This is a genomic window from Burkholderia sp. Bp9143, assembly GCF_003853645.1.
GTDB lineage: Bacteria > Pseudomonadota > Gammaproteobacteria > Burkholderiales > Burkholderiaceae > Burkholderia.
This window is the reverse complement of the sequence record NZ_QTPO01000031.1, coordinates 57,023-105,218: the sequence shown is the minus strand read 5'-3', so window position 1 is coordinate 105,218 and position 48,196 is coordinate 57,023. Positions and strand designations below refer to the sequence as shown.

At 64.1% G+C, this 48,196-nt stretch carries 51 protein-coding genes (1 of these 51 only partly in view); 32 read left to right on the top strand and 19 right to left on the bottom strand.

The features are described from left to right. Positions 1–71 precede the first annotated feature (71 nt). A complete protein-coding gene (locus DIE23_RS23135; RefSeq protein ID WP_260436147.1) occupies positions 72–236 on the bottom strand; it encodes a hypothetical protein in 165 nt (54 codons plus the stop codon). Between the two features lie 74 nt (positions 237–310). Beyond that, the gene (locus tag DIE23_RS23130) at positions 311–556 is read right to left on the bottom strand and encodes a DUF4031 domain-containing protein (protein ID WP_233634975.1); all 246 of its coding nucleotides are present in this window, start codon (positions 554–556) and stop codon (positions 311–313) included. On the opposite strand from DIE23_RS23130, the gene DIE23_RS40340 reads away from it, so the two are divergent. Next, a complete protein-coding gene (locus tag DIE23_RS40340) occupies positions 479–922 on the top strand; it encodes a hypothetical protein (protein WP_260436148.1) in 444 nt (147 codons plus the stop codon). The genes DIE23_RS23130 and DIE23_RS40340 overlap by 78 nt on opposite strands. 107 nt (positions 923–1,029) lie before the next feature. Here DIE23_RS40340 and gyrB read toward each other — a convergent pair whose 3' ends face one another. The 3 genes from gyrB to dnaA all read right to left on the bottom strand — a co-directional run bounded on the left by gyrB (position 1,030) and on the right by dnaA (position 6,552). Then, complete coding sequence (gene gyrB, locus DIE23_RS23125; RefSeq protein WP_124614267.1) at positions 1,030–3,504, bottom strand: DNA topoisomerase (ATP-hydrolyzing) subunit B; 2,475 nt, start codon at positions 3,502–3,504, stop codon at positions 1,030–1,032. Positions 3,505–3,697: 193 nt separating this feature from the next. Next, on the bottom strand, positions 3,698–4,804 hold the full coding sequence (gene dnaN, locus DIE23_RS23120) for a DNA polymerase III subunit beta (RefSeq protein WP_059605245.1): 1,107 nt from the start codon (positions 4,802–4,804) through the stop codon (positions 3,698–3,700). 170 nt (positions 4,805–4,974) lie between these two features. Next, a complete protein-coding gene (dnaA, locus tag DIE23_RS23115) occupies positions 4,975–6,552 on the bottom strand; it encodes a chromosomal replication initiator protein DnaA (RefSeq protein ID WP_221623360.1) in 1,578 nt (525 codons plus the stop codon). Between the two features lie 421 nt (positions 6,553–6,973). Between dnaA and rpmH the strand changes: the two genes are divergently transcribed. The 4 genes from rpmH to yidC all read left to right on the top strand — a co-directional run bounded on the left by rpmH (position 6,974) and on the right by yidC (position 9,591). Continuing rightward, positions 6,974–7,108 carry a 50S ribosomal protein L34 gene (rpmH, locus tag DIE23_RS23110; RefSeq protein ID WP_004198824.1) on the top strand — a complete coding sequence of 45 codons (135 nt, stop codon included), beginning with the start codon at positions 6,974–6,976 and terminating at the stop codon, positions 7,106–7,108. Positions 7,109–7,123: 15 nt separating this feature from the next. Then, positions 7,124–7,585, top strand: a complete 462-nt coding sequence (rnpA, locus tag DIE23_RS23105) for a ribonuclease P protein component (RefSeq protein ID WP_006756936.1) — start codon at positions 7,124–7,126, stop codon at positions 7,583–7,585. 75 nt (positions 7,586–7,660) lie between these two features. Beyond that, positions 7,661–7,927 (top strand): membrane protein insertion efficiency factor YidD, encoded by a 267-nt coding sequence (gene yidD / locus DIE23_RS23100; protein ID WP_006750110.1) that lies wholly within the window; start codon positions 7,661–7,663, stop codon positions 7,925–7,927. 8 nt (positions 7,928–7,935) lie between these two features. Then, positions 7,936–9,591: a membrane protein insertase YidC gene (gene yidC, locus DIE23_RS23095; RefSeq protein ID WP_124614264.1), complete on the top strand. Its 1,656-nt coding sequence runs from the start codon at positions 7,936–7,938 to the stop codon at positions 9,589–9,591. A gap of 129 nt (positions 9,592–9,720) precedes the next feature. Here the strand turns inward: yidC and DIE23_RS23090 are convergent, their stop codons facing one another. Next, positions 9,721–10,158: a transcriptional regulator gene (locus DIE23_RS23090; RefSeq protein ID WP_124614263.1), complete on the bottom strand. Its 438-nt coding sequence runs from the start codon at positions 10,156–10,158 to the stop codon at positions 9,721–9,723. Positions 10,159–10,495: 337 nt separating this feature from the next. On the opposite strand from DIE23_RS23090, the gene mnmE reads away from it, so the two are divergent. The 15 genes from mnmE to DIE23_RS23020 all read left to right on the top strand — a co-directional run bounded on the left by mnmE (position 10,496) and on the right by DIE23_RS23020 (position 21,869). Beyond that, positions 10,496–11,890, top strand: coding sequence for a tRNA uridine-5-carboxymethylaminomethyl(34) synthesis GTPase MnmE (gene mnmE, locus DIE23_RS23085; protein WP_124614262.1), 1,395 nt, complete (start codon positions 10,496–10,498; stop codon positions 11,888–11,890). A 167-nt stretch (positions 11,891–12,057) separates the two neighbouring features. After that, a complete protein-coding gene (locus DIE23_RS23080; RefSeq protein ID WP_124614261.1) occupies positions 12,058–13,293 on the top strand; it encodes a tyrosine-type recombinase/integrase in 1,236 nt (411 codons plus the stop codon). A 185-nt stretch (positions 13,294–13,478) separates the two neighbouring features. Continuing rightward, entirely contained in the window at positions 13,479–13,619 is a 141-nt protein-coding gene (locus DIE23_RS39665; RefSeq protein WP_185646520.1) for a hypothetical protein, read from the top strand. Further along, positions 13,616–13,894 (top strand): hypothetical protein, encoded by a 279-nt coding sequence (locus DIE23_RS23075; protein WP_124614260.1) that lies wholly within the window; start codon positions 13,616–13,618, stop codon positions 13,892–13,894. The genes DIE23_RS39665 and DIE23_RS23075 overlap by 4 nt, the downstream gene beginning before the upstream one ends. 123 nt (positions 13,895–14,017) lie before the next feature. Continuing rightward, positions 14,018–14,221, top strand: coding sequence for an AlpA family transcriptional regulator (locus tag DIE23_RS23070; RefSeq protein WP_124614259.1), 204 nt, complete (start codon positions 14,018–14,020; stop codon positions 14,219–14,221). Between the two features lie 176 nt (positions 14,222–14,397). Continuing rightward, positions 14,398–14,655, top strand: coding sequence for a hypothetical protein (locus DIE23_RS39905; RefSeq protein ID WP_221623359.1), 258 nt, complete (start codon positions 14,398–14,400; stop codon positions 14,653–14,655). Further along, positions 14,648–16,225, top strand: a complete 1,578-nt coding sequence (locus tag DIE23_RS23060; protein WP_124614257.1) for a YfjI family protein — start codon at positions 14,648–14,650, stop codon at positions 16,223–16,225. Before DIE23_RS39905 ends, DIE23_RS23060 begins: the two co-directional genes overlap by 8 nt. After that, positions 16,222–16,668, top strand: coding sequence for a hypothetical protein (locus DIE23_RS23055; protein ID WP_124614256.1), 447 nt, complete (start codon positions 16,222–16,224; stop codon positions 16,666–16,668). Before DIE23_RS23060 ends, DIE23_RS23055 begins: the two co-directional genes overlap by 4 nt. Next, complete coding sequence (locus tag DIE23_RS23050; protein WP_124614255.1) at positions 16,665–16,898, top strand: hypothetical protein; 234 nt, start codon at positions 16,665–16,667, stop codon at positions 16,896–16,898. Before DIE23_RS23055 ends, DIE23_RS23050 begins: the two co-directional genes overlap by 4 nt. Then, positions 16,895–17,131: a hypothetical protein gene (locus DIE23_RS23045; protein ID WP_221623358.1), complete on the top strand. Its 237-nt coding sequence runs from the start codon at positions 16,895–16,897 to the stop codon at positions 17,129–17,131. The genes DIE23_RS23050 and DIE23_RS23045 overlap by 4 nt, the downstream gene beginning before the upstream one ends. A gap of 475 nt (positions 17,132–17,606) precedes the next feature. Next, entirely contained in the window at positions 17,607–18,182 is a 576-nt protein-coding gene (locus tag DIE23_RS23040; RefSeq protein WP_124614253.1) for a hypothetical protein, read from the top strand. Positions 18,183–18,336: 154 nt separating this feature from the next. Beyond that, on the top strand, positions 18,337–18,630 hold the full coding sequence (locus DIE23_RS23035; RefSeq protein ID WP_124614252.1) for a TM2 domain-containing protein: 294 nt from the start codon (positions 18,337–18,339) through the stop codon (positions 18,628–18,630). Between the two features lie 603 nt (positions 18,631–19,233). Then, positions 19,234–20,181: a TIGR04255 family protein gene (locus DIE23_RS23030; RefSeq protein WP_124614251.1), complete on the top strand. Its 948-nt coding sequence runs from the start codon at positions 19,234–19,236 to the stop codon at positions 20,179–20,181. Continuing rightward, positions 20,178–20,765 (top strand): hypothetical protein, encoded by a 588-nt coding sequence (locus DIE23_RS23025; protein ID WP_124614250.1) that lies wholly within the window; start codon positions 20,178–20,180, stop codon positions 20,763–20,765. Before DIE23_RS23030 ends, DIE23_RS23025 begins: the two co-directional genes overlap by 4 nt. A 699-nt stretch (positions 20,766–21,464) precedes the next feature. Next, positions 21,465–21,869 (top strand): DUF6678 family protein, encoded by a 405-nt coding sequence (locus DIE23_RS23020; RefSeq protein WP_124614249.1) that lies wholly within the window; start codon positions 21,465–21,467, stop codon positions 21,867–21,869. Positions 21,870–21,983: 114 nt separating this feature from the next. On the opposite strand, the gene DIE23_RS40335 is transcribed toward DIE23_RS23020, so the two are convergent. From DIE23_RS40335 to DIE23_RS39660, 4 genes are all read right to left on the bottom strand, one after another. Continuing rightward, positions 21,984–22,112, bottom strand: a complete 129-nt coding sequence (locus DIE23_RS40335; RefSeq protein WP_256941070.1) for a hypothetical protein — start codon at positions 22,110–22,112, stop codon at positions 21,984–21,986. A gap of 149 nt (positions 22,113–22,261) precedes the next feature. Beyond that, positions 22,262–23,620 (bottom strand): sensor domain-containing diguanylate cyclase, encoded by a 1,359-nt coding sequence (locus tag DIE23_RS23015; RefSeq protein WP_124614248.1) that lies wholly within the window; start codon positions 23,618–23,620, stop codon positions 22,262–22,264. A 110-nt stretch (positions 23,621–23,730) separates the two neighbouring features. Next, positions 23,731–23,979, bottom strand: coding sequence for a DUF2795 domain-containing protein (locus DIE23_RS23010; protein ID WP_006756942.1), 249 nt, complete (start codon positions 23,977–23,979; stop codon positions 23,731–23,733). A 116-nt stretch (positions 23,980–24,095) separates the two neighbouring features. Further along, positions 24,096–24,266, bottom strand: a complete 171-nt coding sequence (locus tag DIE23_RS39660; protein ID WP_006489933.1) for a hypothetical protein — start codon at positions 24,264–24,266, stop codon at positions 24,096–24,098. A 153-nt stretch (positions 24,267–24,419) separates the two neighbouring features. On the opposite strand from DIE23_RS39660, the gene speG reads away from it, so the two are divergent. The 3 genes from speG to DIE23_RS22995 all read left to right on the top strand — a co-directional run bounded on the left by speG (position 24,420) and on the right by DIE23_RS22995 (position 26,543). Further along, positions 24,420–24,962, top strand: a complete 543-nt coding sequence (gene speG, locus DIE23_RS23005) for a spermidine N1-acetyltransferase (protein ID WP_124614247.1) — start codon at positions 24,420–24,422, stop codon at positions 24,960–24,962. A gap of 501 nt (positions 24,963–25,463) precedes the next feature. After that, positions 25,464–25,811 (top strand): surface attachment protein Sap1, encoded by a 348-nt coding sequence (sap1, locus tag DIE23_RS23000; RefSeq protein WP_044848669.1) that lies wholly within the window; start codon positions 25,464–25,466, stop codon positions 25,809–25,811. Positions 25,812–25,988: 177 nt separating this feature from the next. After that, entirely contained in the window at positions 25,989–26,543 is a 555-nt protein-coding gene (locus DIE23_RS22995; protein ID WP_124614246.1) for a YaeQ family protein, read from the top strand. Between the two features lie 10 nt (positions 26,544–26,553). On the opposite strand, the gene DIE23_RS22990 is transcribed toward DIE23_RS22995, so the two are convergent. After that, positions 26,554–26,967 carry a VOC family protein gene (locus DIE23_RS22990; RefSeq protein WP_124614245.1) on the bottom strand — a complete coding sequence of 138 codons (414 nt, stop codon included), beginning with the start codon at positions 26,965–26,967 and terminating at the stop codon, positions 26,554–26,556. 429 nt (positions 26,968–27,396) lie between these two features. Between DIE23_RS22990 and ada the strand changes: the two genes are divergently transcribed. The 3 genes from ada (at position 27,397) to gshA (ending at position 31,546) form a co-directional block, all read left to right on the top strand. Then, complete coding sequence (gene ada / locus DIE23_RS22980) at positions 27,397–28,488, top strand: bifunctional DNA-binding transcriptional regulator/O6-methylguanine-DNA methyltransferase Ada (RefSeq protein WP_124614243.1); 1,092 nt, start codon at positions 27,397–27,399, stop codon at positions 28,486–28,488. Next, the gene (locus DIE23_RS22975) at positions 28,485–29,459 is read left to right on the top strand and encodes a DNA-3-methyladenine glycosylase (RefSeq protein ID WP_124614242.1); all 975 of its coding nucleotides are present in this window, start codon (positions 28,485–28,487) and stop codon (positions 29,457–29,459) included. Before ada ends, DIE23_RS22975 begins: the two co-directional genes overlap by 4 nt. 473 nt (positions 29,460–29,932) lie before the next feature. Continuing rightward, a complete protein-coding gene (gene gshA, locus DIE23_RS22965; protein WP_185646519.1) occupies positions 29,933–31,546 on the top strand; it encodes a glutamate--cysteine ligase in 1,614 nt (537 codons plus the stop codon). A gap of 98 nt (positions 31,547–31,644) precedes the next feature. Here the strand turns inward: gshA and DIE23_RS22960 are convergent, their stop codons facing one another. Then, positions 31,645–31,956 carry a DUF4148 domain-containing protein gene (locus DIE23_RS22960; RefSeq protein WP_124614240.1) on the bottom strand — a complete coding sequence of 104 codons (312 nt, stop codon included), beginning with the start codon at positions 31,954–31,956 and terminating at the stop codon, positions 31,645–31,647. A gap of 553 nt (positions 31,957–32,509) precedes the next feature. Between DIE23_RS22960 and DIE23_RS22955 the strand changes: the two genes are divergently transcribed. Next, positions 32,510–34,150: an L-lactate permease gene (locus DIE23_RS22955; RefSeq protein ID WP_124614239.1), complete on the top strand. Its 1,641-nt coding sequence runs from the start codon at positions 32,510–32,512 to the stop codon at positions 34,148–34,150. 104 nt (positions 34,151–34,254) lie between these two features. Here the strand turns inward: DIE23_RS22955 and DIE23_RS22950 are convergent, their stop codons facing one another. Next, positions 34,255–35,172 carry a LysR family transcriptional regulator gene (locus DIE23_RS22950; protein WP_124614238.1) on the bottom strand — a complete coding sequence of 306 codons (918 nt, stop codon included), beginning with the start codon at positions 35,170–35,172 and terminating at the stop codon, positions 34,255–34,257. A 229-nt stretch (positions 35,173–35,401) separates the two neighbouring features. Between DIE23_RS22950 and DIE23_RS22945 the strand changes: the two genes are divergently transcribed. The 3 genes from DIE23_RS22945 to DIE23_RS40330 all read left to right on the top strand — a co-directional run bounded on the left by DIE23_RS22945 (position 35,402) and on the right by DIE23_RS40330 (position 38,666). Next, positions 35,402–37,573: a phosphocholine-specific phospholipase C gene (locus DIE23_RS22945; protein WP_124614237.1), complete on the top strand. Its 2,172-nt coding sequence runs from the start codon at positions 35,402–35,404 to the stop codon at positions 37,571–37,573. Between the two features lie 195 nt (positions 37,574–37,768). Continuing rightward, positions 37,769–38,494 (top strand): phosphonate utilization associated transcriptional regulator, encoded by a 726-nt coding sequence (locus DIE23_RS22940; RefSeq protein ID WP_124614236.1) that lies wholly within the window; start codon positions 37,769–37,771, stop codon positions 38,492–38,494. A 43-nt stretch (positions 38,495–38,537) separates the two neighbouring features. After that, positions 38,538–38,666, top strand: coding sequence for a hypothetical protein (locus tag DIE23_RS40330; protein ID WP_260436146.1), 129 nt, complete (start codon positions 38,538–38,540; stop codon positions 38,664–38,666). 273 nt (positions 38,667–38,939) lie between these two features. Here the strand turns inward: DIE23_RS40330 and DIE23_RS22935 are convergent, their stop codons facing one another. The 6 genes from DIE23_RS22935 to DIE23_RS22910 all read right to left on the bottom strand — a co-directional run bounded on the left by DIE23_RS22935 (position 38,940) and on the right by DIE23_RS22910 (position 46,408). Then, entirely contained in the window at positions 38,940–39,245 is a 306-nt protein-coding gene (locus DIE23_RS22935) for a DUF4105 domain-containing protein (protein ID WP_185646518.1), read from the bottom strand. Between the two features lie 482 nt (positions 39,246–39,727). Next, positions 39,728–41,116 carry an FAD-dependent oxidoreductase gene (locus DIE23_RS22930; RefSeq protein ID WP_124614234.1) on the bottom strand — a complete coding sequence of 463 codons (1,389 nt, stop codon included), beginning with the start codon at positions 41,114–41,116 and terminating at the stop codon, positions 39,728–39,730. A 131-nt stretch (positions 41,117–41,247) separates the two neighbouring features. Next, positions 41,248–42,378, bottom strand: coding sequence for a 2-aminoethylphosphonate--pyruvate transaminase (locus tag DIE23_RS22925; protein WP_124614233.1), 1,131 nt, complete (start codon positions 42,376–42,378; stop codon positions 41,248–41,250). 47 nt (positions 42,379–42,425) lie between these two features. After that, positions 42,426–44,153, bottom strand: a complete 1,728-nt coding sequence (locus DIE23_RS22920) for a putative 2-aminoethylphosphonate ABC transporter permease subunit (protein ID WP_124614232.1) — start codon at positions 44,151–44,153, stop codon at positions 42,426–42,428. Next, complete coding sequence (locus DIE23_RS22915; protein ID WP_124614231.1) at positions 44,150–45,241, bottom strand: putative 2-aminoethylphosphonate ABC transporter ATP-binding protein; 1,092 nt, start codon at positions 45,239–45,241, stop codon at positions 44,150–44,152. The genes DIE23_RS22920 and DIE23_RS22915 overlap by 4 nt, the downstream gene beginning before the upstream one ends. Positions 45,242–45,352: 111 nt before the next feature. Further along, positions 45,353–46,408 carry a putative 2-aminoethylphosphonate ABC transporter substrate-binding protein gene (locus DIE23_RS22910; protein ID WP_124614230.1) on the bottom strand — a complete coding sequence of 352 codons (1,056 nt, stop codon included), beginning with the start codon at positions 46,406–46,408 and terminating at the stop codon, positions 45,353–45,355. 218 nt (positions 46,409–46,626) lie between these two features. On the opposite strand from DIE23_RS22910, the gene phnA reads away from it, so the two are divergent. Both phnA and phnY read left to right on the top strand, forming a co-directional pair. Beyond that, positions 46,627–47,865 carry a phosphonoacetate hydrolase gene (phnA, locus tag DIE23_RS22905; protein ID WP_124614229.1) on the top strand — a complete coding sequence of 413 codons (1,239 nt, stop codon included), beginning with the start codon at positions 46,627–46,629 and terminating at the stop codon, positions 47,863–47,865. A 28-nt stretch (positions 47,866–47,893) separates the two neighbouring features. Then, positions 47,894–48,196, top strand: partial view of a phosphonoacetaldehyde dehydrogenase gene (gene phnY, locus DIE23_RS22900; protein WP_124614228.1) — the 5' portion only. The gene runs 1,152 nt beyond the window's last position; the window shows 303 of its 1,455 coding nt (coding positions 1–303); its start codon is at positions 47,894–47,896; the stop codon falls past the right edge of the window.

Here is a 48,196-nt window from a genome sequence, read left to right as displayed (position 1 = left end):
AATAGATGTACTACGCTGTCTCGGGGTGGGTCAGATTTAGATGAAATCGGTGGGTTAAGACTCGGTGGAAATCAACAGCTGAGCCGGGCTCGGGGGTTTTTCAGCAGGAGCAGCGCACCATTAATCTCGGTCGCCGGCCCTTTGGTCGGGTTGATTTCGCCCAAGCCGCGCTTTCGCAGCAGGCGACCGTAGACCTTCCGGAGCAGGTCGTCGATTGTTTCTGCGGTCAGGTACATAGCAAGAACGGCACGCCGAGCGTGGTCTATCGCCAGCGGAACCGCGAAAGTTGAGACGACGCGAAACCCGAAGCTCAGTCAAACAGCCGAAGCTGAGAGTCTGCTCTTGCGAGCGATTCTTGAAGTTCGAGTTTCAATTGGCGACCACGCAAAACGAGCGTGCGTCGGTCGGCCTGCATCGCGCCCCGACTCAGTGCTACGTCCCTGACTTCAACAGTGACGTCGTAATGCGGTAACGACGCTTGAGCCTGAAACCAGCCGCGCTTCAGCCCTATGGACTTCGCGAACCCGTGCAGCTCATCAAGCGAATCGGCAACCAAATGGCACCACTGGCGGCCACGCCACGCTATCCGAGCGTTGTCTACATAGACCGCCAAGGTCTCTCCCTCGCAGAAAGTCTTTTACTTTTACGCCACTACGACGAGGATGATACTCGAAATCATTGTTGCGATGACCGCGGTACATCCGCCATGCATAACTGCGACGGTGCGTTAGCACACGATGGTCATCGCTTCCAGATACCATCAACCTTGGGGTTTACGTTTTCCTTGCATCTGCTCGTTCAGATTCCTGCCAATACGCTAAATGCTATCGCACGTATCCGGATGAAACGCCAACGAGTGATGTTGCAGTGGAAAAAAACGACGGCCACCTCAATGAGGCGGCCGCAGTTATGTGCAGAGTAGCGTTAGGCTAAGCACCAGAAGTCCGAGCTATCGGGACTCAGTCAGTAATACATGTCTCAGTGGATGGTTCCCAAAATCTCACCTTATGGGTCACGCTACAGGCGCCTTCAAACGTCAATATTCCCCGCCCGCAACGCATTTGACTCAATAAACGCCCGCCGCGGCTCGACCTCGTCCCCCATGAGGGTAGTAAAGATCCCATCCGCAGCAATCGCGTCTTCGATCTGCACGCGCAGCAGTCTTCGCACCGCCGGATCCATCGTCGTTTCCCACAGCTGCCCGGGGTTCATCTCCCCCAGCCCCTTATACCGCTGCTTCGAAACGTTCCGCTCGGCATCCGCCAGCAGCCACTTCATCGCGCTCTTGAAGTCGTTCACGGCCATGCTGCGCTCGCCACGCTTGATGACCGCGCCTTCCCCGATGAGCCCCTTGAACGTATTCGCGGTGGTCACGAGCTGCTGATAATCCGCCGTGTGCTGGAATTCCTGGTCGATGACCGAAACCCGCACGTTCCCGTGATGCGTACGTTCGACATGCAGCGACCGCTGTTCGCGAACCGGATCATACGAAGGCACGACACGAACTTCGTTCTTCAAAGCCTCGTCATGCAACGCAGCGTGTAGCGCCTTTGCCGAAGCCTCGGTCGAAGCCTCATTGGAAAGATCGATCTCCACCCCATCCATGACGGCCTCGAGCGCCGCCGGGTCATACAACCGGCTCAACCGCTCGATCACGCTCTTCGACAGCAGATACGACCGCGCCAGCTCGCCAAGCGCATCACCCGAAATCGCCGCCGCATTCTCACCCGGCACCAGTTCTGACCCTTGCAGCGCCAACCGCAGCATGTGCGCGTTGAGCTCCACGTCATCCTTCAGATACCGCTCGTCCTTGCCCGCCTTGATCTTGTAAAGCGGCGGCTGCGCGATATACACATAGCCGCGCTCGATCATGTCCGGCATCTGGCGATAGAGGAACGTGAGCAGCAGCGTCCGGATGTGCGCACCGTCGACGTCCGCGTCGGTCATGATGATGATGCGGTGATAGCGCAGCTTGTCGAGGTTGTAGTCTTCCTTGCCGATCCCGCACCCAAGCGCGGTCACGAGCGTGACGATCTGTTCCGACGACAGCAGCTTGTCGTAGCGCGCCTTCTCGACGTTCAGCACCTTGCCGCGCAGCGGCAGGATCGCCTGGAACTTGCGATCACGACCTTGCTTCGCCGACCCACCTGCCGAGTCGCCCTCGACGATGTAGATTTCGCACTTCGCCGGGTCTTTCTCCTGGCAGTCCGCGAGCTTGCCCGGCAGACCGACGCCGTCGAGCACGCCCTTCCGACGCGTCATCTCACGCGCCTTCCGCGCAGCATCACGCGCACGCGCAGCTTCAACGATCTTCCCGCAGATGATCTTCGCGTCGATCGGCGTTTCCAGCAGAAATTCTTCCAGCGCCTTCGCGACGACTTCTTCAACCGGCGCGCGCACTTCCGACGAAACCAGCTTGTCCTTCGTCTGCGAGCTGAACTTCGGTTCCGGCACCTTCACGGAGAGCACGCACGACAACCCTTCGCGCATGTCGTCGCCGGTCGTCTCGACCTTCGCCTTCTTCGCGATTTCGTTATCGGTGATGTACTTGTTGATGACGCGCGTCATCGCGGCCCGCAGGCCGGTCAGGTGCGTGCCGCCGTCGCGCTGAGGAATGTTGTTCGTGAAGCACAGCACGTTCTCGTTGTAGCTGTCGTTCCACTGCATCGCGACTTCGACGCCCACGCCATCCTTCTCGCCGTTGGCGAAGAACACCGTCGGGTGCAGGTTGGTCTTCGTCTTGTTGATGTACTCGACGAAGCCCTTCACGCCGCCGGCGAACGCGAAATCGTCTTCCTTGCCCGAGCGCAGGTCCGTGAGACGAATCCGCACGCCGTTGTTCAGGAACGAAAGCTCGCGCATCCGCTTCGCGAGGATGTCGTAGTGATACTCGACGGTCCCGAAGATCGTCGGATCAGCCATGAAATGCACTTCGGTGCCGCGGTTCTCGGTATCACCGGTCACCAGCATCGGCGACACTTCCACGCCGTCCACCGTCTCGAGTACGCGATCCTGCGCAACACCGCGATGGAACTCCATGAACCGCTTCTTGCCGTCGCGGCGCACCGTGAGGCGCAGCCAGCTCGACAGCGCGTTCACGCACGACACACCCACGCCGTGCAGACCACCCGACACCTTGTAGCTGTTCTGGTCGAACTTCCCGCCCGCATGCAGTTCCGTCATCACGATTTCAGCCGCGCTACGCTTCGGCTCGTGCTTGTCGTTCATCTTCACGTCGGTCGGAATCCCGCGGCCGTTGTCGGTCACGGAAATCGAGTTGTCGGCGTGAATCGTCACGTGGATGTCGTTGCAGTACCCGGCCAGCGCTTCGTCGATCGAGTTGTCGAGCACCTCGAACACGAGGTGGTGCAGACCGGTGCCGTCCGACGTGTCGCCGATGTACATCCCGGGGCGCTTGCGCACCGCTTCCAGACCTTCAAGGATCTGGATCGACGAGGCGCCGTAGCTGCTGTTATCGGGTTGCGAATTGTGCTGTTCACTCATGGATATCTTCCGGTTCTGCGAGGCCACTCTCGTGGCGGCGCGGTGCGTTTCAGCGAGAGAAATCGCCGGGCCGCTCCAGTTTCCTGGCCCGCCCCAAGCACCGAAAAGGCACCAAAGGGACGGGTTGTCGGTTCGCCATAAAAACGCCAAAGGGGCTTGCCGCCCCCTGGTGTGTGTTGTGATGTCGAGCGCGTCAGATGCGCATCGGCATCACGACATACTTGAACTCGTCGTTCTCGGGCACGGTGATCAGCGCGCTCGAGCTGGCGTCGCCGAGGCTCACCTGCACGGTGTCGACCTTCAGGTTCGCGAGCACGTCGAGCAGATACGTGACGTTGAAGCCGATGTCGACGGTATCGCCCTGGTAAGCGATTTCCAGTTCTTCCTGCGCCTCTTCCTGATCGGCGTTGGTCGACATGATCTTCAGCTGGCCCGGCGCGATGATGCAGCGCACGCCCTTGAACTTGTCCGAGGTCAGGATCGCCGCACGTTGCAGCGAACGCTGCAGCTCTTCACGGCCGATCTCGAACGTGTTCTTGTGCGCCTTCGGGATCACGCGCTGGAAGTCGGGGAACTTGCCCTCGACCAGCTTCGACACGAGCTCGACCTGGCCGAACGTGAACTTGGCCTGGGTTTGCGCGATGTCGATGGTGACGGTGTCGTCGATGTCCTCGAGCAGGCGCTGCAGCTCGAGAATCGTCTTGCGCGGCACGATGACTTCCTGGCGGCCGAACGTGCCGCCCTCGATCTTCATCGACGAGAACGCGAGGCGGTGGCCGTCGGTGGCCACGGCCATCAGCTGGTCGCCGTCGACGACGAGCAGCATGCCGTTCAGGTAGTAGCGGATGTCCTGCTGCGCCATCGCGAAGTGCACCATGCCGAGCAGCTGGCGGAACGACTTCTGCGGGACGGTCAGGGTCGCACCGAAATCCTTCGCCTGCGCGACGGTCGGGAACTCGTCGGCCGCGAGCGTCTGCAGTGCAAAGCGGCTCTTGCCGGACTGGACGGTGAGGCGCTTGTCGGCGAGCGACAGCGTGACCTGGCCGTCAGGCATCGCGCGCAGGATGTCGAGCAGCTTGCGGGCCGCGACGGTGGTGGCCACCTGGTCGCCGCCGACGCCGAAATCGGCGCGCGTGGTGATCTGCAGCTCCAGGTCGGTCGACAGGAACGAAACGTCCGGGCCGTTCTTGGTGATCAGCAGGTTGGCGAGGATCGGCAACGTATGGCGGCGTTCGACGATGCCGCTGACCGTTTGCAGCGGCCTGAGGAGGGTGTCTCGTTCGGTCTTGACCAGTTGCATAGAGTTCCTTCGTTGAGTAACGGCCTGCAGCGCAGCAGCCTCGCAGCGCCCCGCCGGCCGGGCTCTTGGCCCGCCACCACCGGGGCGGTCAAACCAGTATTGTGCCTCAAAACCGAACCGCCCCCCTTAAATTGGGGCGGAGGCCGAATTATCAAGCGCGCCCCGCGCGCTCAGCCCTTCAGCGTCTGTTCCAGCACGTGCAGCTCGTGGTTGAGCTGCGCGTCCTTGCTGCGCTCGTCGGCGATCTTGCGCACGGCGTGCAGCACGGTGGTGTGATCGCGCCCGCCGAACAGCTCGCCAATCTCGGGCAGGCTCTTCTGCGTGAGTTCCTTCGCCAGGTACATCGCAATCTGCCGCGGCCGCGCGATGTTCGCGGGACGCTTCTTCGAATACATGTCGGCGACCTTGATGTTGTAGAAGTCGGCGACGGTCTTCTGGATGTTCTCGACCGAAATCTGCCGGTTCTGCACGGTCAGCAGGTCCTTCAGCGCTTCCTTGGTCAGCTCGATCGAGATCTCGCGGCCGTGGAACTTCGAATACGCGAGGATCTTGCGCAGCGCGCCTTCGAGTTCGCGCACGTTCGAGCGCAGGTGCTTCGCGACGAAGAACGCGACGTCTTCCGACAGGTTCACGCCTTCGGACTGCGCCTTGCGCATCAGGATCGCGACGCGCATCTCGAGCTCGGGCGGCTCGATCGCGACGGTGAGGCCGGAGTCGAAGCGCGAGATCAGGCGATCGTCGATGCCCGAGATCTCCTTCGGATACGTGTCGCTGGTGATGATCACCTGCGCCTTGTTCGCGACCAGCGCCTCGAACGCGTAGAAGAATTCCTCTTGCGTGCGCGACTTGCCGGAGAAGAACTGGATATCGTCGATCAGCAGCAGGTCGAGCGAGTGGTAGTAGCGCTTGAAGTCGTCGAACGCCTTGCGCTGGTACGCCTTCACCACGTCGGACACGTATTGTTCGGCGTGGATGTAGCGGATTCGCGCGCCGGCCTTGTCGAGCAGCAGCTGGTTGCCGATCGCGTGGATCAGGTGGGTCTTGCCGAGGCCGACGCCGCCGTACAGGAACAGCGGGTTGTACGAGATGCCGGGGTTGTCCGCGACCTGGATCGCGGCGGCGCGCGCGAGCTGGTTGGCCTTACCGGTCACGAAGTTGTCGAACGTGAGCACGGGGTTCAGCTTCGAGCGTTCGTACATCGAATCGGCTTCGCCGCCGTTCGCGGGCGCGGCACCGGGGCCCGGACGCCACGTGCGCCGGCCGGCCGCCGCTTCGTGCGCGGGCAGGCTCGGCAGGTCGATGTCGGCGTCGTCGGCGTTCAGGTGGTGCGCGGCGGCCGCCGACGGCGTCATCGGCACGTCGGCCGGTGCGCTCGGCGCGGCCGCGGCCGCGGCATGCGCGGTCAGGTTGGCGGCGATCGCGGCGACCGTCGCGGCGGGGCCGCTCGGGGCCAGCGGCGCGCGCGGGGTGGCCGGCGCGGCGGCTGCGCTGCGCATGCCGGCCTTCGGATCGAGGACGAACTGGACTTCGATCGGCGCATTCCAGAAATCTCGGGCCAGATCGGAGATGCGGCCCGAAAACTGGCTCTTGACCCAGTCCAGCTTGAAGCGGTTCGGCGCGGCGATGGACAGCGTGTTCGCCGATGCATCGAAGGCCACCGGGGCCAAGGGTTTGATCCACGTCACGTACTGCTGGGGCGTCAGCTCGCGCTCCAGCAGTGCGGAACAGTGTTGCCAGAAATCGTTCATCAAGTAACTGTCGTTTTTTGCGTGCACAGCGCGGCTCGCCGGCGCCCTTGTCGCGGTTGCGCAACAAGGCCCGAAGCGGTCGTGCGAGCGTGCCTCGGACGCCTGCGTCACAGTCTTGGAGAGGCAGGCGAGCGCCGAAGCGGCGTGCGGGATTCTTGGAGATAAGGCGAGATTCTAACGCCAAACGCGGCCACAGCGGGACTTATCCACAGGCTGTGATTGTGGGGCGCGGGGCCGGATCGGCCGGGGGCGGCACAGGCGGACGACTCGTAAAGTATTGACCGTCAAGAGAAAAACGGTTTAAATAGCGGGTTCCGCGAAAACCAATCCTGTATTCCCGGCGATTGCGTTCGCCCGAATGCCTCCGGTTAAGGGCACGCGGTCCCCTGAATTTCGACATTCTCGAACAAGTGAGAACATCATGAAACGTACTTACCAACCGTCCGTGACGCGCCGCAAGCGCACCCATGGCTTCCGTGTCCGCATGAAGACGGCAGGTGGCCGCAAGGTCATCAACGCTCGCCGCGCGAAGGGCCGCAAGCGCCTCGCCATCTAAGGCAGGTTGCGCGCTGTGTCCGCCGTCCGCAGTCCTGCGGAAGGTACCGTCGAGCCGGGTGCGAATCCGTCGCAGACGAAAGCCGCCTTCCCGAAAGCTGCGCGACTTCTGAAAACGGATGAATTTTCATCCGTTTTTCGTTTGCGCCCCTGGCGGCGCTCCGCGCACTTCGTGATCTACGGCAAGCCGACCGGCCAGCCTGCCCGTCTGGGGCTCGTCGTCGGCAAGAAGTATGCGCCGCGTGCGGTAACACGTAACCTCGTGAAGCGGCTGGCGCGCGACGCGTTTCGCTTGCGCCGGGCCGAATTCGCCGGTTACGACCTGCTGCTGCGGCAGCACACGCGCTTCGACAAGAAAGCGCTGCCGAGCGCGGCTTCCGCCCCGCTCGCGGCGATGTGCGCGGCCGAAATCCGCGAACTGCTCGACAGGGCAGTCCGGGAGATCGCCCGCCGGGCGTCGAAGCCCGCGTCCGAGTGACGCATCCGTGTCCGGTGCGGCGTTCGCGCCTGCCCGGCCGGTTTTGACGCGGCGTCGAACGGCGCCGCCCAAGGTATGGAAACGGTATTGATCGCCTTGCTGCGCTTCTACAAGGTTGCCGTGAGCCCGATGCTCGGCAACCGTTGCCGTTTTTATCCTTCCTGTTCGGATTACGCGCGCGAGGCAATCCAGTATCATGGCGCCGCGCGCGGCACGTATCTCGCCGTCAGGCGCGTGTGCCGATGCCATCCGTTTTCCGCGGGCGGCATCGACCTCGTCCCGCCGCCCAACTCCGACACTCGCGCTCGCGGCGAAGCCGACGCGCGGTCCCATCGACTCTGAGACAACGCATGGATATCAAACGCACCGTCCTATGGGTGATCTTCTTCATGTCAGCTGTCATGCTGTACGACAACTGGCAGCGGTCCCATGGACGCCCGTCGATGTTCTTTCCCAGCGCCACGCAGACGGCCCCCGCGGCTGCCGGCGGTGCATCGGGCACGGGCGCGACGACGACCGCAGGTGAAGTGCCTGCCGCCGCTGCAGGCGCCGCACCGTCGACGACGGCACCGGCCGCGCAGGCGCAGCTCGTGAAATTCTCGACCGACGTGTACGACGGCGAAATCGACACGCGCGGCGGCACGCTCGCGAAGCTGACGCTGAAGAAGCAGGGCGACGGCAAGCAGCCCGACCTGTACATCACGCTGTTCGACCACACGGCCGGCCACACGTACCTCGCGCGCTCGGGCCTGCTCGGCGGCGACTTCCCGAACCACAACGACGTCTACACGCAGCTGAACCCCGGTTCGACGTCGCTGACGGGCGACCAGAACGCGCTGAAGCTGTCGTTCGAATCGCCGGTGAAGGGCGGCGTGAAGGTCGTGAAGACCTACACGTTCACGCGCGGCAGCTACGTGATCGGCGTCGACACCAAGATCGACAACGTCGGCACGGCCCCGGTCACGCCGACGGTCTACATGGAACTGGTGCGCGACAACACGGCCGTCGAAACGCCGATGTTCTCGCATACGTTCCTCGGGCCGGCGGTCTACACGGACGCGAAGCACTTCCAGAAGATCAACTTCAGCGACCTCGACAAGAACAAGGCCGACTACGTGACTTCCGCCGACAATGGCTGGGTCGCGATGGTGCAGCACTACTTCGCGTCGGCCTGGATTCCGCAGTCGGGCGTGAAGCGCGACATCTACGCTGAAAAGATCGATCCGACGCTGTATCGCGTCGGCGTGAAGCAGCCGGTCGCCGCGATCGCGCCGGGCCAGTCGGCCGACGTGCAGGCACGCCTGTTCGCCGGTCCGGAAGAAGAGCGCATGCTCGAAGGCATCGCGCCGGGCCTGGAACTCGTGAAGGACTATGGCTGGGTGACGATCATCGCGAAGCCGCTGTTCTGGCTGCTCGAGAAGATCCACGGCTTCGTCGGTAACTGGGGCTGGGCGATCGTGCTGCTGACGGTCCTGATCAAGGCCGTGTTCTTCCCGCTGTCGGCTGCGAGCTACAAGTCGATGGCGCGTATGAAGGAAATCACGCCGCGCATGCAGGCGCTGCGCGAACGCTTCAAGAGCGATCCGCAGAAGATGAACGCCGCGCTGATGGAGCTGTACAAGACCGAGAAGGTCAATCCGTTCGGCGGCTGCCTGCCGGTCGTGATCCAGATCCCGGTGTTCATCTCGCTGTACTGGGTGCTGCTCGCATCGGTCGAAATGCGCGGCGCGCCGTGGATTCTGTGGATTCACGACCTGTCGCAGCGCGATCCGTTCTTCATCCTGCCGGTGCTGATGGCCGTCTCGATGTTCGTGCAGACGAGCCTGAACCCGACGCCGCCGGACCCGGTCCAGGCGAAGATGATGAAGTTCATGCCGATCGCGTTCTCGGTGATGTTCTTCTTCTTCCCGGCCGGTCTGGTGCTGTACTACGTCGTGAACAACGTGCTGTCGATCGCGCAGCAGTACTACATCACGCGCAAGCTCGGCGGGGGCAAGAAGGCCTGACGCCCGTGGCGCATGCGGGCGGCCAGCCGCCCGCGATGTACGTAGAAAAGCCGCATGGTGCGAACCATGCGGTTTTTTTGTTTCCGGCGGGTGGGTGCGGCGGCCCGTGTGGTGGTTGACCGCTGCCGTTCAGGCCTTCTTCGCTTCGATTTTCGCGTCGCTGCCGTAGAACTGCTCGATCAGTTCCTGAACGAGGTAACGCTGATGCGGCGGCAACGCCTCGATCTTCGACGCGAGTTCGATCGTCTCGGGCGTCGGCGGATAGCGCTCGTCGCGTGGCAGCGGTTGCGGCGTCGTATGTTCGGTCACGCTCGGCGACGGGCCGTAATGCAGCCAATGCAGTTCGACGCGCAACCAGTCGGCGAGCGTTTCGAGCTTGTCCGACGTCGGAATCGTGCGGCCCGTCAGCCATTTGTGCGCGGTTTGCGGCGAAACCGGCTGCGCACCGCGGTGACGCAGGTTGAACCGGTTCGCGAGCTCCGTCGCGCCGGTGACCTTGTCCGGGCTGCGCCGCAAGGCGAATTTCAGGCGTTCCGAGAACGCTGCTTTTTCTTCGGGTGTCGGCATGGGAGTGATTGTGCAATTCGACCGACGCGTCTCAGACAACCATGTAAGATAAACGTAGCTTATTCGGATGAATCCCAACCTGCCGTGGACCGTGCGGCGGAATTGGGGGCCCCAGTGTCGGGCCACTCCGATAGGCATACTCGTCCGAAATGGACAGTATGCGGTTGCCCGAGATTTGTACTCGACTTATCTCCATCGGGATAAATTCGGGCGAGTTCGAAGCTGATCGGGCGTCCGGTGGCGTGCGGGCCGGCACGCTACAATGCCGGCGTCCCGTGCTCGAACTGTTGCGCGGGCGCACCATTGACTCTTTGTTGACCCGATTCATCCGATTCCCATGCTCGCTACCGATTCCGATCCGATCGTCGCTATTGCCACTGCTGCCGGCCGGGGTGGCATCGGCGTCGTCCGCGTGTCGTTCGGGCGCGGCGGCGAGGCGGCCGCGCTGCCGCTGATCGATGCGTTGTGCGGGCAGCGGCTCGCGCCGCGCCACGCGAGCTACGTGCCGTTCCTGGACGAGCACGGCGCGCCGCTCGATCGCGGGATCGCGTTGTATTTCCCCGCGCCGCATTCGTACACCGGCGAGCACGTGCTGGAACTGCAGGGGCACGGCGGGCCGATCGTGATGCAGCTGTTGCTGCAGCGCTGCCTGGATGCAGGGCGTGGTTTCGGGCTGCGGCTCGCGGAGCCGGGCGAGTTCACGCGGCGCGCGTTCCTGAACGACAAGCTCGACCTCGCGCAGGCCGAGGCCGTCGCCGACCTGATCGAGGCGAGCACCGAGGCGGCGGCGCGCTCGGCCGGGCGCTCGCTCGACGGTGCGTTCTCGCGGCAGATCCACGCGCTCGTCGAAGACGTGATCACGCTGCGGATGCTGGTCGAGGCAACGCTCGATTTCCCGGAAGAGGAAATCGACTTCCTGGAAGCGGCGGATGCGCGCGGCAAGCTCGCGAAGATCCGCGAGCAACTGGCGCACGTGCTCGGCGACGCGCGGCAGGGCGCGTTGCTGCGCGAGGGGCTGTCGGTCGTGCTGGCGGGGCAGCCGAACGTCGGCAAGTCGTCGCTGCTGAATGCGCTCGCCGGCGCGGAGCTGGCGATCGTCACGCCGATCGCCGGCACGACGCGCGACAAGGTCGCGCAGACGATCCAGGTCGAAGGGATCCCGCTGCACATCATCGATACGGCTGGGCTGCGCGAGACGGAAGACGAAGTCGAGCGGATCGGGATTGCGCGCACGTGGAGCGAGATCGAGCGCGCGGACGTCGTGCTGCACCTGCTCGATTCGCGCACGGGGATGACGGCGGACGATGGGACGATCGCGGCGCGGTTCCCGGCCGGCGTGCCGGTGGTGCGCGTGCTGAACAAGACGGACCTCACCGGCGTGACGGCGTGCGTCGAGCATCCGGCGGCCGAAGGCGACCTGACCGAGGTGCATCTGTCGGCGAAGCGCGGTGACGGGATCGACATGCTGCGCGCGGAGCTGCTGCGGATCGCGGGGTGGCAGGCGGGCGCCGAAGGCGTCTATCTGGCGCGCGAGCGGCATCTGATCGCGCTGCGGGCTGCGCAGGAACACCTGGCGCAGGCGGCCGATCATGCGGAGCAGCGCGCGCAATCGCTCGATCTGTTTGCGGAGGAGCTGCGGCTCGCGCAGGAGCAGCTCAATGCGATTACCGGGGAGTTCACTTCGGATGATCTGCTGGGAGTGATTTTCAGCAGGTTTTGTATCGGAAAATAACCAGTCACCCAAGGTTGTCCAAGGTCGTCTACCGTTCCCGCTAAAACCCTTGTGGATGCTAGGCTTGATCGCCTAGCGTTGCCCAAGGTTGTTTATTGACATCCACCCTTTGATGGTACACATTTAGGTACACAAGGACGTTGTGTCCCAATCGATGTGTACCAACCATGCCGAAAACCGTCGTTCCGCTGAATGACACCCGCATCAAGGCGCTGAAGCCGAAGGCGGCGCGCTATCGTATCTCGGACGGTGGCGGCCTCGTGCTGGAAGTCATGACGTCGGGTTCGAAGGTCTGGCGCTACCGGTACACACTGCACGGCGAACGACAGCCGATGGTGACGATTGGGGACTACCCCGCGATCACTTTGCAGGATGCTCGCGAGAAGGCACGCCGATACGCCGAGGTCGTCGCCAAAGGCGTTTCCCCTATCGCTGATGCCAAGAAGGATCGGGGCGCCGTGAAGCGCTTCGATACGGTTCGGGAATTCGGCGACGATTGGTACACAACCCAGATCGCGTCGATGTCGGTCGAATACGCTCGGACGATCAAGCGCGCGCTTGAGAAGGACATCTATCCCGCGATCGGCAACAAGCCGCTGCCGGACGTGACGCCTGGCGATGTGCTGGCGATCTGCGACCGCATCAAGGCCCGCGGTGCGCCCAAGATGGCGCTCTCGACCCGAAACGTCATCAAACGACTGTTCGAGTATGCGATTGCCCGGCAGCTCGCGACCACAAACCCGGCACACGCAGTAGTCGCGCGTTTCGTCGCCACTCAGGACAGCCGCACGCGCGTCCTCTCTCCCGATGAAATTGGAACAGTCCTGCGTGCTGTTTACGCATCAGATATTCGCCGCGCGTTGCAGCTTGCGCTTCACTTGCTGATTCTCACGATGGTGCGCAAGTCTGAACTGGTTGAGGCACGGTGGTCAGAATTCGATCTCGACGCCGGCATCTGGCGCATTCCAGCCGACCGGATGAAAAAGGACAAGGAGCATTGGGTCTACCTCTCCTCGCAGGCGGTCGCGATGTTTCGCGAGTTGTACGGGCAGACCGGCAACCACGAACATGTATTTCCGTCGACGCGCGGTCGTGGTGACAAGCCGATCGCCAAGAGCACGCTCAATCAGGCGGTGCGAGCCTTGAGCCTGGACGTTCAGCACTTCGTCTTGCACGACTTTCGCCGCACTGCGTCAACGCACCTGCACGAAATGGGTATGTCGTCAGACGCGATCGAAAAGGCGTTGGCGCATTCGATCAAGGGCATCAAAGGCGTCTATAACCGCGCTGAGTACGCCGATGAGCGCCGCAAGATCCTTCAACTGTGGGCCGATTTCGTGGATACAAAGATTGAGCGCGGCCGGAGGGTTGTTGTCGGAACTTTTGGCCAGACGGCGGCATAAGTTCTCATGCGGTCTGACAGTATCTATTACGACGCGGCGGCGGTAGGTGTGGGAGCACCAACCGCCGCCTGACCAAAAAGCGACCTGCAAGGAGGCTCGCGTCATGGCTAGTTGCGATTCTAAGGACTGCACTCCGTGGGGTACAAATGTCGATGATGAGGCGCGAGCACTTGAGGCAATGAGGAATGTTCGTCAAGCAGGTGGTCAAGCGTGGAACGGCCCGCGGCCTGCCGGTGCGTGGATCGTGCGCCGCGAATACGAGGCCCGAACGCGGCACGGTCGGCCGCAATACCGTGAAAGGAAGCGTCGCGGCAGATGGTCGATGAGATCGCTTACCGAGCAATACCTGGACGATGAATTTCGGAAGTATCGCGCCGCATATCATCGGGTATTGGGGCAGGCCCGCGCATCAGCGGCCGGTGTTGCCGCGAGGCGCGCAACGGCTGCGACGCTTGAAGAGGACATCGTCGCAACGTTCGTCAGTTTGGGAGCGGGGAAGCGGCCGATGCCTGTTCGTAACCGCACGGGTGTAATTGCCCGGCGCACCGGCAAGACCAAGAAACACGTTCTCTATGTGCTGAGAACGCGTGGTCTGAGATAGCGTCGCTCAACAAAATCCACCTGACCGGAAACAGAAATTCCGCAGCGACGGCGCGCTTCATATGCTGTCCGACATGACCGCAACACGTGCGGTTAGACAACTTCAAATTTTCTTGGAGTCGCCATGTCGGACCACGTCTCGGATACCTACCTGCGTCCTGCTGCCGCCGCGAAAAAACTCGGTATCGGTGTCAGCACCCTGTGGCTTCGGATCAAGCATGATCCGACCTTCCCTCGTGCAATCAAGTTGTCTGCACGAACTACCGTGCTCAGCGAACGTGAGCTTGACGCATATGTCGAGCAGTGTGCAAACAAGCCGTGGGGCTGACCATGAGTGCACATGTTCTCTTGTCGCGCCTCGTGTCCGTGAGGTGCACCGGCCGGTGTCGCTGGCAAGCGCGCTGCCCCGCCCATAATGATCACGGTCCTTCACTCGCGGTACGAGAACTGGATGACGGTCGTCTGCTGGTGCACTGCTTCGCGGGTTGCCACATAAACGCCGTCATGGATGCGGTCGGGCTGACCGTGTCTGATCTGTTTCCCGTGCCGATCGGCGGACCAATCGGCCTGAAACCCGAACGGCATCCCTTTCCGGCGACGGACGTATTGGCATGTATCCGATTCGAGGCGCTCGTGGTGGTGACCGCCGGTGTGGCGCTGCTCGACGGTCACCCGTTCACTGTCGATGACCGCGCGAGGCTTATTCTGGCCGTGAAGCGCATCAACGCGGCGCTTGACGCAGCAGGAGTGTCCCATGAATGATGCCGCAATCGTGCGAGGGCAATCGTTCTTGGACGAACTCGCCGTGGTCAGCAAACAGTCCGCCGGTTGTGCGCCGTGGCCGGATCATCCCGAGCCCCTGCCGAATGCGTTGTTGCCGGTAGAACCGTTCGACTACGAGCTCGTGCCCGAGACGCTGCGCCCGTGGGTGTGTGATGTGGTCGAGCGCATTCAATGCCCGCCTGATTTTGTTGGCGTTACGGTTATGGCGGCGCTCGGTATTGTGATCGGGCGGCGTATCGGTGTTCGCCCGAAACGTCGTGACGACTGGACCGAATATGGTAACCAATGGGCCTGCCTGATTGGTCGACCAGGTGTCCTCAAGAGTCCCGCAATGTCGGCCGCACTTGCACCCCTACATTACTTGGAAGATATTGCTTCGCGTCGCTACGTCGCTGAGAAGGCCGATTATGATGCAGTCGCACAGATTCACGCGATGCGGCTCGACGCGCAGAAAAAGAGCATTGCAAGACGGCTTGCGGAGAATCCGACTGCAAGTATCAATTTTGAATCGATCGTGGAACCCGAAGCCCCGGGTATGCGGCGCTATCTGGTCAACGATACGACGTGTGAAGCGCTGCTCGAAATCTGTCGTGAGAATCCGAATGGCATCGGGGCCTATCGTGACGAGTTGGTGTCCCTGTTGCAATCTCTTGAACGGGACGGACAGGAAGGTTCACGCGGCTTCTATCTGACCGGGTGGAACGGCAACCAACCATATGTTGCTGACCGAATCGGCCGTGGCCGTAACCTGCGCGCGGAGGCTGTTTGCCTGTCCGTGCTCGGTTCGACGCAACCGGGGCGAATTGCGGGATATATCCGTGCTGCGACACAAGGTGGTGCCGCCGACGACGGATTGATTCAACGCTTTGGCCTGCTGGTGTATCCAGATGTCGCAGGCGAATGGCGCAACGTCGATCGAATTCCTGACAGTGACGCGCAGCGAAAAGCATTTGCGGTATTCGCAAGGCTTGATGCTGCTGATCCGCTGAGCGACTGGGGAGCGGAAACCGTCACCGGACACGACAATCAACCAAATTTCGGACAGCCGCCTTTCCTTCGACTCGACGAGGCGGCGGCCGAGCACTTTCTTGAATGGCGAATTGCTTACGAGAGCGATCTGCGCAGCGGACATCTGCACCCGGCTGTCGAATCCCATCTCGCGAAGTACCGGAAGCTTGTCCCCAGTCTGGCGCTGCTCTGTCATCTTGCGGACGACGGCAAGGGGGCAATAAGTGATTCCGCTATGCTGCGTGCGCTGGCTTGGGCACATTACCTTCGATCGCATGCCGAACGTGCTTATGCCCTGGGAACCGGTGATGACCTTGACAGTGCAAAGGCGCTGCTCAGGCGGATACGTCATGGTGAGGTGGCTGACCGGTTCACGGCACGCGACATTTATCGTCACCATTGGTCGATGTTGCAAACACCGGAAGATGTTGGCAACGCGCTTAACGTGCTCGGCGAGTATGGCTGGGTTCGCGGTGTCTCGGTAGCAACAGACGGGCGCACGAAAACGGTGTTCGAAATGCACCCGGATGCGCGAACATGAATCCGTATCTCGAACGCCTGAAATTGAAAAAGGGCGTACACGCCTCGGTGCCAGAAGTGCCAGAAGGACCTTATGGCACTTCCGGTACTTCCTTGACTGACGCTCTTTCTGATCGCGACTCCGGTGTCGGCTGGCCCCGTGACGAAGAGAGCGGAGCATCGTTTTGCCCTTGGGGGCCGTGCATCACGCTGGAGATGCTAGCGGAGTGGCGGTGCGAACTGCGCATGCTGGTCGCGGAGTTAGCTGCGATCGACAGATGGTCAGCAGAGTACCGCGCCTACATCTTCTACCTGGTTGAGCACCAGCCTTCGCTCTCGACCGTGCGCGACGATCTCACGTGGTTTCGCGACAGGCTGAACGTCGTGCGCAGCCGCGCCGCGCAGGACGTTCAGCAGCAACCACCGCCGGTAATACCACGCTCGGGTACCGGGGGGGTGCCATGACAATCAAGACTCGTATCGAGCGACTTGAGGAGGCGCTCGCTGTTCAGTCCGTCGAGACGAACGTTACCTACTGCGTGCTGATCTACGATCCTAGCAACCCGCCGGACTTCGACGTGGTTGCGCGAGAACGCGACCTGACTTACGTCGTCTGGTTGCCAGATAACGGCCGTCGCGACCGTGAAAAAAGGGAGGTGCTATGCGGCGAAAATTCACAAACGCCTACCCGGTGAGCGAGGCGACGACTGAACTCGTCGTTTTGCCTGCCCCCCGCGTCAACTTGCACAACCTCGACGCTGTGCGCCGGGAAATGGCGAAAGTCTACCGCGACATGCGGACGAACCGGATCGACAGCCAGGACGGCGCGCGCTTCGTCTTCGCGCTGTCGCAGATCGCGAAGATGTTCGAAATGTGCGATCTCGAACAGCGCATCAGTTCCTTGGAACGGCAAACCAATGTGTCGTGAATTGGTCCGCGTGGCCGCCATGTGGACCCCGTTTCAATTTTGCAACCGGAAGTGCGGTCGGGACGTCTTCGAGTGAGCCACGGTCCTACTTGATGGCGCTAGCCGTTCGACAAGTCGAATCTGGTACGAAATACGCGAACTGATGATGTCTCGCGATGAAGCGGTGGCGCGAAAGAATCTTTCTTGTGCGCATTCAGTACAAGCACGTCCTCACACAATTGAGGGTTTGCACGTGTGGTAGACACGAGGTGGGTCTTGTTTCAAAACTGAATCAACACGGTATGGGTGCCCCGCCCGACATCGTTTCCCCATTCCCCAAACCGATCCCGGCTGTGCGTCAGGGGGAGGTGGCATATCTAATGCGTGCTCGATTCACGCGCCCTTTGCGCGAGATGGAAATCGGGGAATAAACAACAAGCGCGTCGGCGGCGACCAACGGCTGATACGTGGCGCGCGATACGAATCGGGGAAGACGATGAAAACGATATGGGTAGTGACGGGGCTGTTGTCCCTGAGCGGTTGTGCCTCGATCATCGACGGCTCGGCGCAGGTGGTGTCGGTCGAGACGCGAAGCTCGACGGAGGCGGTGACCAGCGCGAGTTGCAAGCTTACGAACGACAAGGGTACGTGGTTCGTCACGACGCCTGGTTCAGTTTCTCTGCATCGATCGATGGGGGACCTGAACATCAAGTGCGACAAGGAAGGGCGCGAGTCGGGTATCTCCACCGTGGCTTCATCAGCGCGCGGCATGGTCGCCGGCAACCTTCTGTTCGGCGGCATCGTCGGCACGGCGATCGATATGGGTACGGGAGCCGCTTATGACTATCCGACGCTGATTACCGTCAGCATGGGCGCGGCGAAAATGAGCGCGGCTCCTGCGGCGGCGAGCGGCGCACCTTCAATGATCCCAACGTCTTCTCCGGCACCGTCCCCCATCGCCACTGCCGCGGCAAACCCCGTTGCCGGTCCAACCCAAGCGCGAAACTTCACCATCATGCCCTCGTGTTCGACCATCACATCCGGCCCGCGAGTCAACTGCACGGTCCCCTGACGATCGTAATGCATGTTACCCCGGGCGGCGTCTGGTGGGCTCGCAGCCGAACAAGACACGATGGTGTTGGAGTGCGGCTCAATGTTGTGCGTCGATAGTCCGTCTACTTATCGCGTGATTCATTTATTTCGTTATGGTACTTGGAGAAGATGGAATGAACGATTCTGCTCGAAACATGATGATGTACGACGCGCGGAAAAAGAGCGGCGTTGTGGCTTTTTTACTGTGGCTCTTTCTCGGCGGCGTGGGCGCACACCGGTTTTATCTGGGGCGCACTAGTTCGGGTGTCGCTCAACTTCTGCTATTTATTTTCGGCTGGTTGACGGTATCTGCATATATTGGCGTCTTCCTGCTTGTGCCGCTATACGTGTGGGTTTTGATAGACGCATTTCAGATTTCAGGAATTGTTCGTGAGCATAATTGCCAGCTTGCGAATGCTCTTTCTTGAAAATTGCCTCTGCGTGCAATGTATCGCTTTCGCTTCATAAAGTCGCTGCTGCCGCTTATTTGATTTGAATCTTAGTGGATAATTGCAACAGATTTGGGAGGTGGAATGAACAGGTGGAGCGTATTCTGGATTTCCGCCGCAATATGTTGTGGCGCGACCATTGCGGCGTATAAGGAAGCCACTACCTACGATCCGGTAGCGGCTGCGCGAGTGGCGGCGGAGCAAAACGAAGCACAAGCTCGTTACCTGGCTGCTACCGAATTTAATCGGTGTATGAACGAGCCTCATCCGTGGAACTGTCCTACCTACGGGCAGGAGCTGGCCTCGATACGTGACGCTTTTCAGAACGGAAGCATGCGTTTTGCTCGCTCTGAGCCTGATGGCGGGCCGATCGCATATATCGTAGCTGCGTTGATCTCGGGCGCGATTGCATTGGCGCAGCTGCTGCGTAGGCACCATGCGCAGTAACCAAGACGGAGGAACGGCTTGCTGCTCCCTGACGACCGCTCACGAAGTAATTGCGTGCCCCCGCCCGGCCGAGTCGGGCAGGGGCTAGAGGATTCAAATAGTCCCGATTCTTCGTCCGTTCGTCCGTGCTCGAATATGGGGCCGGATGTGGCATGGAATTCTCCTCACCGTGCGTGGATATTTGTGCTACGCTGCCCAAAACCGCCCGCATTATCACATCTACAATCTGATATCAACAAAATTGAAGCCGTGAGTCCGAGCCCAGAAGGAAGCGTGCGTGCGCCGGTAAAGTTTGTTCGGCCGCCGGTTTTTGAGGTCGCATGCGGAATCCACTTTTCGAGTGAGCGCCCCCTAGTGACTGCTCATATTGGGGCGTATTGGGAGCGCGTGAGAGATGCGTATCCAAAGGCCGAAGATGCTGCCCCTCTGCAAAGCGTTGTCGAGCAGCCAGGCCTCGGCGCCATGTCGGTATTCGAGTTCAGCAATCTTCCCCCACTTCGACGTGCCTGGCTGTTTAGTGCTGACCGACGGAATTTAATTCAACTGCAGCAAGACCGGTTTATCTTCAATTGGAAGCGCGAGTCGGCGGGAGACTCATATCCGAGCTACGCGGTAGTAATCGAGCAATTCGAGACTCAGTTGTCTGATTTCATTGTTTTTTGTAATGAAATTGGGGTGGGAGGGTTGACTATCAGGCAGTTCGAACTTGCCTATGTCAATCATATTTCTGCATCTAATGGTCTTGGCGCGGCAGCAACGGCCGACACAATCCTTGTCGATCATTTGAGATCGACAAGCGCGGAGCGTTTTTTGCCGGAACCAGAAGGCTTTAACTGGGCGACGTCTTACGCGCTGCCACGAGACTTGGGGCGCTTGCACATCACTGCACAGTCCGCGTCCCAGTTGCCAACTCAAGAGCGCTTTGTCCGACTCGATCTTACTGCGCGTGGCATTTCGACGGATTTGTCGGCTACTGGAAGACGAGAGTGGTTCGACGTCGCACATGAGTGGATCACACATGGATTTGCCGATGTTACGACGCCCGCAATACACGTGGCGGAATATTGGGGGAGAACTTCATGAGCGACTACTGGTATGCAATTGAAACGTCCCCGGATAGCATTACTGCTTTTTCCAACAATGATTTCACCCACGATCTAGGAGCGACACCAAAGAAGCGGTATATGAGCATCGTCAAAGCAAATGCGGTCCAGCGTGCTAGAGACGTTGGGGCGAGAGATGGCGTAGTGGTGGCGTCCGGATTACTGACCGACGACTCCTTGCCGGTGGGAAAAGTGACAGACGCGTCCATTGAGCGTGCCAGAGAGCGGGAGAGATTGATTTCGCTCATTGGGCAAATGAATCAGGACGGCTATTCATGCATGCGCGATCGACCGAGCAAGATTTCGGATGAGAGCGCCGCCGCTGCTCGGGCGTTGTTCGAGATGCTACTGCCCACTCACGAGGTGCCTAAAGTCGCACCAGATGGTGAAGGCGGCCTGATTGTTGTTTGGGACGATCCGGGTAGTTCCACGGTCCTCGTGATTGACAATTGGAAGCTTCATCTTGTTGTTAATGCAACGACCCCAGAAGCTCGCTATTTTGACGATGTTCCCTTTGACGGCGAGCACCTGCCGGACGTGATCGTTGAGTCGATTCCACGCTGATGGGGGGGCGTCCGTGGCGGACGAGAACAACAATGCCGCGGCGGAGTTAGAGGTCGAGCCAATTCCCGGCGCCGCAATCATTACTAGGCTGATCGATGCCCCGCGCATGTATGAACCTGTAAAGGGCTTGCTTTGGGATAGCACGTTTGAGTTTCCGGGGGGCGCCGGGGAGTCGGTGAATTGGGACAAATACGCGCCACCTCCAGACGAGGTTCATCGTCTAGGCAAGCAGCGTCAGATCGCGAAGCAAGCCGTGCGGCCTGAGTTTGTTTACGCTGGTTACATACCCACGGAAGCCGAGCGCGTACGCACGATTAGAACTGCGCGTGGACATGGTTTTGATGTCGAGCATGTTCCGTCAGAGGGCATTCACCACGCAGAAATTCGGCGGCGCGTCAGCGAGGTAAATCCTCTGAGCAAAGGCGATAAGGGCGAGTTGCGCCTTGCTCTGCAGCGAGCATTTGCCCCTTTGGTGCCATGTCCACCCGAGGCATCAGACTAGCGGTTTGTTGGTTGGGTACACACTACGGTACACAAAGGCCTCGTGAGTCAGGCGGGGCCTTGTCGCGTCTTCGTTGAAGCGAAATCGATAGGTTCTGTATCGAAGTGAGCAGATGCTCCCTCGACCGTCCGCGTGTTCCGAACTTCTCTGTTCATCCTTTGTGAGTCGGGCTTGAGTCCGCGATGAGTGCCCTACCGATGGCCGACGCCGTGCCGCGCGGTATCGACCGGGAAAAAATCGTGTCCCTCGCGCGCCAGAAATTTGCTGGAGCGTTGGCCAACGACACCAAGTGGAACGAGTTGATCACCTTCGTGCGCGGCCTGGAGGGCTGGCGGCCCTCGTATCGATCAAAGTCGGTTAACGGCCATGTGACGGGATGGGATGTCGAGTGGTTCTACCATCTGCCGCTCCCGTTCGTCGGCGTCGAATGGCTGGATATCGGGCTGCATGAGCAAGCGTCGCCCCGCCATCAGGTGATCGATTACTCGGTGCTGCTGGGCAAGCTCGCGGAAATCGGCTTCGAATTCGAGGCTAGAGGCGATGTGGTGAGAGTCTGGGGCTACGCGCCGAAGTCCTATGAAGACTTTCCGCCCGACACGTAGGTCGCGGACAATCCCATCAAATCCATGCGGTCATGCTTGCGGCGGCTTGCGGTCCGGACCGTCGATGCCGTATCGACAGATCTGCTCGTCGAGGCATCCGGTCCGCACCCGCCATCAATCCCAATCCCGATGATGATGGTGGTAATACCCGCCACCACCGTAATACCCGCCGCCATCCGGCACCACGATGCAGCCGCTCAACAGCACCGCCACACCTGCAATCAGCAAAAGGGTCTTCTTCATCGCGTTCACCTGCTCGGATTCGACATGAACCCAGCATAGCGAGCGCCGTCAACACCGGCTGTAAGCGATCGTTTCCCGGCGCCGCAATCCGTAACGGCGGATTATTCCGGTCACAATGACCGTAACAAATCCCCAATCCGCAGATGTTTTCACGCCGCGGCGACGCGGTTTCGCCCCGCATCCTTCGCGCGGTACAGCGCCGCATCGGCGGCCTCGATCAATGCATCGGGCGTCGACAGGTCGTCGGCCGACAGGGTCGCACAGCCGACGCTGACGCTCACGCGCCCCGCCGGCGACCCAGGCATCGCGAGATCAAGCCGCAGCACCGCTTCGCGCGCCTCCTCGGCAACGACCCGCGCACCGCGCGCGCCGGTGTTCGGCAGCACGATCGCAAACTCCTCGCCGCCGTAGCGCGCGACGATGTCCGCCGGCCGCCGCACCGCACCGGCCAGCGCATTCGCGACGGCGATCAAACATGCATCGCCCTTCACGTGACCGAACGCGTCGTTGTAGGCCTTGAAGTGGTCGACGTCGACCATCAGCAGCGACAACGGCTCGCTTTGCCGCCGCGCCTGCGGGAACAGCGTGTGGAAATAGTCGTTGAAGTGGCTGCGGTTGAACGCGCCGGTCAGCGCGTCGCGCGCGGACGAACGAACCAGCGTCGCGTGCGCCTCGAACAGCTGCTGATACAGCTTCGTCACTTCCCAGGCGAGCACGCACACCAGAATGCCGGGGGTGAACATGCTGAACACGCGCGCGAGATACCAGCCGACCGTGAAGCGGTTCGTGGTCAGCAGGTTCAGCGTCGTGTCGGTGAGGCAGGCGAGCACCGCGATCGCGAGCCACAGGTCGAGCGTCGTGCGCAGCCGGCCGGCGGCCACCACGGCGACGAGCGCGAGCGCATTGAGGATCCACACGACCAGCGCGATTCCGTTGACGGGCAGTGCGGCCGCATCGCCCGGCGGATGGAACGCGGGCGGCAGCGCGACGTTCAGCGCCAGCACGCACAGCAGCGCGGCCGCGACGGCCGGGCCGCCGACCAGTGCGAAGGTCCACAGGCGCGTCTGCGCCGCGCTGACCGGTGCACGCGTGAGCCGCTCGCGCGCGAGCAGCGCGAGCATCACGAACCACGGAAAGCCGGCATGCCAGAAGATCCACATCCACGCGGCGGTTTGCGGACGCGCGTCGAACAATCCATGCGGCGCAAATACACCGGGAAAGGTGAGCAGCTGCAGCGCGACGGCGAGTGCGGTGAACGCATAGGCGCCGCCAAGCGCACCGAGCACGGGCTGGCGCGTGACGGTGAACTGTGCGCCGAGGAAGAAGGCGGCGATGCTCGCGGTGGTGAACACGGTCAGCGCGCACATCGGCATGAACGGCTCGACGGCCGGCAGCGCGACGTCCGCGTGCGGCACGGCGATCCCGAGGGCGAGCACGATGACGAGTGCCGTCAACGCGCCGAACCAAAGCTGGCGACGCGTCGTATGCTGGATCAGGATGCCTTCCATGGATTCCCCCGGGCGCTCGTGCGGTCACGCCCGGTCTTGGCGCCGGGCAGCATGCATCCGGCCGCAATGCGACCGGTGCGGCCCGATCCTATCGCGTTATTCGCGCGCGCTCAAATGCCGAGGCCGGGGCCGAAGTTGCCGGCGACCCAGCGCGTGACGGCATCGACGTCCGCGTAATCCTGTTCGGGCAGGCCGTCGAGCATCGATAGCACTTCGTTGCTCGCGCCGGCGTCGCGTGCGGCGTCGACGATCGCATCCTTGTTTGCCGGGTAGCGGACGGCGGCCAGCACGTCGGCGATCTGCAGGTCGATCGCTTCGCCGGGGATATCGTGCGGAGGGAGAGCGGGTTTGTCGTTCACGTCGGCGTCTCGCTGGTTGAGCGGGAATCGGTTCGAAGCGGGTTCGTAGCAGAAGGCGGTTGCACCGTTCCGGGCGCCCCGCCAGGACGGGTGCCCGTTCGGGGATGGTGATCGACTCAGTGCCCGCGCCGCACCCGGCGCCACGGATGCTTCCAGTCGATATGCGGTGCGTTTTCGTCGCGCGGATGCTGGCGCCGATGTTCCTGCCACAGTTCGTCGGAGAACAGCGCAGCCACGATCACGAGTGGCAGCACGAGGAAGATGCCGAGTATGACTTGCTCGATCACGATAGCCTCCTCGCGGTGGCAGGAACCCTTGCTCCCATTCTAGGCTCTGAACTTCGCCCGCGGTCAACTTCTTGCAGCGCGGAACGCACCCCGTCCGCGGCGGCGCTGAACGGGTGTTTCACGCGCGCGCGGGCATCAAAAAAGGACACGAACATGCCACTCCAGAACGACAAGCACACGCTTGCATTGCGGCCGCTGGAGCGCGAGGACCTGCGCTTCGTTCACGAGCTGAACAACGACGCGAAGATCATGCGCTACTGGTTCGAGGAGCCGTACGAAACCTTCTCCGAGCTGTCTCAACTGTATGACCGCCACGTGCACGACCAGCGCGAGCGCCGCTTCGTCGCGGTCGATCCGCAGGACGAGCTGGTCGGCCTCGTCGAGCTGATCGAGCTCGACTACATTCACCGTCGCGGCGAGTTCCAGATCATCATCGCGCCGCAATGCCAGGGGCGCGGCTATGCGGGGCAGGCGACGCGCCTCGCGATCGAATACGCGTTCAAGGTGCTGAACATGCGCAAGCTGTACCTGATCGTCGATACGTCGAATGCGGCGGCCATCCACGTATACGAGAAATGCGGATTCCAGCACGAGGCGGAATTGAAGGAAGAATTTTTCGGAAACGGCGCGTATCACAACGCTTATCGCATGTGCATCTTCCAGTGCGATTATTTCGAGCGCCCGCAATCGGCCTGAAAAACGTCAGAAAACAACACCGTTGAATGCGCCCTGCGGCCCCGCCGCCGCAGGCGCCCGGCTCACTCGGGAAAATACGGGTAAATACGAGTGCGCTTATACCTGGCATTTTTCTTGTATCAGGTAAATCCGGCCCCGCACTGCGGTAAATTCATATCGCTTCGGACGACTTTATGTGCAACGCGTCAAAATGATCCCGATTTTGAAATGAATTATCCAAACCGTTCAACGGGTGCATTGCCGCTTCGCTGAAAGTCTTGCCGGACAACGCTTTGCGCCCGATGGGGCGGGCGAGTCCGCCGGACGGCAGGCGCCGCCGCGCGTGCGCGGCAAGTCAAAAACCGGGTGCGCGCAGGGTGCGACAATTCGCCGCTATTGCGATCGCACAACAAATGTGCTTGATATCGCTTGCCGGTCTTCTAAAGTAAAAAACGCGGGTTCACGATCATCTTTAAACACATAGCTAACCCAGCCTGGTGCCCGCAAGCCTGGAGACAGAATATGATGAAGCGAACCGGTGTCCTTTTTGCCCTTGTCGGCGCATTTTCCGTGGTGTCGATCGCCCAGGCGGGCGGCGATGCGGCTGTCCAGCCGAAGCAGGAAATCCAGCTGACGAAGAATGCGTGGGGCTGTCTGTCGAAAGACAATCTGGACTCCGTACTGAGCCACGAGCGTGACGGCAAGTCGCAGGCGAAGCAGCAGTATTTCGACGACTATCGTTGCCTGTCGGTGCCGGAAGGCCAGCGCTTCCGCGTGGTGTCGGTCGATCAGGGCGACGTCCAGTTCGTCAGCGCCGACAACAGCGACCAGCAGGGTCTCTGGACCGATTCGCGCTTCGTCAAGCAGTAACCCGCACGCGCACCTCTCGCCTCGGCGCGCCGGCCCGAACCGTCGGCGGCGCGACCTGAACGCGGCCCGGCCGATGCCGGGCCGTCGTGCTGTGGCGCGCCCGTCACGCGCCGGACGGCGCGCATTCGGTATCATCACGGCCCGACCGAACCGAATGCCCGCCCGGGCCCTATCCGCATGGCGCTGAAATCCACGATCTACAAAGCCGAGCTGCAAATCGCCGACATGGATCGGCACTACTACGCCGATCACGCGCTGACGGTCGCCCGTCACCCGTCGGAAACCGACGACCGGATGATGGTGCGCATCGTCGCGTTCGCGCTGTTCGCGCACGAGCGTCTCGAATTCTGCAAGGGGCTGTCGGACGTCGACGAACCCGATCTGTGGCAGAAGGACCTGACGGGCGCGATCGACGTGTGGATCGAGGCTGGCCAGCCCGACGAACGGCGCATCTCGAAGGCGGCCGGCCGCGCCGGGCAGGTCACGGTGATCGCGTACGGCGGCAAGACCTCGGATATCTGGTGGCAGGGCGTGCGCAGCAAGGTCGAGCGGCTGCGCAACGTGCAGGTGCTGTCGCTGGGCGACGGCGTCGCGGCCGCGCTCGGGCGCCTCGCCGAGCGCACGATGCGCTTGCAGTGCACGGTGCAGGACGGCACCGCCTGGATCTCGAGCGCCGACCACGATCCGGTTGCGGTCGAATGGACGGTGCTGAAGGCGCGCGCCGACGCGTGACGGCCGGCGCTCAGCCGAGCGCGGCAGGCGGCCCCTTGAATTCCAGCATGTTCCCCTCGGGATCGAACAGATAGATCGACGGCCCGTAGCCGCCGGCGCCGTAGCGCTCGGCGGGCGCGCCGGGGCGCGCGCCATGCGCGGCGAAATGCTCGATCAGCGCGTCGGGGTCGAACGGCTCGACGCGCAGGCAGAGATGGTCGAGATTGCGGCCGGTGCCGGGCGGGCCGCTGTCGGGACGGTCGATCGGGCCGCCGACCGACAGCAGGTCGATCAGCGCGTCGCCGGCGCGCAACTGCACGAGGCCCAGGTCGGGCTGTTCCTTCTCCACGTGACAGCCGACGGCCTCGCAGTAAAAGCGCGTCATCGCAGCCATGTCGGTCACGCGCAGCACGACGTGATCGATCGCGCGGATGGTCGGTTTCATGAGCGGGGCACTCCTTCGCGGATGGCGTGCACCGAGTGTAGACCGCGCCGGCGACGCATGCCGGAACGCTGCACGATCGACGGACGAAAAAAAGCCCGTTCACGCGGAGCGGAACGGGCTTAATCCATATCAGGAGGAGACATGGAGGAGACAGTTCCAACTATACACACGGCGATGGTGCGTTGCAATATTCCGAGTGTAAAAAATGGTCAGGACGGCGATTTGTCGCAGCTGCACTGCAGCAAAAGGGTGACGGAATCGTGACGAAAGCGGCGTCGCGGCAGCGCTTGCGTGGCTTTTTGTCCGATCGATCGATTTCGATGCGTCCCCGGTTTCGCCGGCGCGAATCACAGAGCAAGATTCAGGGCGCGACGGCCTGGGCCGATGTCTAGAGTAGGCACCATCTACACTAGAGAGTGCGAGGTTCAGATGAAAACCGCCTATCCGACCGACGATGCCCGCTGGGGCGCCGTGACCGCCCGCGATCCGCATGCGGACGGCGCGTTCTTCTATGCCGTGCGCACGACCGGCGTGTTCTGCCGCCCGACCTGCGCATCGCGGCTGCCGCGGCGCGAGCATGTGTCCTTCTTTGCCAGTCCGGCCGACGCGCGCGCGGCCGGCTTCCGCCCGTGCAAGCGCTGCCAGCCCGAAGGGCTGCCGCGCGAGCTCGAGATCGTCAATCGTGCATGCGCGGTGCTCGACGCGCATCCGGAGCGGCTCACGCTGCAGCAGTTGAGCGACGCCGTGCACGTGAGCCCGTTCCACCTGCAGCGGCTGTTCAAGCGCGTCGTCGGCGTGTCGCCGCGGCAGTACCAGGCAGCGCAGCGCGGCGCCGCGTTGCGCGAGGCGCTGCAAAGCGGGCAGCCGGTCACGCAGGCGGCCGTCGACGCGGGTTTCAACTCGCCGTCGCGGCTCTACGCATCGGTGCCGCGCGAGCTGGGGATGGCGCCGTCCGCATTTCGTCGCCAGGGCGCGGGCCTGCGGATCGACTATGCGACCGCGTCGACGCCGCTCGGCACGGTGCTCGTCGCCGCGACCGAACAGGGCATCTGCCGGATCGCGTTCGGTGACGAGCCGGCGTCGCTCGTCGCCGAACTGAAGGATGCGTTCGCGCGTGCCGGGCTGGTCGAATCACCGTCGCGGCTGGCGCCCTTCGTCGCGCAGATTCGCGCGTACCTGGACGGCACGCGGCACGCGTTCGACCTGCCGCTCGACATCGCGCCGACCGCGTTCCAGCAGCGCGTGTGGGAAGCGCTGACGCACATTCCGTACGGCGAAACGCGCAGCTATTCGGAGATCGCCGAGGCACTCGGCTCGCCGCGTGCGGTGCGGGCTGTCGCATCGGCCTGCGCGTCGAACCCGGTCGCGCTCGCGATCCCGTGCCACCGTGTCGTGCAGAAAGGCGGCGCGCTCGCCGGATATCGCTGGGGCGTGCGCCGCAAGGCGACGCTGCTCGCGTCCGAGGCGCGCCATGTGCGCGACGATGAAACCGAAGCCGTTGCGGAGGGCAACGCAGTTTGAGCATCGAACCAACCACGATCACGTCGATCGCGGACGGCGGCCTGGTGCCGCCGTCCGCGCAGATGGAGTTGCGCTTCAAGGCGCCGTACGACTGGGCGCGCGTGCTGCGCTTCTTCAGCGGGCGGGCGATTCCGGGTGTCGAACAGGTCGTCGACGGCGTGTATCGCCGTATCGTCGATCTGAACGGCGATGCGGGCCGGCTCACCGTCACGAAGCATCCGCGCCGGCATTGCCTGATCGCGACGGTCGAAGGGGCCGCCGCGCGCCATGTCGACGACGCGTTCGCGCACCGCGTCGCGTCGATGTTCGACCTCGGCGCGGACCCGGCCGCGATCGGCGACGGGCTCGCGCGCGACCCGTGGTTCGCGCCGCTCGTCGAGGCCGCGCCGGGGCTGCGGGTGCCGGGCGCCTGGTCGGGATTCGAGCTCGCGGTGCGCGCGATCGTCGGCCAGCAGGTGAGCGTGAAGGCGGCGACGACAATCGTCGGCCGGCTCGTCCAGCGGGCCGGCGAGCGCGTCGCGCACGACGACGGCATGGCGGCGCCGGACGGCGTGCCCGCCTGGCGTTTTCCGACGCCGGACGCGCTCGCCGCATGCGATCTGGAGAAGATCGGGATGCCGGGCAAGCGGGCCGCGGCGCTGACGGGCATGGCGCGTGCGGTGGCGGCCGGCCACGTGCCGCTCGATCCCGCACAGGCCGATCTCGCGGCCCTGCGCCGCGCGTGGCTCGATCTGCCCGGCATCGGCCCGTGGACCGTCGAATACATCGCGATGCGTGCGTGGCGCGACCCGGACGCATGGCCGGCGTCCGATCTCGTGCTGATGCAGTCGATCACCGCGCGCGATCCGTCGCTCGACCGGCTCGCGAGCCAGAAACGCCGCACCGAAGGCTGGCGGCCGTGGCGCGCGTATGCGGCGCTGCATCTGTGGAACGACGTGGCGGACCGGGCCGGCGGCGCGCGCGGCGGATGACGGTCGCCGGCGGCCGGCGGGTGCGACCGGGCAGGGCGGTGCTGCAACCCGCAAAGGGCGCGGAGCCGGCAGCGATCGGTCGGTCGTCCTCACGGTTGCGACGCTTGACGGCGATCTGGCCGCTTCGGCGCCCGTCGCCCCCGCCGTATGGTCGGGTCGACCGTGACGGCGATGCATCGTGGGTTCGGCTGCGCGGGTTGCACCTGGCGGCACCGTTGCGCGCACCGCTCACGTTCCTTCCGACGAATTTCGCGTGATCGCCGCGTCCGGCGGCACCGAAGACGGTTTGCCGCGCGTGGCGATCATTGCCATCGGCCCGTCCGGCGGCCCGCTACGGGCGGGTGCGCACCGCCCGGAGCCACCTCAAGCGCGCGTCTCGGCGAGATGTTAAAGTGCCCGCTACCAACGAAGCGACCCATAATCCAGCCGGCCGCGCGGCGTCCTGCGCGCGGCCGTCACGCACTTGCGTCTCCATGTCGAACACCATGACTCTCCGCCAGTCCGAACTGCTGCTGAATCGTCTCGAAGCGCTGAGCTCGGGCCCGACGCGGCAGCATCTGCCCGACGGCCTGCGCGGCATCGAAAAGGAAAGCCTGCGCGTGACGCGCGACGGGATGATCGCGTTTTCGCCGCATCCGCGCGCGCTCGGTTCGGCACTCACGCACCCGTCATTGACGACCGACTATTCCGAAGCGCTGATCGAACTGATCACGCCCGCGGAAGCCGATGCGTCGATCACGCTCGAACGCCTCGACGATCTGCACCGCTACGTGTATACGTCGCTCGGCGACGAGATGCTGTGGAACGAATCGATGCCGGGCCAACTGCCGGCCGACGATCAAATCCCGATCGCCGACTACGGCACGTCGAACATCGGCCGCCTGAAGACGGTGTACCGCCGCGGCCTCGCGTATCGCTACGGCCGCACGATGCAGTGCATCGCCGGCATCCACTACAACTACTCGCTGCACGAGGAAGTGTGGCGGCGCCTGCATGCGGAAGAGGGCTCGACGGCAACGCTCGTCGACTACCAGTCGGAGCGCTATCTCGCGCAGATCCGCAACTTCCGCCGCCGTAGCTGGCTGCTGATGTACCTGTTCGGCGCATCGCCCGCGCTCGACGCGAAATTCCTGCGCGGCAAGCCGCACAAGCTCGACGCGTTCGATGCCGATACGCTGTACCGGCCGTATGCGACGAGCCTGCGGATGAGCGACCTCGGATACTCGAACACGACCGCGCAGGCCGCGCTGCACGTCGACTACAACACGCTGCCCGGCTATCTCGACGCGCTGTCGACGGCCGTGAGCGAGCCGTATCCGCCGTACGAGGCGATCGGCACACATCGCGACGGCGAGTGGATCCAGATCAACACGAACGTACTCCAGATCGAGAACGAGTTCTACTCGACGATCCGGCCGAAGCGCGTCACGTATTCGGGCGAGCGTCCGCTGCATGCGCTCGCGTCGCGCGGCGTGCAGTACATCGAAGTGCGCTGCCTCGACATCGATCCGTTCGAGCCGACCGGCATCGCGCTCGAGACCGCGCGCTTCATCGACGCGTTCCTGCTCGCCTGCGCGCTCGACGAGAGCCCCGTGCTCGACTGCGACGCCTACAAGGAAGCGAATGCCAACTTCGGCAGCGTGACGATGGACGGACGCAAGCCGGGGCTCACGCTGATGCGCGACGGTCAGCCGGTCACGCTGCAGGCGTGGGCGGACGACCTGATGGCCGATATCGAAACCGTCGGGCGCCGTCTCGACGAGATCCGCGGCGGCGACGAGCATGCGCGCGCGATCGCCGCGCAGCGCGAGAAGCTCGCCGATCCGGAGCGCACGCCGTCGGCGCGCGTGCTGCGCACGATGCGCGAGAACGGGCAGTCGTTCCTCGCGTTCGCGCTCGCGCACAGCGAAGCGCATGCCGCGCATTTTCGTGCGAACCCGCCGTCGGCGGAGACGATGCGCGCCGAGCAGGCGCTCGCGGCGAAGTCGCTGGCCGAGCAGGCCGAGCTGGAAACGAAAGAGGCCGGATCGTTCGACGCATTTGTCGCGGCCTATCGCGCCTATACGCTGAACCGCTTCAGCGTTTGATCGCCGCCGCCCGCCGCCCGCTGCGCGGCGGGCGGCGGGCAGGTCGGCTGCGGGCCGAGGGGGCCCGCGTTCACGCGCGCGGCCCGGTTTCGTCCGCTTCAGTGATGCGCGTACGTGTCGCGATCGACCGCGTGCGGCAGCGCCGGTTTCCCCGATTCCCCATTCGCATGGACGTCGCTGCCGTAGCCGGCCGCGTCGCCGCGCGCCTGCGCGGCACGCTGCATGATCGCCTGCATGTTCTGCGGAAAGTCGGGACTGCTGGCGAGACTCGCCCGGTAGCCGGCGGCCTGCAGTTCCGCGAGTTCCTGACGAACTTCCGCGCGCGTCAGCGTCGACGCGGCTTGGGCCTGGGCGGCGACAGCCGAGCCGATCAGCAGTAACGCGCACGCCGCATGTTTCATGGTCTTCATCGTTTTTGCTCCGTGAGGTGTCCGGAGCCGCGCATTCGTCGGCGCGGGCGGAATCGATGCGGCCAGTCTAGGCTTCGGACGCCAAACGAAACACCCTGCTCGCCGTCAGGCACCTTTGTCGCCTGAGCAACATTGCGCCGACGGCTTGCCGGCGTGCGCGTCAGCGGGGCGCCAGCCGCCGTTCAGCATGCGGCGGATTTGTGTATCGGCACCGCGCGCATCGGGCTTGCCCCCCTTGTGCAAGCGCGATGCGCCTCCTAACCTTTTTTAAGCGACCGATCGGTCGGCGCTGCGGCATGGTTGCATGCGCAAGCGTCGATCGGTTTTCGCCGCTGTCGAACGCACGTTTGATACGGGACCGGGGCATGCGCAGGCACCAGAGCGCCCGCGGCGTTGCATGGGGGCAGGCGCCGTGGCGCCAAGTCCCACCGACTTCCGGTCGACCGCGAAGCGTGGGGCTGGAGCAAGCGCTAAAGCGCTAACTCCGGTCGACCGCGAAGCATGGGACAGGCGTAAGCGCTAAAGCGCTAACTCCTGTCGACACGGAGACACGATGAATCCTACCGCCGCCCTGCCGCCGGGCATCCTGTTCGCGCAGCCGTTGACGCCCGTCGCCAACTCGCTGTTCCTGTCGTTCCTCGTCGCCGTGATCCCGATCGCGGTTGCACTGATCGCGCTCGGCGTGCTGCGCCGGCCGGCGTGGCAAGCGTCGCTCGCCGGGCTCGTCACCGGCCTCGCGGTCGCGATCGGCGCGTGGGGCATGCCGGCCGGCCTCGCGTTCAACGCGGTCGGCGCCGGCATGGCGCTCGCAGTCGTGCCGGTGATGTGGATCGTGTTCAATGCCTTGCTGCTATACAACATCGCGGTGAAGTCGGGCCGCTTCGACCAGTTCCGGCAGTGGATGCTCGACAACCTGCCCGACGATCGCCGCCTCGTGCTGCTCGTCGTCGCGTTCTCGTTCGGCTGTCTGCTCGAAGGGATCTCCGGGTTCGGCACGCCGGTCGCGATCACCAGCGCGCTGCTGATCGCGCTCGGCTTCCCCGCGCTCGAAGCGCTCACCTACACGCTGCTGTTCAACACGGCACCGGTCGCGTTCGGCGCGCTCGGCGTGCCGATTACCGTGCTCGGCGCGGTCACGTCGCTGCCGCCCGCAACGCTCGGCGCGATGGTCGGCCGGCAACTGCCGTTCTTCGCGCTGCTGCTGCCGTTCTACGTGGTCGGCGCGTACGGCGGCCTGCGCTCGATCTCGAAGCTATGGCCCGCGCTGCTCGTGTCGGGCGGCAGCTTCGCGATCGCGCAGTTCGTCACGTCGAACTTCCTCGGCTACCAGCTCACCGACGTGCTGTCGTCGCTGACGTCGTTGATCGTCACGATCGGCTTCCTGCAGGTGTGGAAACCGCAGCCCGATCCGCAATTCGCGCTCGCGCGCAGCGCGCCCGCCACGGCCGGCGCCGCGCGCGCGGGCTTCGGCGGCTGGCTGCCATGGATCGTCGTGTCGGTGGTCGTGATCGTCTGGGTGCACGCGAACATCGCGGCAATCGGCGACGTGAAGATCAAGTGGCCGGGCCTGCACAACACGGTGTTCGTGTCGCTGTACCACAAGCCGTATGCGGCGATCTGGGACTTCCAGCCGCTCGGCACCGGCACCGCGATCCTCCTGTCGGCGATCATCACGGCGGCGCTGACGCGCACCGGCGTCGGCGCGTTCCTCGAATGCGTGGTCAAGACGTGGCGGCAGACGTGGATCGCGATCATCACGGTGATGATGATCGTCGGGCTCGCGTACCTGCTGAACTACTCGGGGATCAGCTACACGCTCGGCACCGGCGTCGCGTCGACGGGCGCGCTGTTCCCGCTGGTGTCGGCGTCGCTCGGCTGGATCGCGGTGTTCCTGTCCGGCAGCGACACATCCGGCAATGCGCTGTTCGGCAACCTGCAGGTGGTCGCCGCGCGGCAGCTCGGCTTCGATCCGGTGCTGATGGCGGCGACCAACTCGTCCGGCGGCGTGATGGGCAAGATGATCTCGCCGCAGAACATCGCGACGGGTGTGTCGACGACCGACCTGAAGGGGCAGGAAGGCGTCGTGTTCGCGCGCACCTTCTGGCACAGCGTGATCCTCACGCTGCTGCTCGGCGTGCTCGTGTTCCTGCAGCAGCACGTGTTGACGTGGATGATCCCCGCGCTGCCGAAGTAACGCGCGGCGGGGAGCAACAAGGCTGGCACGCGGAGAACAACAGCACCGGAAAAGTAAGGGGAAGTGCGGCGGGAAAGACGCCAAGCCGGTGAGTGCGCGGCGGCTCAGCGCGCGTTCACCTGCCGCGTCATGTCGTGCGCGTCGTGCGCGTCGTGCGTGACGGGCCGCGCCGGCAGGATGCACGCGAGGAACGCATCGATCGCCGGGCTCTGGCGACGTGCCTTCAGGTAGTACACGTATTCGTCGATCGTCGTGTCGACGCCGCGCAGCGCGACGACGCGCAGGTCCGGATGACGCTCGGCCTCGCCGCGCGGAAACAGGCTTCCGCCCACGCCATGCAGGATCGCCTCGCGGATTGCTTCGCGGCTGCCGATCTCGGCGACCGACGTGGCCGCGACTCCGGCCGTCGCGAGGATCGTCTCCGTGCAGCGGCGCGTGACCGACCCTTCCTCGCGAATCAGGAGCCGCACGTCGGCGAGCTGCGCGGCGTCGATCGCGTCGAACCGTGCGAGCGGATGGTCGCGATGCACGACGAGCACGAGCGGATCGGTGGAAATCACCTTGCGTTCGAGGCCGTCCGCGTCATTGCGCTGCGACGACACCGCGAGGTCGATGCGGAACTCGTGCAGTGCCTGCAGGATTTCCTCGGAATTGCCAATCCGGCACGTGAGCGCGATCGACGGATGCGCGTGCGAGAAGCGGCCGACCGCGTCCATGATGTAGTACGGCCCGGTCGCGCCGATCCGCAGGTGTCCTTCGAACAGGCCGCCAACGTTGCGCAGCATGATGTCGGCCTGCGCCTCGAGCGCGATCATCTTCTCGACGAGCGGCAGCAGCTCGATGCCGGTCTCGGTGACCTCGAGCTTGCGGCCGCTGCGATAGAACAGCTCGACGCCGTACAGTTGCTCGACCTGCCGGATCTGCGCGGCGATTGTCGGCTGGCTCACGCCCAGGTGGCGCGCGGCGCGCGTGATGCTGCCCTGCCGGACAGTCGCGTGGAACGCCTTCAGCTGATCGAACACGACTCGGCTTCTCCCCCCTCTTCATCGCGCGTCAGCGTAGCGCACGCATGTGTCGGCCGGATGAAAGGCGCATCGTGCGCCGCTTCGAAAAAAAGCTGGGGGTGACCGCAAGAAACCTGCTGGAACCGGTCACGGCCGGGACATGCCGGTGCGGAGTAATAACGGCAACGCACCGACCGCCGGCCCCGCTCGACCGGCGCCACCCTTACCGACCCACAGGATCCCCTTCATGTCCGCCACCAATCGACGCGATTTCCTGCGCCTCGCCGCCCAGTCGGCCGGCGCGATGGCCGCCTACGCCGGCTTCCCGCCCGCGATCCGCAAGGCGCTCGCCATGCCGGCCGCGTATCGCACCGGCACGATCCGCGACGTCGAACACGTCGTGATCTTCATGCAGGAAAACCGCTCGTTCGACCATTACTTCGGCGGGCTGCGCGGCGTGCGCGGCTTCAACGACCCGCGCCCGCACCTGCTGCCGAGCGGCGCGCCGGTGTGGCAGCAGCCGCCGGCGTCGGTGTTCACGAAGCACTACCATTCGCGCGGGCTCGACCCGTCCGCGCCGTACGTGCTGCCGTTCTACCTCGACCCGAAGCAGACGACCGAATTCCAGCCGGGCACCAACCACGGCTGGAGCAGCGGCCACCTCGCATGGAACAACGGCCAGTGGGACCAGTGGGTGAACCAGAAGCAGGACGTGCTGACGATGGGCTACCTGAAGCGCCAGGACCTCACGTACCACTACGCATTGGCCGACGCGTTCACGATCTGCGATGCGTACTTCTGCTCCGCGCACGCCGACACGGCGCCGAACCGCATCTACCTGTGGACCGGCACGGTCGACCCGCGCAACATCTACGGCAACCCGCCGAACGGCCCGGGCATCGGCGAGCGCGACGACGTGAACGGCTACACGTGGACGACCTACGCGGAACGCCTCGAGAACGCGAAGATCAGCTGGAAGGTGTACCAGGGCGGCACGGGCATCCCGGGCGACCCGACCGACAACTACACCGACAACTCGCTGATGTTCTTCAAGCGCTTCCAGGTGAAGGAAGGCGCGAGCGGCCCGCTGGTCGACAAGGGCGCGTCGGACCACACGCTCGCCGAGCTGAAGGCCGACGTGCAGGCGAACCGCCTGCCGCAGGTGTCGTGGATCGTGTCGCCGTACAAGTACAGCGAGCACCCGCAGGCGTCGCCGACCGACGGTGCGTTCTACATCAACATGGTGCTCGAGGCGCTGACGTCGAACCCCGAGGTGTGGGCGAAGACGGTGTTCATCCTCAACTACGACGAGAACGACGGGCTGTTCGACCACGTCGTGCCGCCGGTGCCGCCGGTCACGAGCGGCGTGGGCGGCCAGGGCATCGTGTCGTCGAACCTGCTGTCGAACCTCGGCGACGAACTGCTCGACCTGAACAAGTACCCGGGCGAGATGAGCCCGCTGGTGCCGGGCGCGGACCCGGGCGGCATCCAGCCGATCGGCCTCGGGCCGCGCGTGCCGCTGATCATCATCTCGCCGTGGACGAAGGGCGGCTGGGTCTGCTCGGAGACGTTCGACCACACGTCGGTGCTGCGTTTCCTCGAAGCGCGCTTCGGCGTGATGGAGCCGAACATCAGCGCGTGGCGCCGGTCGATCTGCGGCGACCTCACGTCGGCGTTCGATTTCTCCGCGCGCCCCGATACGCGCACGGTGAGCTTCGCGGTGCCGCAGCACATCGCCACCGCCGGCCAGGCGTACCAGGTGCCCGCACGGCAGTCGATGCCGGCGCAGGAGCCCGGCACGCGTCCGGCGCGCGCGCTGCCGTACGAGCTGTTCGTGCATGCCCGCGTGAACGGCCGCGACGACAGCGTGTCGCTCGATTTCGCGAACTCGGGTGACGCGGGCGCCGCGTTCTACGTGTACGACCGCCGCAATCCGGCGACGCCGCCGCGCCGCTACGCGGTGTCCTCGCACGACCGCTTCGCCGATACCTGGAGCACGTCAGCCGCGCGCGGCGACTACCATCTCGCCGCCTACGGCCCGAACGGCTATCTGTGCGAATTCCAGGGCAACACGCGGCTGGCCGCGGACGGCCGTCACGCGAACCCGGAAGCGAAGATCGGCTACGACGTGCGCAACCGCCACGTGTACCTGCAGTTGCGCAACAGCGGTCGTGCGGCGTGCCGCGTGGTCGTCGACAACGCGTACAGCCATGCGCATGCGCGCAGCTACACGCTGGAGCCGGGCGAGCGCATCGAGGATCACTTCGAGCTGTCGTCGAGCCACGGCTGGTACGATCTGACGATCACCGCGACGACGCTGCGCGGCGGCGACGACAAGGTCGTGCGCCGCTTCGCGGGCCACGTCGAGACGGGGCGGCCGAGCCAGAGCGATCCGGGGCCGGCGAAGCAGACGGCCTGACGACAGGCCCGCGTCGTGCGGTCCGGCATGTTCACGCCGGCCGCGCGACGCCGCGTGCCGGCTGCATTCCGGCACGCGGAGACGGTTTTTGGAAACTGAAAACTGTTGACAATGTATCAGGCCGAGGGTATATAAGGATCATTCGCCGACATGGCGCCCTCGTTTTTCACCCGCAGCTCCGCTGCCTGCCCGACCATGACAGCCCCGAACGCGCTCAACGCCATCGAACTCCTGCAAAGCCAGTCGCTCGCGATGATTGTCCAGGACATGCTCGAGCGCGCGATCGTGTCGGGCGAATATGCGCCGGGCGAGAAACTCAACGAAGTCGATATCGCGACCAAGCTGAACGTGTCGCGCGGCCCCGTGCGTGAAGCATTCCGCGCGCTCGAGCAGGCCGGGCTGCTGCGCAACGAGAAGAACCGCGGCGTGACGGTGCGCGTCGTGCCGCTGCGCGAGGCCGAGGAGATCTACGAAGTGCGCGCGATGCTCGACGAGTCGGTGGCGCGCGCGCTCGCGAAGCGCATTTCGCCCGACACGCTGAAGGTGCTGAAGGGCATCATCCAGTCGATGAAGGATGCGGCGAAGACGCACGACGTCACGCGCTACACCGAGCTGAACGTGCAGTTCCACGACGCGATGGTGGTCGGCGTCGGCAATACGCACCTCACCGACACCTATCGCCGGCTCGTGCGCCAGCTCGGGCTGCTGCGTCAGGCCGCGATCGAGGCCGAGGAGAATGCGATCGCGGTGTCGGCGGCCGAGCACGACAAGATCGTGCAGGCGCTCGCGAGCGGCGACGAGGAGAAGGCCGTTGCGCTGGTGCGCGAGCACGTCGCGCACGGCCTCGCGCGGATGCGCCGCACGCACGAGCAGGGGCTGCCTGCGACGGGCAAGGCGGCGCGGGAGAAGGCCGGCGCGTGAGCGGACACGGTATGTGTCGCCGCACATCGATGACGAAAGGGTGTTGAACCTGTCGATCACCGCCTTTTATCGTTGCATCGCGCGGTTACGCGTGGCCAGCGCGTCGCGCCGCAAGGGCGCAGTTCCGGTCGAAATCGGTGATGCCCGGGTCGGATGCGGTGAGCGCACGTAGGCGATTATTTGCCGCCTCGTTTATCGAAGAAGTCATCGAGGACCCAGCCTGTACCGGACCCGCAATGCACCTGAGTGTATGCGTAGATTTTGGCAACACGATCCGCTAGTGGAGTGCAGGACTCGCCCTTCCTGATCGTAAAGGTCGGCTGGGTTCTATCGTCGTTGGGCTCGGCGAAGGCCGGCATATCTTGAAGCGCCGTCCATTTCTCATCTCTATATTTCGAGCACGCACTGAGCATCACGATGAGTGTGGCCAATAGTAGAAAGCGCATCATTTCTTTGGATATCGTCGGATTCCAATCAATCGTTTCGAATGGTGCAGACCAGTCATCAAATCCGCAGGGGCTATGATACCCGGGAGTTGCCATCTCGGGTCGTAAGCCAGAATTCCCGCCTTGCCAAGTATTCCGGCTATATTCGATGAGCAGTTGTTGTCGACAAGAGAGTAGCGCTTGTTTTCATGTCGCCTCTTTGTTATCTCGGAAATAATAATTCTTTTCTCTGCCTCGGATGCATTGATGAGATAGCCGATCGTATCGCGTTGCATCTTTGTTTGCTGGCGATTCAGGTAATTCAAGGCATTATCAACGTCCCATCCCGGGTGTGCTCTGCCATATACGACTCCATCGATTGCGATCGCTGCATGTCCGAACTGTGATCCCCGCGAGATGGATTGGGAGTCACTAATCAAGACTTCAATGGTGGATGATCGGTGCATGAAGATATGAGGGATTCATCTTTTGTGGAAAGCCTAAAATCCTATCATGTTATTTTTGTCAATGAAATCGAGATAATGATATTGCAAAAAGAAGATGTATATCGTGTAATGCATGTCTCGTTAATCCGCTGCGCGTTAGGACATGTCTTATTGGGGGTGATTATTTACATGAGGGGATGCCTGTTTTAGAGAAAACAAGGAATCGGCGATCTGACTTGTTCTATTGAAGGATTTCTCTTTCTTGTTATCCGGGCGATGCGTGAGTCCGAATCAAAGTCGGCGACGCGGTAGCCCTGGCGATCCGGGCGCGTTTCTTGATTCCCATCGCATCGCGCTCGTCGTCACGCCTTGTCGGCCTTGCCCGCCGCGCTCGCGAATTTCGCGAGCCACGTGTCGACGATCGCCGGCCGCCGGCTCTCGTCTTCCGCACGCTCCTTGCGGCGGATTGCATTGCGCACGACGTGCGCGCCGACGTAGCGGATCGGCTCCGGCGGGAAATGGCCAAGCGGGCCGCGCACGATCGGGCTGCGCGTCCACGCGTTGTCGAGGCCGAGCACCAGCGACGACAGGATCTGCCCGCCCATGTAGGTCGGCCCGACGCCGTTGCCCGAATAGCCGAAACCGTAGAACACGTTCGGCGCGCCGTCGAGGCGGCCGAAGAACGGGAAGCCCGTCACCGAGCGGTCCGACGGGCCGTTCCAGCTCGCGGTGACCGGCACGCCCGCGAGCGACGGGAAGAATTCGCGCAGGCTCTGCGTGAGCTGCGCCTCGTACGGCGAGCGCCGGTCGAACACCGGCGCGATGCGGCTGCGCCACGAGAACGTGTTACCGCCCTTGCCGAGCATCAGCCGGCCGTCGGCGGTCGTGCGGTAGTAGTACACGAAGATCCGCGAATCGAGCACCGACACGCCGTCCACGAGCCCGGTCTGCTCGAGCAGTTCCGGGCATTTCTCGGTGATGACCATGTCGCTCGACACCACCGCGATCGTGCGTTCGAACTGCGGGAAGCGGCTCGCCATCCACGCGTTGATCGCGAACACCAGCTTGCCTGTGCGCACGCTGCCGGACGGCGTGCGCACGATGGCCGGCTGCCCGGGCGTGAAGTCGACGAGCGGCGTGCGCTCGTAGATCCGGATCCCCATGTCGAGCGCGACGCGGCGCAGCCCGCGCACGAGCTTGCCCGGATGCACGGTCGCGGCGATCGGCGAGTACACGCCGTCGAGATTGCGCGCGGAGCCCGAGCGGCGCGCGACTTCCGCAGCCGGCAGCGGCTCGTAGCTGTGGATGCCGCACGCGGCGAGCGCGTCGAGCACCGGTGCGAGCGTGCCGACCTGCGCACGCGACGTCGCCGTGTACAGCGTGCCGTCGAGCCGCAGCTCGGCATCGATGCGATGCGCACGGCAGAAGTCGGCGATGTGCTGGACGGCCGCCTCCGACGCCTTCACGAGCCGGATCGCCTCCGCTTCGCCGAACAGCCTCCGCAGCGTCAGGAATTTCGCGGACCACGTGAGCAGGCACCCGCCGTTGCGCCCGCTCGCGCCGGCGCCACACAGGTCGGCCTCGAGTATCGCGATGTCGAGCGCAGGGTTCTGCTGCTTCGCCTGGATCGCGGTCCAGAGCCCCGTGAAGCCGCCGCCGACGATGCAGACGTCGGCCTGCGTCGCGCCCTGCAGCGCGGGGGCGAGATCGCCGTCGTTGAACAGCGCTTGTTCGATCCAGAAGGGTCGCATCGGATGTCGTGCCAGTAAGGGTCGGGGTTGCCGTGCCGCACACGGCGGGAAAAACGAAAGCGAAAACGAAACCGCCGCACGGCGACGCACGGCGGTGAGCCGCTCGCCGCCGTGCGGCCCGGTGCGTCGCGTCAGGCCGCCGCTTCGGCGGACACGCGGCGCACGCCCATCGCCTTCAGCGTGTCGGCGATCGCGGCGACCGCGCCCGGAATACCGGCTTCGCCGAAGTGGCCGATGCAGCCGACGCGGAACGTGTCGACTTCGGTCAGCTTGCCCGGATACAGAATGTAGCCGCGCTTTTTGACCTCCTGATAAAAGCGCTTGAAGTCGTAGTTCGGATCGTCCGGCGCATGGAACGTGACGATGATCGGCGCCTGGATCGCCGGATCGAGGAACGGCCGGAAGCCGAGCGCGCGCATCCCGTCGATCAGCGCGCGATAGTTGCGCTGGTAGCGGCCGCCGCGCGCGGCGAGCCCGCCTTCGTCGACGTACTGCGCGACGGCCGCGTCGAGCGCCGCGACCACGTGCGTCGGCGGCGTGAAGCGCCACTGCGTCGTGCGCTGCATGTACACCCACTGGTCGTACAGGTCCATCGCGAGCGAGTGGCTGTTGCCTTCGCAGCGCTCGAGCGCGGTGCGCCGCGCGATCACGAAGCCGAGCCCCGGCACGCCTTCGAGACATTTGCCGGACGCCGCGATCACCGCGTCGAACGGCGTCGTGCGCGCATCGATGTCGATCGCGCCGAACGAACTCATCGCGTCGACGATCAGCCCGCGGCCGTGTTTCGCGACGACCTGCGCGACGTCGTGCAGCGGGTTCAGCACGCCGGCGCCGGTCTCGCAGTGGACGAGCGCGACGTGCGTGATGGTCGGATCGGCCGCGAGCGCACGCTCGACGTCGGCCGGATCGACGCGGCGGTCCTCGCTGTAGTCGATCGTCGTGAGCGTGCGGCCGAGCACGCGGCAGATCTTCGCGAGGCGCGCGCAGTACGCGCCGTTGTTCGGCACCAGCACGTGGCCGTCGCGCGGCACGAGCGTGCCGATCGCCGCCTCGACCGAGAACGTGCCGCTACCTTGCAGCGGCACGCATTCGTGCGTGCCTTCGCCGTGCACGATCTGCAGCAGCCGTTCGCGCAGCCGCGCGGTGATCGCATTGAAGTCGCTGTCCCACGAACCCCAGTCGCGCAGCATCGCGTCGCGCGTGCGGTCCGAGGTCGTCAGGGGGCCGGGGGTGAGCAGGATGGGCTGGGTGGCGAGCGTCATGGTGTCTCCTTGGTGAAGTCGGGACGTCACGTGAATGCGGCGAAAGATCAGCGGCGATGCGGGGTGCGCCAGGCCTGCGTGCGGCGCAACAGGCGGTGCGAGATGCACGCGAACAGCACGCAGGCGAACGACGAGGTCGCCAGCACGAGCGTCGCCATCGCGGCGGCTGGGCCCATCTGGCCCGCGTCGTCGAGGTTCAGGATCGCGACGGAGGCGGGCTGCGTGTCCGGCGAGTACAGGAACGCGACGGCGGAGACCGTCGTCATCCCGTTGACGAACAGGTAGCGCGCGATCAGCAGGATCGCGGGCAGGCACACGGGCACGGTCACGCGCAGGAAGGTCTTGTAGAACGGCACCTTCAGCGACGCCGATACGGCCTCGAACTCGCTGTCGATCTGCCGCAGCGCGGTGACGGCGGTCAGGTGGCTCGACGCATAGTAGTGGACGACCGTGACGATCGCGAGCAGCCACAGCGATCCGTACAGCCCGTTCAGCGGATTGCCGGGCGCGTTGAACAGGAAGATGTAGCTGATGCCTAGCACGAGACCGGGCACACCCATCGGCAGGATCGCGCACAGGGCGATGAAACCGCGCAGCCAGCGCGCGCCGCGGGTCTTCTCGATCAGGTAGGCGCCGCCGAACACGACGATCGTGCCGCCGAGCGCGACGGTCGCGGCCATCCGCAGGCTGTTCTTGTACGCGTCGAAGATGCCGGCGCCGATCAATCCCATCTCGTAGTGCTGCAGCCCGAGGCTCATCTGGTACGGCCAGAATTTCACGAACGACGCGAATACCGAGATGCCGACGACCGCGATGAAGAACGCGCACACCAACGCGCAGTACGCGAGCATCGCGGCGTCGAAGCCGCGCGACGGCTTCGGCTGGTACGGCGTCGAGCGCGCACCGAGCTGCGACTGCTGGCGGCGGCGGATGAAGAAGTCGACGCCGAACGCGACGAGCGCGGGGCACAGCAGCATCAGGCTCACGACCGCGCTGCGGTTGAAGTCCTGCAGCCCGATGATCAGCTTGTAGATGTCGGTCGACAGCACGTTGTACGAGCCGCCGATCACCACCGGCACGCCGAAGTCGTTGATACACATCGTGAACGCCACCATCGTCGCGCTGATCAGCCCGTACTTCGCGCCGGGCAGCGTGATCGTGAAGAACTTGCGCGTGCGGCTCGTGCCCATCGCGTCGGCGGCCTCGTAGAGCCGGCCGTCCGCGAGCGACAGCGCGGTGACGAGGATCATCAGCACGTGCGGGAACGAGGCGTACACCATGCTCAGCACGATGCCCGGCAGCCCGTAGATCGAGTGGCCGTGCAGCAGCGGCTTCAACAGCCCCGCGTTGCCGAACCAGTAGATGAACGACACGGCCGACAGCAGCGTCGGCGCGAGCAGCGGCAGCAGCGCGATCGTGCGCGCGGCGTTCTTCAGCGGCATGCACGAGCGCGTCAGCGCGTACGCGAACGTGAATGCCATCGGCACGACGATCGACGTGACGAGCGCGCCGACCGTCAGCGAATGAAGCATCGAGCGCAGCACGCCGCTGTCCTCGAGATACTCGACGAAGTTGTGCGCGCCGACGAAACGACCGTCCGCGTCGACGAAGCATTTCTGCACGACGAGCGCGAGCGGCAGCAAGAGGAACAGCGACATCAGCGCGGCCATCGCGACGAGCGCGAGCTGTGCGAGGCGGTCGTGCCAGTGCGTGAGCTGCCGCACGTCGGCGGGGGCGGCCGCGCCGCGGCGGCGTTCGGTGAGGACGGTGCTCATTGCAGTCGCTCCTTCGCGCTCGGGAACACGCGGACATGCTCGCGATCGAGCGCGAGGTCGATGCGCGCGCCGGCCTGCACGCCGGTGCGGTCGACGTCGTGATACGACAGATCGGCGACGATCTCATGGCCGTCGAGCCCGTCGATCCGGAAGCTCACGCGGCAGAACGCGCCGAGGAACTCGAGCTTCTCGACGCGGCCGGCCAGCACGTTGTCGGCCGTCTCGCCCGGCATGCGGATGCGCAGGTCCTCGGGCCGCACGTAGACCGACACCGCCGCGCCCTGGGCCGGCCGGGTGGTGCCGTGGCGGCAGTCGAAGCCGACGCCGCCCGCGCGCAGCGTGCCGTCCTGCGCGACTTCGGCGGGGATCGTGTTGACGCGGCCGATGAAGTCCGCGACGAACGGCGATGCGGGCTGCCGATAGATTTCGAGCGGCGTGCCGATCTGTTCGATCACGCCATGGTTCATCACGACGATCCGGTCGGCCATCGACAACGCTTCTTCCTGGTCATGCGTGACCATGATCGTCGTCACGCCGAGCCGCTGCTGCAGCGCGCGAATCTCCTGGCGCAGCCGCACGCGCACGCGCGCGTCGAGCGCCGACAGCGGTTCGTCGAGGAGCAGCAGGCCGGGCGATGTCGCGAGCGCGCGCGCCAGCGCGATGCGCTGCTGCTGGCCGCCGGACAATTGACCGGGATGCTTGCGATGGCTGTCGGGCAGGCCGACCAGCGCGAGCAGCGTATGCACGCGTTCGTGGATCGCGTCGCGCTTCATCCTGCGGTTCACGAGCCCGTACGCGACGTTGTCGTAGACGGTGAGGTTCGGAAACAGCGCGTACGACTGGAACACGATCCCGTAGTCGCGCAGTTGCGGCGGCAGCCGCGAGATGTCGCGGCCGTCCTGCATGATGTGGCCGGCGCTTTGCGCCTCGAGCCCCGCGATGATCCGCAGCAGCGTGGTTTTCCCGCAGCCGGACGGCCCCAGGAAGCAGATCATCTCGCCCTTCATCACGCTCAGGTTGATGTCGGTGAGGACCTGTGTGTCGTTGTACCGCTTCTCGATGCGTTCTACGCTCAGATAGGGTGCCATGCACGCCTCCACGCTGCGGGCGGCCCGGACGCGGGCCGGATACGACGATGGAAAGGGATGCGGGGCGGCGCGTGGCGCGGCCCCGCCGCCGGTCGCGGCGTTACTGCCGGGTCATTGCTGGGACTTCGCTCCGTAGCGCTTCTGCCAGGTATCGAGGATCGACTGACGGTTCTTCGCGGACCACACGAAGTCGTTCTTCACGAGCAGGTCCGCATAGTTGTCGGGGATGCCGGCGAGCTTGCGCGCGACGCCCGGGTACGCGACGATCGCCCACCAGCGCGCGGTGATCTGGTTCGCGTCCTTGCTCGCCATGAAGTCGGCGAGCTTCTTCGCGGCGTCCGGCTGTTTCGTCGTCTTCATGATCGCCGTGCCTTCCATGTCCCAGCCGAGCCCTTCCTTCGGGAACACGAGGTCGATCGGCGCGCCCTGCGCCTGCAGTTCGTGGCCGCGGAACTCGAACGAGATGCCGATCGGGAATTCACCGGTGCCGGCGAGCGTGCACGGCTTCGAACCCGAGTGCACATACTGCGCGACGTTCTTGTCGAGCGCGTCCATGAACTTCCAACCCTTGTCGTCGCCGAAGGTCTGCAGCCATGCGGTCACGTCGAGATAGCCGGTGCCCGACGACACCGGGCTCGGCATCACGATCGCGCCCTTGTAGACCGGCTTGGTCAGGTCTTCCCACGACGTCGGCTTCGGAATGTTCTTCGCCTGCGCGGCGACGCGGTTGTAGCAGATCGTCGCGCCCCACACGTCCATGCCGACCCAGTGCGGCGGCGTGTTCGCGTCGCTGTACTTGCGCGTGAGCTGGTCGAAGCCCTTCGGCGAATACGGCATCAGCATCCCCTGCAGGTCGAGCAGCGTGAGGCTCGATGCGGCGAGGCCGAGCACGACGTCCGCGCGCGGGTTGTTCTTTTCCGCGAGCAGCTTCGCGGTGACGGAGCCGGTCGAGTCGCGCACCCAGCGAATCTCGATATCGGGGTTCGCCTTCTCGAATGCGTCCTTGTAGGGTTTCATCGCTTCGTCTTCCAGCGCGGTGTAGACGAGCAGCGACGTCTTCGCGTGCGCCGCCTGCGCGGCGCCGAGCGCGACCGCGGCGGCCAGCGCGACACGCGCCGCGCCCGTCGCCCATGCATTGAAACGCTTGTGTACCGGCACTTCGTTCATCTTCAGACCCCTTGACTGTGGCGCCGCGGCACGCGGCGGATGAGTGGAGACCAGCCCTCTTCGTGCTTCCTCGTGTTTCCGTCTTTTGCTTTCTGTTCTCTGCATGTTGTTGACAATCTACAAATCATCAATTTTAATGTCAAGCATGGAAAACACCTCCTCGGCGCGGCGCGGGCGCCGACAGCTCAACCCCCTTCGAACCGAAAGGACTGAACGTCATGACTGAAACGCCTGTATCCGTGGAAGTGAACGGCCGCCGCTACAACTGGATGAGCCGCCCCGTGGTGGTCGTCTGCGTCGACGGCTGCGCCTATGAGTATCTCGAGATGGCGGCCGAGGCCGGCGTCGCGCCGTTCCTGCGCACGCTGCTGAAGCCGGGCACGGCGCTCAAGGGCGAGTGCGTGGTGCCGAGCTTCACGAACCCGAACAACCTGTCGATTGTTACCGGCGTGCCGCCGGCGATCCACGGGATAAGCGGCAACTACTTCTACGATCGCGACACCGGCGCCGAGGTGCTGATGAACGATCCGAAGTACCTCGTCGCGCCCACCGTGCTCGCGACCTTCGCGGAACAGGGCGCGCGCGTCGCGGTCGTCACTGCGAAGGACAAGCTGCGCCGCCTGCTCGGCAAGGGGCTCAAGGGCATCTGCTTCTCGTCGGAGAAGGCCGACGAGGCGAGCCTCTCGGAAAACGGCATCGACAACGTGCTCGAGCTGGTCGCCAAGCCGGTGCCGAGCGTGTACAGCGCCGACCTGTCGGAATTCGTTTTCGCGGCCGGTGTGCGCCTGCTCGAGACGCGCCCGATCGACCTGATGTACCTGTCGACGACCGACTACGTGCAGCACAAGTGCGCGCCGGGCACCGATGGCGCGAACGCGTTCTACCAGATGATGGACACCTACCTGAAGCGGCTCGACGAACTCGGCGCGATCGTCGCGATCACGGCCGATCACGGGATGAACGCGAAACACGACGGCGAGACCGGCGAGCCGAACGTGATCTACCTGCAGGAGCTGTTCGACGAATGGCTCGGTCACGACGCGGCGCGCGTGATCCTGCCGATCACCGATCCGTACGTCGTGCACCACGGCGCGCTCGGCTCGTTCGCGACCGTCTACGTGCCGGCTTCCGCCGATGCCGATGCGCTGCGCGCGCGGCTTGCCGCGGTGGACGGCATCGAGGTCGTGCTGACGGGCGCCGAAGGCTGCGCGCGCTTCGAACTGCCGCCCGACAGGATGGGCGACCTGATCGTGATCTCGAGGCAGGACGTCGTGCTCGGCACGCGCCGCATCAAGCACGACCTGTCGGGCCTGGACGTGCCGTTGCGCTCGCACGGCGGGATCTCCGAGCAGATCGTGCCGCTGATCTTCAGCAAGCCGGTCGCGACCGACGTCACGGGCCGCGCGCGGCTGCGCAACTTCGACATCATCGACATCGCACTCAACCATCTGCAGTGACGCGGACGGATCCGCCAGGGAGACACTCATGAACGCCATTGCAGCATCGACGGAGGTCCGCGCGCTTCATCGTGAAGCACTGCGAATCGATGGTGAAAGGATTCATCGCGACGCGGTGATCGAGGTGCGGAACCCGTATGACGGAACACTCGTCGGCACCGTGCCGAAGGCGACGCTCGACGACGTGCGGCGCGCATTCGCGGTCGCGCGTGCCTATCGGCCGTCGCTCACGCGCCACGAGCGCGCGGCGATCCTGCGCCGCGCGGCCGACATCGTGCGTGCGCGCACCGCCGAGATCGTGGCGCTGATCACGGCCGAAGCCGGGTTGTGC

Coding starts and splice junctions, on each gene's coding strand:
- DIE23_RS23135 (WP_260436147.1), bottom strand. CDS start 236: ATGTACCTGACCGCAGAAACAATCGACGACCTGCTCCGGAAGGTCTAC.
- gyrB (WP_124614267.1), bottom strand. CDS start 3,504: ATGAGTGAACAGCACAATTCGCAACCCGATAACAGCAGCTACGGCGCC.
- dnaN (WP_059605245.1), bottom strand. CDS start 4,804: ATGCAACTGGTCAAGACCGAACGAGACACCCTCCTCAGGCCGCTGCAA.
- dnaA (WP_221623360.1), bottom strand. CDS start 6,552: ATGAACGATTTCTGGCAACACTGTTCCGCACTGCTGGAGCGCGAGCTG.
- rpmH (WP_004198824.1), top strand. CDS start 6,974: ATGAAACGTACTTACCAACCGTCCGTGACGCGCCGCAAGCGCACCCAT.
- yidD (WP_006750110.1), top strand. CDS start 7,661: ATGGAAACGGTATTGATCGCCTTGCTGCGCTTCTACAAGGTTGCCGTG.
- yidC (WP_124614264.1), top strand. CDS start 7,936: ATGGATATCAAACGCACCGTCCTATGGGTGATCTTCTTCATGTCAGCT.
- DIE23_RS23090 (WP_124614263.1), bottom strand. CDS start 10,158: ATGCCGACACCCGAAGAAAAAGCAGCGTTCTCGGAACGCCTGAAATTC.
- mnmE (WP_124614262.1), top strand. CDS start 10,496: ATGCTCGCTACCGATTCCGATCCGATCGTCGCTATTGCCACTGCTGCC.
- DIE23_RS23080 (WP_124614261.1), top strand. CDS start 12,058: ATGCCGAAAACCGTCGTTCCGCTGAATGACACCCGCATCAAGGCGCTG.
- DIE23_RS39665 (WP_185646520.1), top strand. CDS start 13,479: ATGTTCGTCAAGCAGGTGGTCAAGCGTGGAACGGCCCGCGGCCTGCCG.
- DIE23_RS23075 (WP_124614260.1), top strand. CDS start 13,616: ATGAGATCGCTTACCGAGCAATACCTGGACGATGAATTTCGGAAGTAT.
- DIE23_RS23070 (WP_124614259.1), top strand. CDS start 14,018: ATGTCGGACCACGTCTCGGATACCTACCTGCGTCCTGCTGCCGCCGCG.
- DIE23_RS39905 (WP_221623359.1), top strand. CDS start 14,398: ATGGATGCGGTCGGGCTGACCGTGTCTGATCTGTTTCCCGTGCCGATC.
- DIE23_RS23060 (WP_124614257.1), top strand. CDS start 14,648: ATGAATGATGCCGCAATCGTGCGAGGGCAATCGTTCTTGGACGAACTC.
- DIE23_RS23055 (WP_124614256.1), top strand. CDS start 16,222: ATGAATCCGTATCTCGAACGCCTGAAATTGAAAAAGGGCGTACACGCC.
- DIE23_RS23050 (WP_124614255.1), top strand. CDS start 16,665: ATGACAATCAAGACTCGTATCGAGCGACTTGAGGAGGCGCTCGCTGTT.
- DIE23_RS23040 (WP_124614253.1), top strand. CDS start 17,607: ATGAAAACGATATGGGTAGTGACGGGGCTGTTGTCCCTGAGCGGTTGT.
- DIE23_RS23035 (WP_124614252.1), top strand. CDS start 18,337: ATGAACGATTCTGCTCGAAACATGATGATGTACGACGCGCGGAAAAAG.
- DIE23_RS23030 (WP_124614251.1), top strand. CDS start 19,234: ATGGGGCCGGATGTGGCATGGAATTCTCCTCACCGTGCGTGGATATTT.
- DIE23_RS23025 (WP_124614250.1), top strand. CDS start 20,178: ATGAGCGACTACTGGTATGCAATTGAAACGTCCCCGGATAGCATTACT.
- DIE23_RS23020 (WP_124614249.1), top strand. CDS start 21,465: ATGGCCGACGCCGTGCCGCGCGGTATCGACCGGGAAAAAATCGTGTCC.
- DIE23_RS40335 (WP_256941070.1), bottom strand. CDS start 22,112: ATGAAGAAGACCCTTTTGCTGATTGCAGGTGTGGCGGTGCTGTTGAGC.
- DIE23_RS23015 (WP_124614248.1), bottom strand. CDS start 23,620: ATGGAAGGCATCCTGATCCAGCATACGACGCGTCGCCAGCTTTGGTTC.
- speG (WP_124614247.1), top strand. CDS start 24,420: ATGCCACTCCAGAACGACAAGCACACGCTTGCATTGCGGCCGCTGGAG.
- sap1 (WP_044848669.1), top strand. CDS start 25,464: ATGATGAAGCGAACCGGTGTCCTTTTTGCCCTTGTCGGCGCATTTTCC.
- DIE23_RS22995 (WP_124614246.1), top strand. CDS start 25,989: ATGGCGCTGAAATCCACGATCTACAAAGCCGAGCTGCAAATCGCCGAC.
- DIE23_RS22990 (WP_124614245.1), bottom strand. CDS start 26,967: ATGAAACCGACCATCCGCGCGATCGATCACGTCGTGCTGCGCGTGACC.
- ada (WP_124614243.1), top strand. CDS start 27,397: ATGAAAACCGCCTATCCGACCGACGATGCCCGCTGGGGCGCCGTGACC.
- gshA (WP_185646519.1), top strand. CDS start 29,933: ATGTCGAACACCATGACTCTCCGCCAGTCCGAACTGCTGCTGAATCGT.
- DIE23_RS22960 (WP_124614240.1), bottom strand. CDS start 31,956: ATGAAGACCATGAAACATGCGGCGTGCGCGTTACTGCTGATCGGCTCG.
- DIE23_RS22955 (WP_124614239.1), top strand. CDS start 32,510: ATGAATCCTACCGCCGCCCTGCCGCCGGGCATCCTGTTCGCGCAGCCG.
- DIE23_RS22945 (WP_124614237.1), top strand. CDS start 35,402: ATGTCCGCCACCAATCGACGCGATTTCCTGCGCCTCGCCGCCCAGTCG.
- DIE23_RS22940 (WP_124614236.1), top strand. CDS start 37,769: ATGACAGCCCCGAACGCGCTCAACGCCATCGAACTCCTGCAAAGCCAG.
- DIE23_RS22930 (WP_124614234.1), bottom strand. CDS start 41,116: ATGCGACCCTTCTGGATCGAACAAGCGCTGTTCAACGACGGCGATCTC.
- DIE23_RS22925 (WP_124614233.1), bottom strand. CDS start 42,378: ATGACGCTCGCCACCCAGCCCATCCTGCTCACCCCCGGCCCCCTGACG.
- DIE23_RS22920 (WP_124614232.1), bottom strand. CDS start 44,153: ATGAGCACCGTCCTCACCGAACGCCGCCGCGGCGCGGCCGCCCCCGCC.
- DIE23_RS22915 (WP_124614231.1), bottom strand. CDS start 45,241: ATGGCACCCTATCTGAGCGTAGAACGCATCGAGAAGCGGTACAACGAC.
- DIE23_RS22910 (WP_124614230.1), bottom strand. CDS start 46,408: ATGAACGAAGTGCCGGTACACAAGCGTTTCAATGCATGGGCGACGGGC.
- phnA (WP_124614229.1), top strand. CDS start 46,627: ATGACTGAAACGCCTGTATCCGTGGAAGTGAACGGCCGCCGCTACAAC.